Origin of the sequence: Flavobacterium sp. JLP (assembly GCF_015350755.1) — a bacterium.
Taxonomy (GTDB): Bacteria; Bacteroidota; Bacteroidia; order Flavobacteriales; family Flavobacteriaceae; genus Flavobacterium.
The window spans coordinates 346,028-403,698 of sequence record NZ_JADKPS010000003.1 but is presented as its reverse complement, the minus strand read 5'-3'; the positions used below and the strand labels follow the sequence as shown (position 1 = coordinate 403,698).

Sequence of the window (57,671 nt, the reverse complement as noted above, 5' to 3'; positions counted from 1 at the left end):
TAAACCCGATACTGAAGTTGCAACTTATTTTTATAAAGGAACAAAAGGTAAGTTTTTTAATATTGCCATGAATAAAGAGTGGGTAGAGAAAAATATTAAATCGGATAAATTTTGTAAAAAAAGCGTTTTAGAGAATTTTTTTAATTCACAAAAAGGATTTTATACTTGGCTGGACATCGCTCCAAAGGCGCATGTCTTGTCTAAAAAAATATCAAAGATTTTAGAGTCTGATGATCAAATCGAACTTACAACGCCAGAATTAAGGAAAAACTGCCTGAAATTAATTGCAGCTTTTTTTGATAATTCTTTTGAAGACAGCCGTATTGAAGATAACATCTCACTGACTAATTTAGATTATGCAAATGTCGCCAAAGCAGAGAAAATGATTCTCCATAATTTACATGTTTCTTTTTTAGGTATTGATAAAATAGCCGATGCAGTAAATACTTCTGCTACGAAATTAAAAAATAACTTTAAAACTGTTTTTGGATTTTCGATGCTGCAATATCATAAAGAAAAAAATATGCTTTTGGCCAAACAATTGATTCAAAATTCCGAAATCGAAATTCAAATTATTGCTGCAATTACTGGTTTTGAAAGTGCAAGCAAGTTTACTGCTGCATTTAAAAAGAGATTTGGAGCATTGCCTTCGGTTTTTAGAGAGAATTAAATTTGATACTAGTATATGCACGTAGGAAAATGGGTTAAATTCATAAAAGAGAATATCAATTTTTATAGAGACGGCTTTTTTGAATTGCCATATTTATCTAATTCTCCGCAAGTTATTGTTAAAAGTATTGTAAATTCTCCTTCAGTAAATCATGTTGAAGAAGAACAGGCAGTTTACAGAAATAATCCCTTTTCTAAAGGCGTGATGCGCTATCGCGAAATCGAAGAAGGCTTCTGGATTATTGTTACGAGTATTACTTTTAAGAAAAATGTAATGCTAAAAGCAGTTTATGATGAAGATTTTCCGAGCGATTATTATACCCTTACCTTTTCGGTTTTTGAAAGCGAAGTGAAACTGCAAAATACATTTGCAGATAAAACACCTTTTTCAAGTAAATATTGGGGTTTTAAAAAGCCAGGAACACCAGTTGGTGCTTACTTCTATAAAGAATCGATTTGTGAATTTTACTTGTTTGCTTTTAGCAAAGATTGGGCAGAACGCAACTTTTCTTTCGAAACGCTTCCAGAAGACAATCATATTAAGAAGTTCTTAAATTCAGATAACGGATTTATTACGTATCAGAATATTGTGCCAAATGCTGCAGAATTATCAAAAGAAATCTTGACCAATTTAGAAAACAATAAGCATGATTTTTTTAGTAAATCAATTTTAAAGACGAATGCCTTTCAGTTGGTTTCTACTTTTTTTAAAAATGCGTTTCTAGCGCAGCGCGAAGGAAATTATCTGCCAATTGATACTCCAGATTATCGCAAAATTGCAAAAGCTGAGAAACTGCTTCTCGATACCATAACAGATTCTTTTTTAGGAATAGAATTTATTGCGCAAAAGGTTGATATGTCGCCAACAAAACTCAAATTAACTTTTAAATCTGTTCATGGTGTTTCGATGATGCAATACCATAAAGAAAAGAAATTGCTTTTGGCTATGCACATGATTCAAAATACAGATCTGCAGATAAAAAATATTGCCTTAGCGACCGGTTATAAAAGTTCTAGCAAGTTTACAGCAAATTTTAAAAAGCGTTTTGGAAAAATGCCGTCAGAAATACGGCTTTAATCGCTGTAAAATTCTTTCTTTTCTTGATTTTTTCAATCTTAAATCACATTTTTTTTGGTGACTTTATAAACACCGTATTTATACCTGTTTTTATTTTTAAGTTGTTGTTTTGCAATTGTTTAGTTATTCGTTTTAACAAGTTTTGCACAGCCTTTTTTGTATAGTGCATATAGTTGGTCGTTTCGGGCTATCGATGTGTCCGAATGGGCTATTCGAGGTTTGGATTTCGATATAATTTTGTTCGGTAATCTTAAACCAACCAATATGATAATAAAACTACTTTACTTCGCGAATGTATTTCGCACCTTTCAAAAAACTCCTTATTTGGAATTTGCATATTAAATAATGCAAAAAGATATTTCCAGCAGTTTTTAATTTTCCTTCCAGTTAAAAAAAATTGTCGAAAGACGATTAAATGTCCATTGTTACTGACAAATTGGACAGGACTTTTATTGCTGTTTATCAACAGCTAGGGATAAGGTAATACTAATTAATAACCAAACAATTAATGAAAAAAAAGACAAATTATTGGTCAAAGATTTCTATAGAAAATTTGCCAATAAAAAAATATATGATACTTGCGATGTTAGCGTTGCTATTTCCGTTAGTATCTTTTTCGCAAACAGTTTATACATTTACAAGTGCTGGAGCAACCGGACGTTTTGGTCCAACACAGTCTCAAGTTACTACTGCTTATACAGCAACGACACTTGCCGGAGCAGTTACTGTTAACACTCAGGGGTATCAAGAATGGGTTGTACCTGTTACTGGAAAGTACTCCATTCAAGCAGTTGGTGCTTCTGGAGGACAACAGAGCACTAATGAGTTTGGTACAGGAGCAGATATATACGGTGAGTTTTCATTGACGGCAGGCACAGTCTTGAAAATTGCTGTAGGACAATACGGATTAAATGGAACCGATTGGGAAGGGTCTGGAGGAGGAGGAGGTTCATTTGTAGTTCTCCTTACGGGGAATAGTCCTTTGTTAGTTGCTGCAGGTGGAGCAGGAAGTGACGGAGCTGGAAACTATAACGTGAGATTACACCCTGGGGGAACATCAATATTTGGTGACCCCTCAATTCAAGGAACTACTACAGCAAATGGAGCTATATCAAGCAGTGCTGGCGGTGGATTTAATCTAAATGGCGAGGATGGGAATGTTAGCACTGGTGGGCAGTCTTTTTTAAATGGAGCTATTGGAGGTGATTGCAGGTATGGCCAGTTATTGTCACACGGTGGATTTGGCGGCGGTGGCGCAGGAGATTATTACACATGTGGTGGCGCAGGAGGTGGTTATCAAGGCGGTAATACTTTTGGTTCGTATGATGCATCGACAGGGCCACAAGCGGCGTATAGTTACAATTCTGGTTCTAATCAGATAAATAATTCAGGAATTGATGGAGCCACTGACACTGCTTTGAAAATGAATGGTCAAGTAATAATAACATCTCTTTACTCAGCATCCATATCTCAAACTGCAAATGTTTTATGTAGTGGTGATTTAACAGGAGCACTTTCTGTTGCTGTAGATGGAAGTACTGGGCCTTATTCATATGCGTGGTCACCAAATGTTAGTACGACTGATACTGCTTCAAATCTTGGAGTTGGAACATACAATGTAACAATAACGGATGCAAATAGTATTCCTACAACAGCTTCGTTTACAATTATTGCTACTGATAATGTAAAACCAACTGCAATTGCAAAAAATATAACAGTTCAATTAGATGTTAATGGAAGTGTAACCGTAAACGCAACTCAACTAAATAATGGAAGTACAGACAATTGCGGAATTAGCAGTTATGCAATTGGTTCTGGATCTGTAGGAACAGTTTGCGATATGGTTAACGAAGGAAGCGATTTAACGCTTACAGCAGCATCATCTAGTGTTTTTACTAAGGTTGATTTTGCCAGTTATGGAACGCCATCAGGAAGCTGTGGTAATTACGCTTTGGGTTTTTGTAACTCTTTCTACAGTGTACCTAACGCTGAAAGTTTTTTGTTAGGACAATCTAGTGCTACTATTACCGCAGATAATCTTACTTTTCTAGATCCTTGTGGTGGAACTCCAAAAAGATTGGCTATTCAAGCTAGTTATGGACCGGTACCCGGATCTGAAACAAGTTCTATAACCTATTCTTGTACTGATTTAGGTACGCATAATGTTGTTTTATTTGTTACGGATAATAACGGAAATGTATCGACTGTAAATGCAACAATAACAGTTGAAGATATCGAAATTCCTGTAATTGCTTCAAACGGAGATCAAAATGTAAATGTTGATGCCAATTCTTGCGGAGCAACTGTAGTTGTTTCAGCATCTGCTACAGATAATTGTACAGTTGGAACTCCAACAGGAGCAAGAAACGATGCACAATTGCTTACAGATGTTTATCCAGTTGGTACTACAACAATCACTTGGGATGTAACAGATGCTAATGGAAATGCAGCAACTTCAGTAACTCAAACCATAACGGTAACAGATAATGAAATTCCAGTAATTGCTTCAAACGGAGATCAAAATGTAAATGTTGATGCCAATTCTTGCGGAGCAACTGTAGTTGTTTCAGCATCTGCTACAGATAATTGTACAGTTGGAACTCCAACAGGAGCAAGAAATGATGCAAAATTGCTTACAGATGTTTATCCAGTTGGTACTACAACAATCACTTGGGATGTAACAGATGCTAATGGAAATGCAGCAGCTCCAGTAATGCAAACCATAACGGTAACAGATAATGAAATTCCGGTAATTGCTTCAAACGGAGATCAAACAGTAAATACTGATTCAGGCAACTGCGGTGCAATGGTTTCAGTTTCTGCAACAGCGACTGATAATTGTACAGTTGCAACGCCAACAGGAGCAAGAAACGATGCAAAATTGCTTACAGATGTTTATCCAGTTGGTACTACAACAATCACTTGGGATGTAACAGATGCTAATGGAAATGCAGCAGTTCCAGTAACTCAAACCATAACGGTAACAGATAATGAAATTCCAGTAATTGCTTCAAACGGAGATCAAACAGTAAATACTGATGCAGGAAACTGTGGTGCAATGGTTTCAGTTTCTGCAACAGCGACTGATAATTGTACAGTTGCAACGCCCACAGGAGCAAGAAACGATGCAAAATTGCTTACAGATGTTTATCCAGTTGGTACTACAACAATCACTTGGGATGTAACAGATGCTAATGGAAATGCAGCAGTTCCAGTAACACAAACCATAACGGTAACAGATAATGAAATTCCAGTAATTGCTTCAAACGGAGATCAAAATGTAAATGTTGATGCCAATTCTTGCGGAGCAACTGTAGTTGTTTCAGCAACAGCAACAGATAATTGTACAGTTGGAACACCAAGCGGAGTAAGAAACGATGCAAAATTACTTACAGATGTTTATCCAGTTGGTACTACAACAATCACTTGGGATGTTACAGATGCTAATGGAAATGCAGCAGCTCAAGTAACGCAAACTATAACGGTAACAGATAATGAAGTTCCAGTAATTGTTTCAAACGGAGATCAAAGTGTAAATATTGATGCCAATTCTTGCGGAGCAACTGTAGTTGTTTCAGCATCTGCTACAGATAATTGTACAGTTGGAACTCCAGCAGGAGCAAGAAACGATGCAAAATTGCTTACAGATGTTTATCCAGTTGGTACTACAACAATCACTTGGGATGTTACAGATGCTAATGGAAATGCAGCAGCTCCAGTAACGCAAACCATAACGGTAATAGATAATGAAATTCCAGTAATTGCTTCAAACGGAGATCAAACTGTAAATTCTGATGCAGGTATCTGCGGTGCAGTGGTTTCAGTTTCTGCAACAGCTACAGATAATTGTACAGTTGGAAATCCAACAGGAGCAAGAAACGATGCAAAATTACTTACAGATGTTTATCCTCTAGGAACTACGACTATTACTTGGAATGTAACTGATGCTAACGGAAATGCAGCAGCTCCAGTAACGCAAACAGTAACTGTGACAGATAATGTGTTGCCAACCGTAATAGCAAAAGATTTTACAGCGCAGCTTGATACAACAGGAAATGCAACAATTTTGGTTTCAAATATTGATAATGGTTCAACAGACAATTGTGGAATTAATACAATTGAATTAGATAAAACTTCATTTACTTGTGCCAATGTTGGAGCCAATACAGTTACTTTAAAAGTGACAGACATTCATGGAAATGTTGCTTCAGCGCAAGCTACAGTAACTGTTGAAGATAAGATTGCGCCAGCAGTTTTAACAAAAGACATTATAGTGCAGCTTAATGCATCTGGAAATGTTTCAATTTTAGCTTCTGATGTAAATAACAATTCATCTGATAATTGTGCAATAACAACTTTAACTGTTTCTCCAAATACTTTCACTTGTGCAAACATTGGAAATAATACAGTGACTTTAACAGCTACAGATGCTAGTGGAAACACTTCATCTGCAGCAGCAATAGTAAATGTTGAAAACAAAATTGCACCGACAGTTTTAGTAAAAAATGCTACAGTGCAGCTTAATGCTTCAGGAAGCGTAACCATTACAGCTTCTGATGTTGACAATGGTTCTACAGCTTCTTGCGGTACTTTAACTTTATCGGTTTCTCCATCAACATTTACTTGTGCGAATGTTGGAGCTAATACAGTTACCCTAACGGCTACAGATGCAAACGGAAATACTTCTTCTCGTACATCAACAGTAACGGTTCAGGATAAAGTTTTACCAACTGTTTTAACTAAAAATCTAACAGTTCAGCTTGATGCAGCAGGAAATGTTTCAATCACTGCTGCTCAAATTAACAACGGAAGTTCAGATACTTGCGGAATTGCAACTGTAACAGTTACTCCAAGTGCTTTTAGCTGTAACAATGTGGGAGCAAATCAGGTTACTCTTAGAGTTACAGATGTTAACGGAAATATAGCTACTGGAACTGCAACAGTAACAGTTCAAGATATTATTCTTCCGACAGTTAAAACAAACAACATTAGCGTTGAGCTGGATGATGCAGGAAATGCTTCTATCACAGCGAACCAAATTAACAATGGAAGTTCTGATAACTGTGGTATTGCAACGGTTACTCTTAGTAAGCTTTCTTTTAATTGTACAAATACTGGAGTTAACACAGTGGTTTTAACCGTTACAGATAAAAACGGTAATAAAGCAACTGCTAATGCAACAGTAACGGTTAAAAATAGTTTCGGTGATAATGATAATGACGGAATTTTAGACAATTGTGATGTTGATGATGACAATGACGGAATTTTAGATACTTCTGATAACTGTCCAATTACTGCAAATCCTTATCAAGAAGATCGTAATAATAATGGTCTTGGAGATGCTTGTGATAAAGATCAAATGAATATTTCTGAAGCCTTTACTCCAAATGGAGATGGTATTAATGATACTTGGGTTATTTCTAATATCGAAAATTATCCTAGTTCTGTAGTCCGTGTTTTCAACCGTTGGGGAGCTGAGGTATTTACTGCCAGAAATTACCAAAATGATTGGGATGGACATTCAAAAGGAAGTAATAGTACTTTACCTGCAGCAAGTTCATATTTCTATCAAATTGATTTAGATGGAAATGGATCGATCGACAAACAAGGTTGGATATACATTAACAGGTAATTGTAAAAAATAAAATTTTAGAAATGAAAATAATTAAAAATATATTGGCTGGAGCATTACTACTTTTTAGTAGTATGCTTTTTGCCCAGCAAGAAACGATGCTTACAACATACCGATACCAAATGAATGTTGTAAATCCAGCTTATGCAGGTGTAGATGGCGAAACACTTTTGTCAACTACTTTCCGCAAGCAATGGACAGGAATTGAAAATGCTCCAGAAACGCAAGCTGTGTCTTTCGGAACATCTGTAGGAAGTAATTTAGGATTAGGTGTTTCTATGGTTTACGATAAAACTTTTATCGAAAAACAAACGCAAGTAGGAATTGATCTTTCATACAAACTACAAGTAGGAGCACTTACTAATTTGTATTTAGGTATAAAAGCTGGCGGAAATTTTTACAACGTAAATACTTCTGGTTTGCAGACTTATGTGCCACAGTCGGATCCTGCTTTGGCAAATATCAATCAATTTAATCCAAACGTAGGAGTTGGAGCTTTATTGAAAAATGATAAATATTTTGTATCCCTTTCTGTCCCAAGAATATTAAATACAGAACGTGCAAAAAACAAAGACGGTTACGCAGCGGTTGCAACAGACAGACCTCACGTTTATTTAAGCAGTGGTTACGATTTCGATTTTGAAACAACAACACCGTTAGTTTTAAAACCATCATTTATGATGAGATATGTGAATGGCGCGCCACTTTCTGTAGATCTGAATGTGATGCTTCAAATTGATGAATTTTTTGAAATTGGAGGAAGTTACAGAATCGACAATGCTTATGCAGGAATCGCAGGCTTAACAATCAGCAAGCATTTAACTTTTGGATATGCTTATGAAGCCAATACTGGTAAAGTATTAGCAAGCTCCAAAAACTCGAACGAATTTTTTCTTCGCTTCAAATTTTAATAACCCCCATTATAAGAATTTAAGTGAAGCTTAGTTTTATTTTTTGAGTAGTGAAAAGAGGACATCTGCCTACAGATGTCCTTTTTTGATTTTATAACTATTCTATTTTCTTCAAAACTTCTTTTGCAACTGCTTTGTACGCGGCTGAATGATGTGCATAATCTTTGTTTAAAATAACTTGCAGTTCTGGATGAATCCAATCGAAATGATTTCCTAAAATATATAAAGTTCTGATTGAATAGGCTTTTGTAGCCACTTTTACATCGTTTATCAGCCAGTCAAAAGAGGCTTCAATACAATCTTGAAGGTTTTTTTCAGATAGTAAAATACTGTTTTCGTCTTTTCTATAGTGTGATTTTACTAAAAGCTGTATCACTTTTGCAATGGGTCTTATGGCACTTTCATCTTTCAAAATTTTTAAATTAGAACAGAAAAAATCAAGATGAGGTTGGAACCAAGAAAGCGCTTCATATGATATAAATTCTAAAATCCAACACGCTCTATGATGGTTTTTAGTCGACGGAGAAAAAGAAATTAATACTAATTCATTAAATAGAGACGAATCGTCTAAAACATCTTCTGCTGCCTTTAGCCGGCTTTCTCTACAAGCATTAACGTAATCCAATTTTTTGTCCAATTCCGAAAGCATTTTTTTTGAATTTAATTTAATTACGAATCTAAAATAAGTAATTTAATGAAACGCATCCGTAATAATTTATAGGAAGTCCAGGATAGTAATATCTAGGAGATGCATTTCCAACCGCAACGGCATTGGGTAAAATTAAAGAAGCATATTTTTCATCTGTAACATTGTTAATGCCGAAAGCAAATTGAGAGTTTAGATTTGGCAGAATTTCAAAACGATAACCTGTTTTAAGATTTAAGATTTTATAAGAATCTGAAAATGCTGTATTTGCATCGTTCATCGGAATTTTATCTACAAACTGAAAATCGGCAGAAAAATAAAGTCCTAAAGTTGTATTTAAAATCAAACCTGCATTGACTTTGTTTGCAGGAACACCAGTTAATTTATTTCCAGAATAATCATTTCCGCTATCAACAAATTCTTTAAATTCATATTTCCCTAGAGAAGTTGCGATGTAAGAGCTTAATGAAAGAATTCTATTAATGAACCAATTGTGTTTTAAAGTTATTTCAATTCCTTCATGAAAAGTTGTACCGGCATTTACACCTTCGTATTGATCGTCGCCAATTCTTTTCGCCACCAATAAATCTTTAATTTCCATTCTGTAAACTGCAGCTTCAGCATATACGTTTTTGTTGAAAAAATAGAATTTTCCGCCAAGTTCAAAATTATAACCGTTTTCAGGTTTTATATCTGGATTGATGGTTCCGTTGCTGGTTAAAGTTTCTTCTGTTGCAGGCAATGAAAATCCTCTGCTTGCCGAAAAGTAAATCGTCTGTTCTTGATTTGGTTTAAAAAGCAAAGAAAACTGTGGCGAAAAAATACCGTCATAACTGTATTTTTCAGTAGTCGTAATTGAATTCGGAAGAAAATTGGTCAGTTCAAAAGAAGTCTCATTATAATTCAATCCGGCTTGAAACTCAAATTGTTTCGAAATCGAAGTTCTCAGCTGCGCAAAGACATTATAGAAATGTCTTTTTTGATCCGTTTCTGTAAGCTGATTTCCTTGAAGGCTTCCTTGGTCGTTGTTTTGTTTGTATAAATTCTCAAAAGTATTTCCGTTATAATTGTCTCTGAAATATTCAACTCCAGCAACAAATTGATTTGCCATTTTCCAGATTTTAAAATTTCCCGAAAATTGAGTTCTAGCTCCGGCTGCAAAAGTATATTGTCGCAGAATATCAAAAGGACGTGGTTCATTACTGTCTTTATAATTAATAAAAACCGAAGTTGAATTGCTTAAATTATCATTGATTTTAAAATCATAAGCTAATCCAGCTAAAGTCGATTTATATTCTTTATATCCTTTTGATGCTACCCATGTCGGCGCGCCAGCTTTCGGATTGTTATCATATACTTCTTTGCTGATCGAACTCGGAATAAAAGCATTTAAATACGTATAGTTCGAAAAATAAGTCAGTTTGCTTTTTTCTCTTCTAAATAATTCTCCTGCAAGCGTAATTCCTTCACGTTTATAAGCACTGTTTTCTCGCCAGCCATCAGTTTCAAGTTTATGGTAACTTAAATTCAGGCTAGCGCTTTTTTCATTCAAACTGTAATTTAAAGTATTTTTTAATAATCCATACGAACCAAAAACCGTACTTATTCCTGCATTTTGTCCTTGTGTTTTTGAAAGTTGAGGTGAAATTAAAATCGCACCGCCCAAACCCGCGCCATAAACACTCGAAAGCGGTCCTTTGATAATTTCAATTTGGTTGAGGTTTTCCAAATCAATATCGTCAATAACCGTTTCACTGTTTCCAGAAGTCAATGGGATACTGCCGTAAAAAGCACGTATTTTATTGGTTCCATAAGGTGTTCTTGCTCCAATACCACGAATCGAAATTCGGGTTGTAGTCAAGTTAGAAGATTGCATAAAAACGCCGGGAATTGTATTAATTACAGTAGTGATATCCGTCGCGTTATTTTGCTGTAAATCTTTTTTTGATAAAAGACCTATAGAAGCTGGGGCATTTTGCAAACTGTCGTTAATATGAAAGGAGCTGATAACAACTTCCTCTAATTTTTCTGGTTTGACAGGATCAATAGATTTGCCTTTTTGTTCTTGTGCTAAAATGTTTTGAGAAATAAAAAGCACAAAAAGAAAAAGGCAATATTTTTTTAGAGCCATAAATAAGTTGCGTTAAAAGTGCCATTTTTTAAACACATAGGAACATAGATTTAAATACTGAAAAAAGGCGTTTCACTATACATCAATTCACATAGCTATGTGTTTTAAGACAAGTGAAACGCCTTTTCAACACAAAGTCACTATGTTCCTATGTGTTTAAAAAATATGCGTATAGTTGAAATTTGGAATTTAAAAAATTTGAATTTATTTAGCAGTAACCTTCCAAACTGTATTCCCGCTGTCGTCATTTACCAAAAGCGATCCGTCATTCATAACGGTAACCGCAACTGGACGTCCGTAAACTTCAGCTTTATTTTCATCAGAAATAAATCCGGTTAAAAAATCTTCTGGTTTTCCTGAAGGTTTTCCGTTTGCAAAAGGAACAAAAACTACTTTATAGCCAGATATGTTTGCGCGGTTCCATGATCCGTGCTGACCAACAAAAGCGCCATTTTTGTATTTTGCAGGAAAAGCACCTTTTGTGTAAAATGCTAATCCTAACGATGCCGTATGAGCACCAACTGAAACATCTGGAACAATTGCTTTTGCTGCCAAATCTTTGCGTTCACCTTTCATTCTCGGATCTAAGATGTTTCCATAATAAGAATAAGGCCATCCGTAAAATCCATCTTTTTTCACGCTTGTAATATAATCAGGAACTAAATCGTCTCCTAATTCGTCACGCTCGTTTACCGCTGTCCAAAGCTCTTTGTTTACAGGATTCCAATCCATTCCAACCGGATTTCTAAGTCCAGATGCATAGATTTTTTCGCCAGTTCCGTCAGGATTAATTTCTAAAATTGCCGCTCGGCGAATTTCTTTGTCCATTCCGTTTTCACCAACATTACTTCCAGAACCAACAGAAACATAAATTTTAGTTCCATCAGCATTTGCAATTAAATTTCTAGTCCAATGATTGTTGTAGCCTCCAGCCGGAAGTTCAAGAATTTTTACACCTTTGGTTTCTAGTTTCAAAGGATTATTTTTATACGGATATTTATAAAGCCCATCTGTATTGGCAATGTAAAAAAAGTCTTTTAGAACCAGCATTCCAAAAGGTTTGTTTAAACCTTTTATGAATACTTCACGGGTTTCAAATTTTCCATCTTTGTCTTTATCACGCAAAACTGTAATCTGATTTTTACTCGTTCTTGTACCGCTTTCAACAACAAAAATATCGTTGTTTGGCGCAATATAAGTCCAGCGCGGGTTTTCAAATCCGTCAGCAAATTTTGTTACTGTAAAACCTTCTGGCGCTTTTGGCGTTTTTCCTTCCGGCCATCCAATTACTTTACTGTTATTGGTTTTCGATTCAGTTGCATAAGGCGGAGGTAAAGTAATATCTCCAACTGCAGTTTTTACAATAGTGCTGGGTTGTTTTGCTAAAGCTTCTTTTTCTTCTTTTTTTACTTGCCCATTGCAGGCTGTTATTAAAGTCAGTAAGGAGATAGAAAGTAACTGTATCGTTGTTTTCATTTTTTTTGGATTAAATATTTATCAAACAACAATTTAATGAAATTAAAAATATCATTAAGAAATGATTTGTAGAAATTAACTGATATTTAACATTAACAAAAAAATGGAAAACCTCGCTATATTTTGATACTTGCATTTGGTTGTAATTCTGTATCTTTGCCCATTATTTTAAATGTAAAAAATAATGATACAACTTCACGATAAACAATTTGTTCCGTTTATTTCGGCTAAAGAAATTGATTTTGCTTTAACTAAAATAGTGGCTCAGGTAGAAGATGATTTTGGAGATGATACGCCAATTTTCATTGGAGTTTTGAATGGCGCATTTATGGTTGTTGCCGATTTCTTGAAAAAATACAAAAGTCCTTGCGAAGTTTCATTTATAAAAATGGCTTCTTATGAAGGAACTGAAAGTACAAATACCGTTAAGGAATTAATTGGAATTAATCAGGATTTGTCTGGCAGAACCGTAATTATTATTGAAGATATTATCGATACGGGAAACACGATCGAAGAACTAAAACATATGTTTAAACAGCAAAACGTAAAGCATTTTAAAATTGCAACTTTGTTTTTTAAACCAGATGCATATAAAAAAGACATAAAAATAGATTATATCGGAATCAGAATTCCGAATAAATTTATTGTAGGTTACGGATTAGACTATGATGGTTTAGGAAGAAACCTTGAAGAAGTCTATAAATTAGCAGAATAGATTTAAGCATTTTAAGATTAAAAATTAAAAAATAACATAACTACATTAACAACACGATTAGAGAAATTTAAATATTTAAGATTGTCTAAATCTTGCATTTTTAAATCTTTCAATCATTAAATTACTTTTATGATTAACATTGTTTTATTTGGAAAGCCAGGAGCGGGAAAAGGAACTCAGGCAGAATTTTTAAAAGAAAAATACAAATTAACACATCTTTCAACAGGAGATATTTTTCGTTTTAATTTAAAAAATGACACAGATTTAGGTAAAAAAGCAAGAGTTTTTATGGACAATGGAGAATTGGTTCCTTGCGAAGTTACAACTGCAATGTTAATAGATGAAGTAAATAAACACCCTGATACTGAAGGTTTCTTGTTCGACGGATATCCAAGAACTTTAGATCAGGCAGTAGCCTTAGATAAATTTTTGCCAACAATTGGATCGAGTGTTACGGCAACAATCGCCTTAGAAGCTGATGATGAAATTTTGGTAGCGCGTTTGCTTGAAAGAGGGAAAACAAGCGGGAGAGTAGATGATCAAGACGAAGAAAAAATTCGTGTAAGATATCAGGAATATAATGAGAAAACAGCCCCGCTTATCGGGTATTATAAAGAACAAGGTAAGTTTCATGCCGTAAACGGAATTGGAACTATAGAAGAAATTACAGAGCGATTAACGTCAGTTATAGATAATTTGTAGAAGCATTTCCGGCTGTACGAAAAATCCAGATAACTCCGGGCTTTTCTCTTTAATGTGGGCTAAAAAACAATAATCAGGAATACAATAAAAACGAACCAAACAAATAACGAATCTACTAAACATTGGAAATACTAATAATATTTTTTCTAATACTATTAAACGGAGTTTTCTCGATGTCAGAGATTGCATTGATTTCGGCTAGAAAAAACAGACTGGAAACAGCAGCAAAAAAAGGAAATAAGAGCGCCAAGATTGCACTTGATTTGGCTAATTCTCCAAACAAGTTTTTATCTACCGTACAAATCGGAATTACGCTAATCGGAATTTTAACTGGTATTTATAGTGGAGACAAAATCACAATGGATGTTGAGATTTTTGTCAGCGGATTTGCAGTTTTAAAACCTTATGCACATTCAGTTGCAGTTGGAATTGTGGTGGTAGTTTTAACGTTTTTCTCTTTAGTTTTAGGAGAGTTATTGCCAAAACGAATCGGATTGAATTATCCAGAATCAATAGCAAAAATGGTGGCTCTGCCAATGAAAATTGTTTCAATAGTAACAGCGCCGTTTATTTGGTTATTAACATCTTCAACAGATTTCTTGTTGAATGTGCTGCAGATTAAACCTTCTGCAGACGGAAAAGTTACCGAAGAAGAAATTAAAGCCATTATAAAAGAAGGAACCGAAGGCGGAGAAGTTCAAGAAATCGAACAAGATATCGTAGAACGCGTTTTTCATATTGGCGACAGAAAAGTTAATTCGTTAATGACGCACAGAAAATCCGTAGATATGCTGCCTTTTAATGCGGATAAATCTAAAATAAAAGAATTGGTTTTGCAGGATCTGCATACTGTATATCCAGTTTATAGAGACAATTACGATGATATTGTCGGAATTGTAACTTTGAAAAATATATTTGCCAACATCGAAAGTGATCATTTTGATTTGGCAGCAATAATGACAGATCCTCCTTATTTAATGGAACAGACTACAGCTTATAAAGCTCTAGAAAATTTCAAAAAAACAGGAGTTCATTATGCCTTAGTTTCTGATGAATATGGTGTTTTTCAAGGAATTATAACTTTAAACGACATTCTGGAAGCTTTAGTTGGAGATGCATCTGATTTTTATAAAGATGAATTTCAACTGATCGAAAGGGAAGATGGTTCATGGCTGGTTGACGGGCATTATTCATTGCACGATTTTCTAACGTATTTTGAGTTGGATGAATTGACAAATGACTATGAAGTAAATACAGTAAGCGGTATGATTATGACCGAGCTTTCTCATATTCCAAAAGAAGGAGAGAAATTAGTTTGGCAAAAATTTGTGCTAGAAGTCATCGATATGGATGGCGTAAAGATTGATAAAGTACTTGTAAAAGCGCTTAAAGAGTAAAGAGAATTTGTTTCAAGTTTTATTTTGTTTCAGGTTTCAAGTTAAGTGCGATGCACCAACTTGAAACCTGAAACTTTAAACTTTAAACTATACATAAACAAAAAGAAAATGACAGAAGGAAATTTTGTAGATTACGTTAAGATATATGTTTCTTCCGGAAAGGGAGGAAAAGGATCTACGCATTTACATAGAGAGAAATTTATTGAAAAAGGAGGCCCGGACGGTGGTGATGGTGGTCGCGGTGGACACGTATATTTAGTTGGAAATAAAGGTTTATGGACATTATTTCATTTAAAATTCGCTCGTCATATTAAAGCTGGTCATGGTGGAGACGGTGGAGGAGATAGAAGTACTGGTGCAGACGGAGAAGATAAGTTTATTGAAGTGCCACTAGGAACAGTTGTAAAAGACAAAGAAACAGGCGAAACGTTATTTGAAATTACCGAAGACGGTGAAAAACAAATTCTTTCAAGAGGAGGAAAAGGCGGTTTAGGAAACTGGCATTTTAGAAGTTCAACTAACCAAACGCCTCGTTACGCACAGCCAGGTTTGCCAGGCGTAGAGATGGATGTGATTTTAGAACTTAAAGTTTTGGCTGATGTTGGTTTGGTAGGCTTTCCTAATGCTGGAAAATCAACGTTACTTTCTGTATTGACTTCTGCAAAACCAAAAATTGCTGATTATCCTTTTACGACTTTAAAACCAAACCTTGGAATTGTAGCATATCGAGATTATCAATCTTTTGTAATAGCAGATATTCCTGGAATTATTGAAGGTGCTGCTGAAGGTAAAGGGTTGGGCCATTATTTCTTGCGTCATATAGAACGTAACTCAACTTTGTTGTTTTTAGTTCCGGTTGATACGCCAGATATTAAAGCAGAATATGATATTTTGGTAAATGAATTAACCAAATACAATCCGGAAATGCTAGACAAAGAGCGTCTTCTTGTAATTTCAAAATGCGATATGCTGGATGACGAACTTAAAGCAGAATTGAAAGTAGAATTAGATGTAGCTTTCAAAGATATTCCGTATATGTTTATTTCATCTGTTGCCCAACAGGGTTTGACGGATTTGAAAGATAAGCTTTGGAAAATGCTGAACGATTAATTTATAGTATTAAAAAATCCAGCAAATTAAAATCTGCTGGATTAGTACTAATTAAAATATTTTATAGAAGAGACTTATTTATGAGTCTCTTTTTTTATAACTGAAAGTTTTTAGAAATTCCGATTTTTACAGTTTTTCCGAAATCAAAACCAAAACGCTCTTGTTTTGGATAATCTGTACCTTCAAGATTATCATAGTTAATTCCTCCAATAGAAAAATTTAAACCAAAACCTCTTTTCATATTAATAAATAGTGCTGGAGTAAGATTTGCATAAATTCCATTTATATTATTTGATGAAGCACTTTGTGAGCCAACACCTAAATCTGTATAGAATGAAAATAAGTCTGACAACGGAGCTGTGTAACGCATAAAACCTCCGATTTTATATTTTTGAGTATTGCCAGAAATTTTGATATCGTTTTGTATCATATCATAATCACTGCTAATAATAGAAGCTTCAGCTCCAATTGTCCATCTTTCGGCAAATTGATAACCAACTTTTGGAGAAAATTCAAAATTGGTTGTTTTAGAGTCATCAATTTTTTCTGAAGAAAACCCAATGTTTCCACCAACTAGTAATGAGTTTTTTTGTGCGTGCGATATTGTTGCAACAAATAGCGCAACTCCTAATAATAATTTTTTCATCTTGTTTAATAAATTAATTTTGGCAAATTTACACATCAATATTTTGTAAGAAATAATTTATAATGTTAATTTTTTAACGAAAGTAAATTTTTACAATTATATCAAAATATTAAATTTTTTAAATGTGTATATTTTAAATTTTAAGTTCTTATTAAAAATAAATTCGAAGAAATTACAAGATCATTCTTTATAATTAAATTATGAATTTCATAAAATAGATAGTTATGTCATTTGTTATATTTTGTTTTTCCCATTATATGAATGATATAATGGGAAAAGTGAGTTATATTCGCATTACTTAAACAAAATAACATGAAAAAAATAGTTTTATTCTTAACCATGTGCCTTATGGCTTTTCCTGCAAAAGCCGATGAAGGAATGTGGTTTTTGATGTTTATCGAAAGATTGAACCATAGAGATATGGAAAAATTGGGCTTGCAATTAACAGCCGAAGAAATTTACAGTATTAACCACCACAGTTTAAAAGATGCTATTGTACAATTTAACGGAGGCTGTACAGCAGAAATTGTTTCTAAAGACGGGTTAGTTTTAACGAACCACCATTGTGGCTACAATGCGATTGCTGAACTTTCTACAGCAGAACAAAACTATTTGAAAGATGGTTTTTGGGCAAAAGAAAGAAGTGCTGAAATGAAACCAAAATCATTGTACGTTCGTTTCTTTGTTCGTATGGATGATGTTTCAAAAAGGATTTTATCGAAAGTAAATGATACAATGACCGAAACAGAAAGAAATAAAATCATTCAGCAAGAAATTTCTTTAATTGAAAAAGAAAACAATGAAGGTGGAAAATATACCGTTTCTGTTCGTCCTTTCTTTCAAGGAAATGAATATTACTATTTCGTTTATCAGGATTATACAGACGTTCGTTTAGTTGGAACTCCACCAGAAAGTGTTGGTAAATTTGGAGGTGATACAGACAACTGGGAGTGGCCTCGCCAAACAGGAGATTTCTCTATGTTTAGAGTTTATGCTGATAAAGCTGGAAATCCTGCCGCGTATTCTAAAGACAATGTGCCTTTACAGCCAAAACATTATTTGCCTGTAAGTATTAAAGGTGTAAAAGAAAATGATTTTGCGATGATTTTAGGATATCCTGGAAGAACAAACCGCTGGATGCCAGCTGGAGGAATAGAGCAAAATATAAAATTTGCTTATCCTGCTTGGGTTGAAGGTGCAAAAACCGGAATGGACGTCATGAGAAAGTATATGGATAAAGATGCAACAGTTCGCTTGCAATATGCGTCTAAATATGCTTCGACAGCAAATTACTGGAAAAACCGTCAAGGTATGATCGATGCTTTAACAAAAGCAGGAACTGTTGACGTTAAAACGTTGCAAGAAGATAAGTTTTATGAGTGGGCAACTAAGCCAGCTAATAAGGAAAAGTACGAAAATGTAATTCCGACTATCAACGATTATTACAGAGAAACAAACTTAAAAGCGCGTCATGATAATTATTTATCACAGCTTTTACGTACGTCAAGTTATGCAGGCGGACCTGCAAATTTAGGAAATGCATTGATCGCCTACTATAAAGAAAATGATGCTAAAAAAGCTGAAATGCTGCCAAAAATCAACGCAATGGTTGAAAGCATTTATGGTGAATTTTACGCTCCATTAGAAAAAGATGTTTTAACAGCGCAATTAAATTTATACGCTTCTAAGGCTGCTGAATACGGACTTGCTCCAGAAGTTGCAAAAATGAAAACTGTAAATAATGGTGATTTTACTGCAGATGTAGCAAAAGCCACAGAAATCAGTTATTTTACAACTAAGGAAAAAGTACTGGCATTTTTAGCTGATCCAAAACCATTGGCAATTGTACACGATCCTTTGTATATTATTTCTAATGATTTATTGACGAAATACCGTTCTAAAACAGATGATCAAGCAAAAGCGGATGATGGTTTTGCAACTGCCTACCGCGAATTAGTTGAAGGCTTGAGAGAATCAAAATTAAATACAATTCAATATCCTGATGCAAACTCTACATTAAGATTGACTTACGGAAAAGTTCGTGCTTTGCCGGCAGATCCAAGAAACGATGCTGTTATCAACAATTATACAACCATGGAAAGTATGGTGAAAAAGTATAAAGCAGGAGATCAGGAATTTGATTTGCCAAAACGTTTATTAGAATTAAACAAAGCAAAAGATTACGGACAATATGCTGATAAAGCAGGATATATGCCAATAAATTTCTTGACTGATAACGATATTACAGGAGGAAATTCTGGTTCGCCAGTTCTTAATGGAAAAGGAGAATTAATCGGAATTGCTTTTGATGGAAACATCGAAGCGATGGCTGGAGATGTAATCTTTGATCCAAAATTACAAAGAACTATAAACGTTGATATTCGTTACGTACTTTGGATTATTGACAAATACGCTGGTGCAAAAAACATTATTGACGAATTGACGATTGTGAAATAATCTGATTTTTATTATAAAATAAAACCCGATAAGTCTCAGAGAAACTTATCGGGTTTTTTGTTGTTTTTATTTTGGAAAATGTGTGAGGCTGAGATTTTGAATTTGGAATTTTCATATTATAATTTTGAGAAGTGTTGTTAATCAACTTTCACTCGAATTCCTTTTGTATGACTTGCAAATTCTGGCGCGTACATACTTTCAATTGTTGTAATTCCGTTTGAGAATTCGCCACTGTTGTTTACTTGAATATCATATTCTAAAACATACGTTCCTTTGTTGATTTGATCAAAGAAGAAATGCGTTGCAGCATCTTTTGTACTCATATAATATCCTAATCGATCTTTGTATTGATATTCTGAAAGTACATTGACAGGTTCAAAACAAGAAGCTCTCATATCTTTTAAATGAACATATTCGGTGTCTTCTTTAGATGTTATAATCAATCGTACTGTAACTAAATTGCCGATTTTTAAAGGATTTTTAGATGTTATTTTTTCTAATTCATCACCTTTAACAGAACTCTTTTTTAAATATAATTCTTTTGAAACTGATAATATCGCTTCAGAATTGTTTTTAATTTTATCCAAATCTTCAAAATACTGCCAATAAATACCACCAAAGCCTGGAACTTTAGATTTGTTTTCAATTTTTATAGTGGCCATTTCTTTTTTTACTTCATCAGATTTCCAGTTTAGTTTGATGTAACCGGTTTCTGCTTCTTTTTCATTTTCTGATAATTTCTTGGTCGTGATTTTTTCATCTCCAAGTTTAATGACTGTGTTGTCTTTTACAGAAAGCCAATCACTTCCTTGCATTAATAAAGCATAAATTGCTTCTGTAGTTGCTTTTGTAGTTGGCCAGTTTTTCGTCTGTTTGTTTTTTAATAACCAGACTTTCATAGCATCTACCGATTTGGTGTCGTGAGTTACTTCGGCGAAAGCCTCAATCAATAAAGCCTGAGTTTCTATCGGCGCTTGGTACCAATACCAGCCAGCTTTATTGGCTATCCAATACATTCCCCAATCTTCATTGTTGGAAGAAGTTTCTTTTAGGCTTTCTATAATTTTTTTAGCACTTTCTTTTTCTCCAAAACGATTTAAAGTTAAAGAAGCTAATCCTTTTTCATAAAGTGAATACGACAACCAATCTTTTTTAATGGCCTCTATATACAATTTTGTCGCTTTTTTTAAAGTGTCAGATAATTTGTAATCGTCTAAATAAAAACTTCTAGTATAGAGATAATGCAAATCATAATTTGGATTGATCCAAATTAATTTGTCGTTTGTTTTTAAATTTTTGGTTCTGATTTTATACGATTCTAAAAATTTGGTGTCTAAAAACGAAATGCCACTTTTGGCAATTGCTTCAATTTTATCTTCATTATCGCCACTTTTATTCAATTTAGATAAATGGCCTAAACCTGCCAGGATATGTCTTGTAATGTATTCGTTTTCATAGCCACCTTCAAACCAAGAAAATCCTCCAGACGAATGTTGTTTTTGTTTTAATTTTTCAAAAGTTGCTTCTTGAGAAGTTTTCATTTTCTCCAAATCAAATAAAAGGGCTAGATTTTTTTTCTTTTCATCTTCGCTTCGAGCGTCATTTAGCCAAGGTGTTTCGGCTAGAATAATCGATTTTAATTCGTCGTTTTCTTCTAATTTCACATTCAGTTTTCCGTTTTTTCTCCAGTTTTCAAAAACAGTTGCAATTTTAGTATTGCTTGCAATGATTTCTGAAGCCAAAGAATTGGCATAAAAACGAGCAAAAGTCTGTTCAGCACATTCGTGTTCATATTCCATTAAATACGGTAGAGCCTGAATCGCGATCCACGACGGATTTGAGGTATATTCTAATGTAAATTGATGATTTCTTAAAGTCGTTGAATTGTTGTTTTTTAAGTTCTCAAACGTATATTCTTTTTTAGAATTTTCGCGAACCCAAATCGGCATACTTTCTGTCACCAGCATATTGTTAGTCAAAACCGGAAGTATGTTTTCTTCACCATCAGAAAAATTCTCTGCTTTGGCTAAAATCTTATACTGAACACCTTGTAAACCTTCCGGAATTGAAACTGTCCAAGTTGCGGTTGTATTTCCAAAAGCGCTAACATTAAAATTGCGAATGTTTTTTACGTTCATCATTTTAGCATCAATTGGCTGCATTGTTGTCGCATCAAAAAACTGCAGGATTGCGATTCCAGTCTTCACTTTATCTGTAACATTCGAAATTTTAGCAGAAATCACAATGGTGTCTTTTTCTCTAAAGAATCGAGGGAAATTTGGTAAAATCATTAATTCTTTTTGCGTGATTACACTTTTTTCTAAATAGCCAGAAACAGCATCTTTGTTATGTGCCAATAAACGAAGTTTCCAAGCGGTTAAAGCTTCTGGAGAAGTAAAATTGAAACTCACTTTTCCGTTCGAATCAGTTTTTAAATTGGGCAAAAAGAAAGCGGTTTCAGATAAATTTTTTCTGGCTTTTACTTGTGTTAAAGCTTCGAGCGCTTTTTTAGTTGTAATGATTATTACGCCGTTTGCGGCTTTGGTTCCGTAAAGGGATGTTGCTTCATTTCCTTTTAAAACATTTATAGAAACAACATCTGATGAATTCAAATTTTTAACATCCTCTGCGCTGGAAATTTTTCCATCTATAACATATAAAGGATTCGAAGCATCATTAATAGATACATCGCTGCGAATAACTAATTTAGCCGACGGAATTTGCATAACTGCTACGCCAGCTACTTTTCCTGATAACACGCTGTCAGTTTCATAGACGTTATTGTCTTCCTCAACTTGTACACCATTTCTAACAGCTTTCATTTTTGTTATTGATCCGGTTAAGTTCTTTTTTTTGGAAATTCCATAACCAACAATAACAACTTCTTCTAATTGGTTAGTGTTTTCGGCTAAAACTAAATCAATTGATTTATTATTTGCTACAATACTAGATTGGTCTTTAAAACCAATATAAGAAAAAACGATTTCTTCATTAGCCGTCGCTTCAATTTCATAATAACCATCAAAATCAGTTTGAGTTCTTCGTTGAGTTCCTTTAATGAGAACAGAAACACCGGGTAGAGGCAGTCCTGAACTATCAGTAACAATTCCCGAAATTAGTTTAGCATCTAATGGTTTTTTAATTTTTTTGCTTAGTTGTCTCTGGTATTCTCTTTGCAGATAAAGTGTATTATTGCTATTGTTAAAATCGAAACCAAACCAAATTAATTTTGTGCTTTCATTTTTTAATTCGATTCGTTTTGATGGTATGTTTAAGTTAGGAATTGAAACATACATTTTCTCAAATCCTAAAAGAGATTTCGTATTGCCACCAGTAGTGTATTGAACAAAATTTAAACTATTCCATTCTTTAATGGTAAATTGATCTAATGAACTGTCATACATTGATGCCAAAACCTCTGCTTCTTTTTTTGTTGCAATTCCATTTAATTTAAAAGACCAGTTTTCAGTACTTCCGGGTTGTATTTTGTTTCTAAATGTTTCTACATTAAATTTTAATTCTGGATTTACAGTTTTTAAAAATACATAAGTGCTGTAATTGAATCTTTCATTTTCAAATATGCTTTCAAAACTTATATTTACGGCGCCATGAAATTCTTTGTTTAATGGAATTTTAATCAAAGTTTCGTTGTTTTGAAGATGGTATGTTTCCTCATGAAAAGCAACACTATCATAGTTTCCGGTTGCTGTAATGTAAAGCTCAGGAATAACAGATGAAAGTTTTAACAATACAAAGCCATCTTTTTTTGCATCAGAATTCATTTGCTGTACCGAGAATAAGCGGCTGGCGTCTAATTTGTCTTTGCTTTGTGTAAGTTTAAAATTTGAAATAGTTTCAATTTTATTTTCAAAACGGTCTTTTGCTGTAAAAACTATTTTATAATTTCCAGATTTGTAATTAGAAATGAAATCTAACGGAATAACTTTGTCTTTTTGAGTGTCAATATTTTGCGAAAAAACTAAAGTTTCATCTGTTTTTGGAGTTTGGTTGATTTCGTACGGAAATAATTTTCCAAAATCTTCACTAGAAATATTTTCAATATCTGGCTGAGGAAAAACTCTTTGTTTAAATTTCCTTGAGAATGGGCTTATTAAATAAATTTTAATTTCACCTTTAACAGCTAAAAATTCATCGTTTAAGTTTGTGCTTGTAAGTTTGATTTCATTTTTATTTTTCGTTTCAATTTCATTAGGAATTGCAGTTTGTAAAACCAAATCATGATATCCAACTTTTACAATCGTTGTTGCTTCGTGCGTTTCGCCGTTTATATCTGTTACAGCAACTTTTATACTATAATTAAAAATTGGTAATTCTTCTTTTTTACTATTTTTCGGTGGCAAAGCAACAAATTCAATATTAAATTTTCCAGAAGCATCAGTTTTAGTTTCTCCCGTTGCTAAATTTTCGTTTTGTTGCTGCGAATAATAATCTCTAAAATAACTTGTATAGCGACTGACAGTGTAAGTTACTTTTGCATCAGAAATAGTACTTCCCGCAAAAGCTTTTGCATTTCCTTTTACTTTGATCGATTGATTAATTTGAAAGCTTTCTTTTTTAGGTTCGAAGGTCACTTCAAATTTTGGGCGTTTATATTCTTCAACGCTAAATTCTGTTTCAGAATTTTCAAAATGAACTTTTTCCCAAAATGGGTGTTCGCTTTCTTTTTTGTCGTATACAATATCATTCTCATAAGTTGTTGGTTCTCCGGCTGTAATTTTAAAAGAACCTGTAAGACCTGTTTTCGGAATACTAAATTCACCAGAAAAAGATCCAAACTCGTTTGTTGTTACGTCAAAATCTTTAAAATCGTTGCTGTCAGGATCTTCAACGACAATGTTAAATGTTGTGAAAGGAACTACTGAAGTTTTATCTCCTGATTTTTGAACAGCAATTCCTTTGTAATACACAGTTTGCCCTGGACGGTAAATGGCGCGATCTAAGTAAAATTCAACTTTACCTTGTAAAGCTTCTTTCTCATTTTCGGTGTATACGCTATTGTAATACAAATAATTTTTTTGAATAGAAATAGTGTCATTTGCTGTGTATAAATTTAAAACTCCATAATTTGAATTCTGGTTTGTTTTATTAAAAACTGCAATGCCGTTTTTATTTGTTTTTAAGGTGAAATCGCTTGATTTTAAAGTCACATTTTCTAATGGTTTTCCTGTTTTTCGGTCTAAAACCTGATAGCTTTCGGAGTTATAGTTTTGAGAAGCCAAAACTGTAAGGTTTGAAATTGTAATGGTTTCAAAAGCAAAAGCTTTTTTGTCTTTTGAATCTGATTCGCTTTCAAAATATATTAAATATGTACCTGTCTTTAATTGCGGAAGAAGTACTTCTGTAGAATATTCGAGATAATCTTTTTTATTTTTGAGTGAATAAGATTTGACCACAACGGGCTGTGTTTTATGAATAATAAAATCTCGAATACTATCCTTTGTAATGTAAAATTGTTTTAATTGAACAGCTTGAACCTGATTAATTTTAAAGAATGAGATTTTTAAATTCTCAACATTTTTGTATTGGATAAATGCTCGAGTATTCTCATCACTATAATTGTATTTTTGAAGCTGGGCACTTAAAGTTTTGTAACCTATATTTTCTTTTTTTTCAAGTGCCAATTTATAGGCATTTGATCTATTATTTACACTTAGTATACTATCTAATATAGAAACTGCCCTAATGTTATAATCTGGGTGCGTTTCTTTTGATGCCTTTTCTGAAAAATAAGAAGCTTTTTCTAATTGAATTTTTTGAATTAGAAATACATCCTTTGTGTTTTTTTGAAGATAAATTAGTGCCTCAAAATAATCCTCATCAGAATCTATTAAATACTGTTTGCAAAACTGAATTCGTTCCCATAAATTTTCCGTGTTTGGATTGTTAGTTTCTTGCTTTTGGTATAGCTCTAAAGCCAATTTCAAATTTTCATTTGTTACGAAATCGAAATTGATTTTTAAAAAATCACTCGATTTTCCTAACAAATCTTTTTTATAAAATGCAAAGTCACTTTTTTCGAATCCCCATCGATGCATTTTCTTTGTGTAAAGTTCAATGTTTTCGGATATTACATAATCTAATACATGGAGCGTTTTGAATTTTTCTACAGTTGAATAGTCGAAAATAGGTTCATATTTTATTAAAGATGTTTCCTTTAAAATAGATTCGTTATCCAAAGATTTTTTTTGAGCCAGATTGATTTGATCCGTAAAAATATTTGTGGTCCAAGTTAAAAAATCCTCACTCAAGGAATCGGTATTGGTTCTTCTTCTAATGCTATAATCATTTCGTGTATAATAATCATTCAAACACCTCGCATAAACCAAATTTAAAATGGCCTTTGATGGAATAGAAACGCGGTTTATATCTGTCTTTAAATTATTTAAAATTTTGGTTTTTGCATTTTCATCAACCACCTGTAAATATTTAGACTGATAAAAAAAGCATTTTATCATTTGCACTTCGTCTTTTTGGGCAATTGCTTTTTTGTATATTTCTGCAACAGCGTCGTTTGCTGATTTTACTTTTCCTTCGTTTTCGAAAGCAATTACGTTCTCCCATTTTTTATCTGTTTGTTGTGCAAATAAGGTTGTAGAAATCAATAAGAAAGCAAATAATATATTTTTCATACTTCTGTTTTAGTATATAGAGAGCCGTTTTTAAAGAAAGGTTGGGGCCAACTTTAAAATAATTTCGTACAAATTACTAATTTATCTCTAAAAGCAAATTATCGATGCTATATTTCGTTATTTTTGAGATATGAAAAAACTACTACTCTTTTTTTTATTTGTGCCAATATGTATTTGGTCGCAATCTAATTTTGAAAAAGCAGAAAAGTTATTTCATGGCAAAAAGTATGACGAAGCACAATTGCTGTTCGAAGGAATTCTAAAAACGAAACCTTCTGACATAAAAACAATTGAATATTTAGGCGATATCGAATCATATAAAAAATCATGGGTTGACGCTGGAAAATATTTCAAGAAACTAACAGAGTTAAAACCAACCGAAGCGAATTATTTTTTTAAATATGGCGGCGCCTTAGCCATGCGTGCTATGGAAGTAAATAAATTTAAAGCTTTAGGAATGGTTGATGATATGAAATCGGCGTTTGAAAAAGCAATTGCTCTAAATCCAAAACATATTCAGGCAAGATGGGCATTAATAGAATTGTATTTGCAATTGCCTGGGATTGTTGGCGGAAGCGAGTCGAAAGCACTAGCGTATTCGAATGAATTAGCACAATTTTCGCCCGTTGATGGTTATATGTCGAGAGGAAGAATTGATGAATATTTTAAAAGATATGCATCAGCAGAAAAAAATTATATCAAAGCAAATGAAATTGGTAAATCAAAAATTACATTTCAAAAATTATATAATTTATATTTGAACAAATTAAAAGACCCAAAAAAAGCACAAGAATTGAAACGAAAATTTGACGCTTAAAGGTCGATTCAAAGATAAATTTCAATTGAAAAATTGGAATTTAGAACTTAAAAATTAGAATTTTAATGAAAACACATTTCATCGCCATCGGCGGAAGTGCCATGCACAATTTAGCATTAGCATTGCATAATAAAGGCTATCAGGTTACAGGTAGTGATGATGCTATTTTTGAACCATCAAAATCAAGATTAGAGAAAAAGGGAATTTTGCCAGCTGAATTAGGTTGGTTTCCAGAAAAAATAACATCAGATATTGAAGCTGTAATTTTAGGAATGCACGCAAAAGCAGATAATCCTGAACTGCTGAAAGCACAAGAATTAGGTTTGAAAATCTATTCTTATCCAGAATTTTTATATGAGCAATCTAAAAATAAAACTCGCGTTGTAATTGGAGGTTCTCACGGAAAAACGACTATTACTTCGATGATTTTGCACGTAATGCATTATCATAATATTGAAGTTGATTATATGGTTGGCGCGCAGTTAGAAGGTTTTGATACCATGGTGCATCTTACTGAAGAAAATGATTTTATGGTTCTGGAAGGTGATGAATATTTGTCTTCGCCGATTGACAGACGTCCTAAATTTCACTTATATCAGCCTAATATTGCTTTAATTTCCGGAATCGCCTGGGATCATATCAATGTTTTTCCAACATATGAAAATTATGTAGAGCAGTTCGAAATTTTTATTGGTAAAATCACAAACGGAGGAATTTTAGTTTACAATGAAAATGATCCAGAAGTAAAACGCGTTGCAGAAGCTGCGACAAACCCAATTCGCAAACTAGCTTATTCTACACCAAAATATACTGTCAGCGATGGCGTAACTTTATTAGAAACTCCAGAAGGCGATATGCCAATTGAAGTTTTTGGCGCGCACAACTTAAATAATTTGGCGGGAGCAAAATGGATTTGCCAAAACATGGGCGTTGACGAGGCTGATTTTTACGAAGCAATCGCCAGTTTTAAAGGAGCTTCTAAAAGATTAGAAAAAATTGCCGAAGGAAAAGGTAAAGTAGCGTATAAAGATTTTGCGCATTCGCCAAGTAAAGTAGCTGCAACAACTAAAGCAGTAAAAGAGCAATATCCAAACAGAACTTTAGTAGCTTGTTTAGAACTGCATACGTATAGCAGTTTAAATGCTGAATTTTTGAAAGAATACGAAGGCGCACTTGAATATGCAGATGTTGCCGTTGTTTTCTATTCTCCAGATGCTGTAAAAATTAAGCAGTTAGAAGAAGTTACCTATGAGCAGATTGCGTCTTCATTTAATCGTGAAGATTTAATTATTTACACCAATCCGGCTGAATTCAAAGAATATTTATTCAATTTAAATCTTGAAAATTCTGCACTTTTATTAATGAGTTCAGGAAATTACGGAGGCTTGAATTTTGATGAAGTAAAAGAATTGATTAATTAAAATAATTCGTCATTTGAAAATTAGATAATATGCCAATCGTAGACTCGATTGGCATTTTTGTTTTGCTTTTTATGAATGATTTTTCTTATTTTTCAATATATTCGCCATTTAAGATATTACAAGATGAACCAAAATATAAAAGTTGTAAAAACAACAAGCGAGAATCCTGATTTTATTTCTTTGATCGAAACATTCGATACTTTTTTGTGGGAACGTTATCCAGAATTAAAAAAGGATTATTGGGGAAATAATTTAATCGAATTTAACCCGAATGTAATTGTTGTTTATTTAGATAAAAAACCAGTTGGCTGTGGCTGTTTTAAAAAATATAATAAAAATACCGCAGAGTTAAAAAGAATGTTTGTTTCGCCAGAAGCTCGAGGTTTGGGTTTGGCACAATTAATAATTTTAGAATTAGAAAAAGAGGCAAGAAACAATGGTTTTGAAATTTTTATTTTAGAAACTTTATACAAACAGGTCGAAGCAATTAGTCTTTACCAAAAAGTAGGATTTAATATTGTTGACAATTATGAGCCATATGTTGGCTTAACTAATAGTGTTTGCATGAGTAAAACCATTAATTAAATTAAGATGGAAGCAACTCATTTTCCTATTACGAATTGGTCAGAAGATGATAGGCCACGTGAAAAATTAATGCTTAAAGGTAAAAGTGTTTTAAGCGATGCCGAATTAATTGCGATTTTAATTGGTTCAGGAAGCCGTAACGAGTCGGCTGTAGATTTAAGCAAAAGAATTTTGGCAAGTGCAGATAATCTTAATGTTTTAGGCAAGATGTCTATTTCGCAATTAATGAATTTTAAAGGAATAGGAGAGGCAAAGGCCATCACAATTATTGCGGCGCTAGAACTTGGCCGACGCCGAAGAGCCGAAGATGCAGTCGAACTTATAAAAATTACTTCAAGCAAATTGGTATTTGAAATTATGCAGCCTATAATAGGAGAACTGCCACATGAAGAATTTTGGGTGCTTTTTCTTAATAATTCAAACAAAGTAATTTCGAAATCACAATTGAGCAAAGGTGGTATTGCGGGCACGATTGTCGATGTTCGGCTGGTTTTTAAATTGGCCTTAGAAAATGGAGCTACGGGCTTGATTTTGTGTCACAATCATCCTTCGGGAAATTTACAGCCAAGCGATGCCGACAAACAAATTACAAAAAGATTGAGGCAGGCAGGAGATAGTCTAGATGTTAAAGTTTTAGACCATTTGATTATTACTGAAACAAAATATTATAGTTTTGTAGATGAAGGAATTTTTTAGATTATGAACACCAATATTACCGACGTTTTTTTCGATTTAGATCATACCCTTTGGGATTTTGATAAAAATTCTGAAATGGCTTTTGATCGCATTTTTAAGAGTAAATATCCCGAAATTAAAACTCAGGATTTTATCGAAAAATATGCTCCAATTAATCAGGCTTGCTGGAAGTTATATCAGAATGATGAAATAACGCATGTAGAACTGCGTTACAATAGATTAAAGTTTTCTTTTGATGCTTTAAATCTCGAAATTTCAGATGAAACCATTAACGAAATTGCAAATGATTATATTGAGTTTTTAACAGATAATAATTATCTTTTTGAAGGAGCAATTGAAGTTCTTGAATATTTAAAACCAAAGTATAGATTGCATATTATAACGAATGGTTTTGCAACTGTTCAGGAAAAAAAAATAAAGAATGCATTGCTTGCCGGGTATTTTAATACGATTACAAATTCAGAATTAGCAGGTGTAAAAAAACCAAATAGTATTATCTTTGATTATGCTGTCAATTTGGCTCAAGCCTCAAAAGAAAACAGTATTATGATTGGCGATTGTCTTGATGCAGATGTTAATGGGGCATTAAATGCAGGTTTAGATGCTATTTTTTTTAATGAAAAAAGAGTTGATGTTCCTCAAAATATTAAACAAATAAACAATTTATTAGAACTTAAAAAATATTTATAATGATGAGAATTAAATTTTTATTGGTTGCACTTGTTATTTCCGCTATTGGATTTGCGCAATCTGTTAATGATTACAAAGCAGTTATTGTGCCTTTGAAGTACGATTTTCTTAAAACTGAAAATCAATATAGAATGGCTACTACTAGCAAAGCAAATTTAATAAAGGCAGGTTTTCAGGCTTTTTATGCAAATGAAGAACTTTCTCCTGAATTTGCAGATCGTTGTCAGCTTTTATACATGGATGTGAAAAAAGACAACGGATTCTTAATTACAAAACTTTTCGTGGAGTTTAAAGATTGTTACGGAAAAGTAATCTACACTTCAGAAATAGGTAAAAGTAAGGAGAAAGATTATGAAGCAGCATATAGAGAAAGTCTTAATTTAGCTTTTATGTCTATAAATGATTTACATTATAAATATAGCGGCAAAACTATAAGTGCAAATACCAGAGCAGTGGTAACAGCGTCACCAGTTACGGTTGCAGCAACTGTTACACCAGCAACTTCTGTGGCAGCTCCTGTGGCAGATGTTTCGGATCCAAATTTACTTTACGCACAGCCAACAGAAAACGGATATCAATTGATTGATAAAACGCCAAAAGTGGTTATGAAATTATTGAAAACATCTCGTCCAGATTCATTCATTGCAATAAAAGACGGTATTCAAGGCTCATTAAATGCAAAAGACAATCAATGGTTTTTTGAATATTATCAAAATGATAAATTGATTTCTGAAAAAGTTTCAGTTAAATTTTAAATATAAAATTTGGTTCTAGTAACCATATTTATCTTTCCAGCGGTTCTTTAAAAATTCGCGGTTACTGTTCTCTCGAGAATTGTTTCCCGGATTGTAAAGAACCGTTTGTTTTATAGCATCTGGTAAAAATTCCTGCTCGGCAAAATTATTGGCATAATCATGAGCATATTTATAATCGTCGCCATACCCCAATTCTTTCATAAGTTTGGTTGGAGCATTTCGTAAGTGAATAGGAACGGGCAAATCACCTGTTTGTTTTACTAATTGCTGTGCAGTTCCAATTGCCATATAAGAGGCGTTGCTTTTAGGTGATGTTGCTAAATAAATGGCACATTGGCTTAAAATAATACGGCTTTCAGGATATCCAATAGTTGCTACTGCCTGAAAAGTATTGTTTGCCATAATAAAAGCAGTCGGATTTGCATTTCCAATATCTTCGCTTGATAATATAAGCATTCGTCTGGCAATGAATTTTACATCTTCTCCGCCTTCAATCATTCTGGCCAGCCAATAAACAGCTCCATTAGGATCGCTGCCGCGAATCGATTTAATAAAAGCCGAAACAATATCGTAATGCTGTTCACCGCTTTTGTCATACAAAACAGTATTTTGCTGTACCAATTCGAAAACACGATCGTTAGTGATCACAACTTCATCATTAGCGGAAGCGTTTACAACTAATTCAAAAATGTTTAATAATTTTCGGCCATCTCCGCCAGAAAGTCTTAATAACGCTTCGGTTTCTTTTAAAGTAATTTTTTTTGAAGCCATTTCCGTGTCTATTCTCATGGCGCGATGCAATAAAGCTTCTAAATCAGCTTTTGTAAATGCGTTTAATATATAAACCTGACAGCGAGACAATAATGCAGGAATCACTTCAAAACTCGGGTTTTCTGTAGTGGCACCAATAAGAGTTATCCAGCCTTTTTCAACCGCGGCCAAAAGCGAATCTTGTTGCGATTTACTGAACCGGTGAATCTCATCAATAAATAAAATTGGATTTTTAGCTGTAAATAAACCACCGCTTTGTTTTGCTTTTTCGATAACATCGCGAATATCTTTAACTCCAGAATTTATGGCGCTCAATATATAAAACGGACGTTTTGATTCCTGCGCAATAATTTGTGCTAAAGTAGTTTTACCAGTTCCAGGAGGCCCCCAAAATATTAAAGACGGAATAATTCCTTTCGAAATTTGTTGCGTCAAAGAACCATTAGGTCCAACTAAATGACTTTGACTGATGTAATCTTCTAATTTCTGTGGGCGAATACGCTCTGCTAAAGGTGCTTCCATTTTGTAAAATTACTATTTTCAATTTTAATTTTAGAATTTTCAACTGCTATTAACGTCTTAAATTCGTTAGCTGACAAATTATCAGGTAATTTTATTTGGATAGTTTTTTGATGTTAACAATAACAGATTTCTAAAAATATGAATGATAATCACTTTAAATTTTCGAATGCTGTAATTGGGCTACCATTATTTTTTGTCCTTTTTTTATGGATTGTATATTGGTTTCAAATTCGCTTTGATTTTGATTTTTATCAAAACGGAATTTATCCTCGAGATTTTTCAGGTCTGCAAGGGGTTTTGTTTAGCCCTTTTATTCATGAAAATCTTGGGCATTTGTATAATAATTCAATTCCGCTTTTGGTTTTATTGGCAGCTTTGCAATTTTTTTATCCAAAACAAACAATTCCAGTTATTGCGTATGGGATTTTATTTTCAGGTTTAATAACTTGGGTTATTGGCAGAGAAAATTATCATATTGGTGCCAGCGGTTTAATTTATGTTTTAGTAAGTTTTATTTTTTTCAAAGGAATTCAAACGAGATATTATCGCTTAGTTGCGCTTTCTCTTTCAGTAATCTTATTATATGGGGGAATGATTTGGTATGTTTTTCCAGATGTTGATGCGACAATTTCTTGGGAAGGACATTTGGCTGGTTTTATTACAGGTTTTGTTTTATCACTATTTTACAAAACACCAGAATATGCAAAACCTATTGTTTATGATTGGCAAAAACCTGATTTTAATCCAGAGGAAGATGCTTTTATGAAACACTTTGATGAAAACGGAAATTTTGTCAACACTGAAATTCCTGAAGAAGAATCAGAATCTATATCTACTTATTTTAATTCTGATGTTTCTGTTTTTTATACCGTAACGAAATCAGAATCAGATGATAAAATCTAAATGCTGAGAATTTTTGCTCTAAAAAGCGTATTTTTGTTAGAGACATTCTAATTTCATTTATTTATTATGAAAAAGATCAGCTTTGTTGTTTTACTTTTATTCGTTTTATTCACCTCAAAAGTGCTTGCTCAATGTGATATAAAAAATAAAGTTATGGCTGATGGTACCATGATGTATTATTTTGACCCCGCGGTTTTTTATACAACAAAGTCAAAATCGTTAAAAATTAATATTGTAACAGATAAAGAGCATTATTTTATCTCCTTGCAGCCTACGCCTTTTCCTCCTAGAAAAGATGGCAAAAAAATTAAAGATGATTTGCTTATACATTTAGCAGATCATAATGTATATAAATTAACACACTACGATACTCAATACAGGCAAAACGACTCAATTATGCAGGTTTTGTATTTGATAGATGCTAAAGATCTTGAGTCTTTTTCTAAGTTTGAAGCTCTTGTTGCTGAAATTAGAATGGAGGGAACTGAATTTGTTCGCGATTATAATTTTAAATTGCATAAAGATGCAATTGTAAAACAGTTAGCCTGTTTTTTGAATAAGGAGGAGGAGTGAAGCTACTCATCATTTGAGGTTTCATTTTTGTGCAATATCTTTTCATTTAGGTTTTTAAAAAGATTATTGAATGTAATGGTCAACGATGCGGCATTTACAATTTGATCACCGCTATTTCTTGGGAGATATTCATTTGCATAAGTTAGTTCAACCTGAATATCATCTGTAAACAGGTAACCTGCTCCAATATTAAATCTGTTTCGATCAAAAAAACTTTCTCCAGTAACCTTAGCTCCAGTTTTGATGTATAATTCATCTGATGTTACGGCATAAACAACACCTTCTCTAAGAACTTTGCTGTTAATAGGTTTTAAATATTTTATTTGATGGCGATATCTAAGTACATTTTCCCAGCTTTCATCCTGATTTCTCATATATCTGAGTTCAATCCTCATTCTAGTGCTTAAGGTATAGCCAGTTTTATGAAAATAATAAATTCCTTGTGTAGCAAATCTCCATTCAGGTGATTTAAATTGCCCAATTTCTGGCACATCTTTATTGTAATTGTAAGCTAAAAAGGCAGAAAGTTTCCAACGAGGAGATAAATAATAATGTCCCCAGCCTCTTATTGAGCGCTGCGTATTTTCTTCAAAAATATTAGGTGAAGATTCTGTACTGCTATATACTGCTCCAAGATTTAATTCAGCAGACCATTTTTCATTAATAGTCCTGTTAAATTGAAATTCATTCCAAAATTGATTGTAAGTCTTAGTTTGAGCATAACCAATACTTGTAATCAAAATAACTACAAGTATTGAAATGTTTTTTTTGAGTAATATGTTAGGAGCATTTTTTGAAGACATTAATTTGATATTTAGTTGTCATCTTAACTCTCTCAATATTATTTAGTTTCTTTGACGTACAGCTTCATATAAAAATGCACCACAGGCAACAGAAACGTTTAGTGACCCAATGGATCCAAACATTGGCAGTTTTGCTTTTTCATCAACAATTTTAAGCACAGATGGATTGATTCCTCTGTCTTCAGATCCCATAATAATGGCTACAGGTTCATTCAATGCTATATCATAAATATTTTGATCTGTTTTTTCAGTTGCAGCAACAGTTTTAATTCCTGATCCTTGAAGATAAAAAATGGCATCTTTAATGTGCTCAACTTTACAGATTGGAACATTAAATACCGCTCCAGCAGAAGTTTTTACAGTATCTCCATTAACAGGGGCAGAACCTGCTTTTTGAACTATGATTCCGTTTACTCCAGTGCATTCTGCAGTTCTGATAATGGCTCCAAAATTTCTTGCATCAGAAATCTGATCTAATATTAAAAATAAAGGTTTCGATCCAGATTCTATAGTAGATTCGACTAAATGTTCTAATTCAATAAAACCAATCGGTGATATTGTTGCAACTGCACCTTGGTGATTATTTGGTGTTAATCGATTAAGTTTTTCTACAGGAACATACGAGAAATTGATGTTAGCGCGTTTCATCACTTTCATTAAATCTTTCATTAATTCTCCAGAAATTTCCTTTTGTATAAATACTTTGTCAACTTCTTTTCCTGCTTGAATTGCTTCTATAATGGCTCTAATTCCAAATATTTGATGTTCTTTTTCCATAGGACAAATATAGGTATAATGTTTATATAAAAAAAAGCCACTCTGAATGAACAGAGTGGCTTTAATATTATTTTTTGGTCTAAAATTAGAATTTATCCCAGAAAAGTTTTGTTTTAAGTTTGTCACCACCAACTGCAGTACCAGCAGCTTGATAGTTAGCAGCATTTAATGTTTGCTCTAATACAGGGTAAGTAAATCTTTTTGGGATTTGTCCTTCTGCAGCAGGAACTGCAGTAGCTGGAGCAGTCAAAGCTGGGAAGTCTAATCTTCTCCAAGTTGTCCATGCTTCATAACCTCTGTTATAGTATCCAATCCAAGCTTGCTCACCAATTTTTTGTTTCCAAGTACCAGTTGCTGTTGCGTAAGCTACTGCTGGTTGCAATAAATACAAATCAGCTTCAGCTTCAGTTCCTCCCCAGTAAATGATAGAAGATTTAATAGCGTTGTTATAGTGAGTTGCAGCAGTACCACCAACAGCAAAACCTCTTTCTACAGCTTCAGCTAAGTAAAATTGAACTTCAGTGTAATCAATTAATAAACCTTCTAATGTAGGATCTAATAATCTTGTGTGATCTCCTTCATCATCAGCTGGATCTCCAGCAGAAGAATAAGTTTCGAAATCTACACCTTGTGCGTAAGGAGCTCCAATAAACACACCGTTAACAGGAATGTAATATAAAGGTCTTCTTGGATCGTTTAGAGTGTTCATTTTAGTAACTAACGGTGCAGCAGCAACGAAATCATATCTTCCACTTGTTACAAGATCTTCGTAAAGAGGATTTGTATTTGGTTGAGTTGATTTGTATTGTAATGCAGCATTGTCAGCAGTAGAAGCAAGAACTCCAGCTGCAGAAGCTTGTTCAGCAGCAGTTTTAGCTGTAGCAGCTAAAGTTGGCTCATCAGCAACTGTAATTGCTAGACGTAATTTCAATGAGTTAGCAAATTTTTTCCATTTAGCAACATCTCCAGAGTAAACGAAATCAGAAGTTCCGAAACTTTTTGCACCTGAATCAAGTTTAGCAATAGCAGCATCTAATCTTTTGAATAAGTCAGCATAAACTACTTTAGCATCATCATAAACTGGATTAGGGTGTGCATCTGGGTTTAATGCTTCAGTGTAAGGTATGTTTCCGAATGTATCAACTAAAGTAGAGTAAGCGTAAACATTTAAAACTTCAATAATTGCAAGTTTGTTGTTTTTTACAGCTAGTTCAGCAGGAGTTACAGTTTCTTCAGCAGAAGTAAGTGTAGTTGCTTCTTTTAAATCTCTAAGTACATCGCGGTACAAAACTTGCCAGTGTCTATCAGGTACGTTTCTTTGCAAGATATCGTAATTTGATTCGTCAAGATAAGTAGTTTCTGACCAATGTTGAGCAAAAAGTCTAAAGACATTAATGTTAACGTTGGTACTAGTCATTTGGTCAAAAAGATTCTTTTCAGCATTACCAAATAACGCGCCTGAAGGAACTCCAGAACTAGGGTTTTTGGTATCTACGTTTAAATCGGTTAGGCTATCATCGTTACATCCCCATGTAAGCGTTAATATTCCTATGAATATAATTATTTTTTTCATGTTTTCTTTATTAGAATTTAGCTTTTAAATTTACAGCAAAAGTTTTTGTTGTAGGAAGAGGTCCAGATTGGAAGCCTTGTAAATTTCCAGCACTTAAACCTGCTTCAGGATCAGCATCTGGTAAATTTTTATGGATGATCCATAAGTTAGATCCAGAGAAACCTAAGTAAAGCTCTTGAAATGCACCACCTAATACTTTTTTATCAAAAGTGTATCCTAGTGTAACCTCACGAAGTTTTACGTAAGATGCATCGTAGATGTAATCTTTGTTTGCAGAACCTAAATAACCAAATGATCCGTCAGTACCATCGTTAGCTTCAATTCTTATTGTGTTAGGAGTTCCATCAGGAAGTACACCTGGAAGAATATGACCACCACCAGCAGCAATAGTACTTCTTACTGGGTTCCCTAAGTCGTTCGTGTAAACAGTGTTCGTATATAAACCAGAACCTTCACCATACCATCTGTCTAGAGAGAATACATCTCCTCCTTTTTGCATGTCAATTAAGAAGCTGAAAGAGAATTTTTTGTATTGTAAGATGTTGTTAAGACCACCAGTCCAATCAGGAGTAAAGTTACCAATTACATTATCGTTGGTACTTGTAATTTGATATTTTCCTGTTGCAGCGTCTACAACTCTTTGTCCGTCTAAATAAACATAATCAGATCCTTGAATAGTTCCGTAAGCTTGACCAACAGTAGCGTTGATAGAAATTCCTCCTTGGAAAGAACCAAGTTGATAGTTAGAGATGCCTGGAGCTAATGCAACAACTTTGTTTTTGTTTTTCGCCCAGTTAGCAACCATTGTCCATGTGAAATTATCTAGTTTAACTGGTACTAAAGTTAAAGTAGCCTCTATACCTTTGTTTTCGATATTTCCAACATTTTTGAATAATTTAGTGTAACCTGTTGCTTCGGAAACTGGAATGTCAACAATTTGATTTACAGTATTAGTTTTATAAACAGATAAATCTAAACCAACTCTTCTGTCAAGTGCTTGTAACTCCAAGCCAGCTTCCCAGCTTTTTGTTCTTTCTGATTTTAATTCAGGATTGTTTCTGATTGAAGGAACAGAATATAATGGAGTTCCAAAAGGTGAATTACTTACATATGTATCAAGTACTTTAGCAAATGGAGCGTCGTTACCTACTTCTGCATAACCTAATCTTACTTTTCCTAATGTTAACCAATCTTGTTGTAATACATTAGAGAACACGAAACTTCCTGAAACAGATGGGTAGTAGTACTCATTGTTTTCACTTGGTAAAGTTGAAGATACGTCTCTTCTTAAAGTAGCGTCAAGGTATAAATAATCTTTATATCCTAATGAAGCACTAATATAGTATCCGTTAACGCCTTTGTCAGACATTGTTTCAACTGGTTTTTCAACAGCATTAACTGAGTTTGTCAAAGCAAATAATTTTGGCACATACAGTCCTCCAGAAGTTGAAGCAAGGATTTGATCCACTTTTTGTCTTCTGATGTTAATACCAGCTACTCCTTTTAAGTTTAAATCTTCAGTCAAGTTAGTGTTGAAGTTTGCCATTAAATCGTAGTTAAGCTCAGAGTAGTTTCTGTTAAGTCTTTGGTAACCTGACTCTTCATTACTTCTAGCGATACCGAATGGGTCACCAGCGTAAGATCCGTTAGCTCTTCTTTCTTCTTGGAAATCTGAGTAAGTATCCACAGATGCTCTACCAGTAACATCTAACCAGCTTGTAAATTTGTAGTTTAAGCTTGCATTTCCTAAGAATCTGTTTCTTGTGTCACTTTCATAGTTTTCGTAAACTTGAAAGTATGGGTTGTTCCAGAAAGCAGGAGTAGTGTTTGTTGGGCTATTAGCATTCCAAGTGTAGTTTTTCCCTGTTTGCTCGTAGATAGATCTTTGTTCTTTGATGTCAACATTAGTTCCCCACCATTGTCTGAAACCAGAAATAATGTTACCATTATATCCTGTTCCGTTTCTTCCTTTTGTGTCTGTAACAACATAATTAGCAAAGAAAGTAGCAGTTAATTTGTCTGTTAATTTATAACTAGCATTACCCAAGAAAGAGTTTTTCTTTTGTTCACTATTTGGCATTAAACCAGTAGAACTTAAATTAGTATAAGATAAGTTGAAAGTTCCTTTATCGTTACCACCATTAACAGAAAGTGTATTTGTGTTTACGATAGGGTTTTGAAAGAATGTAACTGGACCATTTTTAGCGATTTCCCATGGACGTGCAGTTTTGTAGTATGGAGATTCTGGAACGAATGAATCCCATCCGAATACCATTTTAGTAGAATCGTAAGCAGGACCAAATGAAGCGTCATGATTAGTTCTCACTGTATTGTCTAAAGTACCATTTCCATCAACATCGAATGTTGTTCTGAAAGATGGAAAATATCCTTCTCCGTATTGAGTTTGGTATTTTGCAAATGTAGATTTGTCAACTGTACCAACACTTACGCTAGAGCTTAAAGAAACTCCAAGACCGTTTTGTTGTTTTCCTTTTTTAGTTGTGATCATGATTGCACCATTGGCAGCTCTTGATCCATAAAGTGCAGTTGCAGCAGCACCTTTCAAAACGTTTACAGATTCGATATCTGCAGGGTTAATATCCGAAGCAGCATTTCCGTAGTCATAACCAGCTCCAGCTTGTTTCTGAGAAGATGTATTACCAAGAACTTCATTATTATCAACAGGAACACCATCGATAACAAACAAAGCTTGATTATTAAATCCAATAGATTTATAACCTCTAATTACAACGTTAGTAGAACCTCCTAAGTTGTTGTTGTTTTTAATTTGAAGACCAGCAACTTTACCTGACATGCTGTTTACAAAGTTAGTCGAAGGTGTTTTATTTACCTCGTCACCATCGATTTTTTGCGTAGCATATCCAAGAGATTTTTTCTCTCTTTTAATACCTAAAGCAGTTGTTACTACAACTCCTTCAAGTTCTTGCGCATCACCAGCCAATTTTACATTGATTACTGATGAGCTTGCAGCTATTTCTTGAGTTTTCATCCCAATGTAGCTAAATACCAAAACTTGGCTTGTTGATGCTTTGATAGAGAACTTACCATCAAAATCAGTTTGCGTTCCAGATTTTGTTCCCTTAACTAATACGCTTACGCCTGGTAAAGGCATTCCTGCATTGTCAGAAACAGTCCCTGAAACAGATCTTTCTTGCGCAAAAGTTAGTTGCGCCACTAGTACTAATAAAAGCACTAAGAATCCATTGAACTTTAGTTTCATTTTTAAATATTTTGAATTAGTATCGCAAAACTCTTAATAATTTGTTAACTATCCTAATATTAATTTAAACTTTTTTCAGTTAGCGCTAAAATTTAACATTATAACATAAGTTTATGATAGTGTTATATAATTGTAATTCTTGTGTATTAGCACCTCCATTTGTCAGAGTAATCTTTAATAATCCGTTTGGTGTCTGTATTACAGATCCAATTCCGACTCCTATTAAATTTTTTATTTTATTTGGATTTATAGATGATGTTAAGTCTTGATATAGACCAAAATCGGCTATTGTGTTTATGTAAATATTTTGCGAAAATTTATATCTGTATTCTGTAAGAATTAAAGTGTTGAAATTAGATTGAAGGCTGTTCTCTAAAAAGCCTCTTATGGAATTAATTCCGCCAAATCGAAATAATTCATTAAAAATGTAATTTTTACTGTTAAGATAAAAATTTTGTGAATTTATGTTAATGTAATTTTTCTCGTTAAGTTCAAAATTATAGGATACATTTAGGTTCGTGTAAAATTGTTGACTAGGTTTTGCTGTTGAAGAATCGTTATTGGTGTTTCTTTTTCCGTATCCGATAATCCAGTTTAACCATGCTTTTTTGGGAATAAGACTATTAGTATAATCTATCTTTTTGAATTCGTAAGTTGAAGTAATATATGAATTTTTAAAATCGCTGATTGTTGTATTATTTGTGTTTTGGATATCGCTTGATTCTGTTGATTGATATCCTAAATATATTTTTGAATTGTAATTGATATAATAGCCTAAGTCGATTGCTGTTTTGGTATTTTGAAATGTACTGTCTTGCTTAAAAATATTTAGCTGTGCTTTTAGTCCTAAAGAAGATTTGAATATATATGGAATTTCTAGTTTAGTATTGAAAGTTTTTTGTTGATTGCCGTCACTTTTCCAATATAGTGCAAATTGCTCTCCCGCACGCAGTATATTTAATAGTGTTATATCTAAATATCCATTTAGGTTTAATTTTTCATTTTCGTCGTTTGAAAATCCAACATATCCATCAAAAGTATTGGCTTTTCTTTTTTCAATATAAGCGTAAATTTTTGTTGAATCTTTGGTGAATAATATTTCGGGATATTTTGTTTGATTGGTGAATTCAAAACTGTTTATATCATCGTAAAGTTGCTTTACAATTTCTTGATTAAATGTCTTGTTTAAATATTTTTTATTAAGTTGTTTTAAGTGCACCTTTGGAAAAAAGTCGTTGCTCTTGGAATTTGAGTAATTTAGAATAATGGAATTTATACTGCGTTTTTTTTCGGATTTAAAATTTAAGTCGGCATAAATTATTAAATTCTTTTTTCGAATGTTTTCTAATTTAATTTTGCTGAGGGCAAATCCCAGTTTTTCGGCATCAATTATTTTTTGATTTAGATATGTTTCTAGTTCGCTGTATGGAATAATTATGGTGTCGTTTTTTGATTCTTCAGATTTAAAGAAAGAATTATTTATACCTATATATATATGTATATTTTTTATTTTTTCTTTTAGTGTGATAATAGAAGTGTAAGTGCTGTCATTTATTGTTTTGGTTTCTAAGATTTTGTTGTTTAGATAGCCAATTTTTGAAAGTCTTTGAGAAGTGATTTTTACTTCGTCAAACAGTGATTTTACGTTAGTATGCTTTGTAGAATAATTTATTGAGTCTATAGTTTTATTTTCGATTTCATTTGTTCCGTTTATTTTTAAATAAAAATTTTGCGCATAACAAGAAATGCTTATGAAGCAAAAAAGAGATAGTGATAATAACTGTTTCAAAAGCAATTGTTTCATATATTAAATGTATTGCAAATATCTATTGTTTGTTTGTAAAATCATAAGCTTAAATAATGTTATTGAAAATTAATGGATTAACGTTTGTATAGTGAAAAATATTTTATACATTTGCAACCCCGTAAAAAGCGGGAATTTAATATACATAATAAATTTTTAGTATTAATTATGCCAACAATTCAACAATTAGTAAGAACAGGAAGAACTCAGATAACTAAGAAGAGTAAATCGGTTGCTTTAGATTCTTGTCCTCAAAGAAGAGGGGTTTGTACGCGTGTTTACACTACTACACCAAAAAAACCAAACTCTGCAATGCGTAAAGTTGCGCGTGTACGTTTGACAAATGGTAATGAAGTAAATGCTTACATCCCTGGAGAAGGACACAATTTACAAGAGCACTCGATAGTATTAGTTAGAGGCGGAAGGGTAAAAGATTTACCAGGTGTTAGATATCATATCGTTCGTGGAGCGCTTGACACGTCAGGAGTTGCAGGAAGAACGCAAAGAAGATCTAAGTACGGTGCTAAACGCCCAAAAGAAGCAAAAAAGTAATTTAAAACTTTTAAGAAAAAGACATGAGAAAAAGAGCGGCAAAGAAAAGACCACTTTTACCAGATCCGAGGTTTAACGACCAATTGGTAACGCGTTTTGTGAACAACTTAATGTGGGACGGTAAGAAATCTACAGCTTTCAAAGTATTTTATGATGCAATTGACATCATTGAATCTAAAAAGCAAGATTCAGAAAAATCTTCATTAGAAATTTGGAAAGATGCTTTAACAAACGTTATGCCTCACGTAGAAGTACGTAGTCGTAGAGTTGGTGGAGCTACATTTCAAATTCCAATGCAAATTAGACCAGACAGAAAAATTTCTATGGCAATGAAGTGGTTGATACTTTATTCTAGAAGAAGAAATGAAAAATCTATGGCGCAACGTTTAGCGTCAGAATGTTTAGCTGCTGCTAAAGAAGAAGGTGCTGCGGTTAAGAAAAGAATGGATACTCACAAGATGGCAGAAGCTAATAAAGCTTTCTCTCACTTTAGATTTTAATTCGTAAGAAATGGCTAGAGATTTAAAATATACAAGAAATATCGGAATTGCTGCTCATATTGATGCTGGTAAAACAACAACAACTGAGCGTATCCTTTTTTATACTGGAAAATCACACAAAATTGGTGAAGTGCACGATGGTGCTGCAACAATGGACTGGATGGCTCAGGAGCAAGAAAGAGGTATTACAATTACTTCAGCTGCAACAACTTGTGAGTGGAATTTTCCAACTGAACAAGGTAAAATTTTGCCTGAATCTTTGCCATACCACTTTAATATTATTGATACTCCAGGACACGTTGACTTTACTGTAGAGGTAAACCGTTCTTTACGTGTACTTGATGGTTTGGTTTTCTTGTTTAGTGCTGTTGATGGTGTTGAGCCTCAATCAGAAACTAACTGGAGACTTGCAGATCAATATAGAGTTCCTCGTATGGGATTCGTTAATAAAATGGACCGTCAAGGATCTAACTTTTTGGCAGTTTGTCAACAAGTTCGTGATATGTTAAAATCAAATGCTGTTGCGATCACTTTGCCAATCGGTGAAGAAAATGATTTCAAAGGTGTTGTAGATTTAGTAAAAAACCAAGCTATCATTTGGCACGATGCTACTCAGGGGGCGACTTTTGATATAGTTGAAATTCCTGCTGATATGGTTGCAGAAGTTAAAGAGTACAGATCTATTCTTATTGAAGCAGTTGCTGATTACGATGAAAATCTTTTAGAGAAATTCATGGAAGATGAAAACTCTATTACAGAGGAAGAAATCAACAACGCTTTAAGAGCTGCTACTATGGATATGGCTATCATCCCGATGATTGCTGGTTCTTCTTTCAAAAATAAAGGAGTTCAGTTCATGTTAGATGCGGTTTGTAAATATTTACCTTCTCCAATGGACAAGGAAGGTATTGAAGGGATTCACCCTGATGACGCTGAATTGTTAGAAGAAGATCAAACTAAAATCTTGCGTAAGCCAGATGTAAAAGAGCCGTTCGCTGCTCTAGCATTTAAAATTGCTACTGACCCATTCGTAGGTCGTTTAGCTTTCTTCCGTGCTTACTCTGGACGTCTTGATGCTGGTTCTTATGTTTTGAACACTCGTTCAGGAAGTAAAGAAAGAATTTCTCGTATCTACCAAATGCATGCTAATAAACAAAATCCAATCGAATATATTGAGGCTGGAGATATTGGAGCTGCTGTTGGATTTAAAGATATCAAAACTGGAGATACATTGTGTGATGAAAAACACCCAATCATTCTTGAGTCTATGAAATTCCCTGCACCGGTAATTGGTATTGCAATTGAGCCTAAAACTAAAGCTGACGTTGATAAAATGGGTATGGCTTTGGCAAAATTAGCTGAAGAAGATCCAACATTTACTGTTAGAACTGATGAGGCTTCAGGGCAAACTATTATTTCAGGTATGGGTGAGCTTCACTTAGATATCTTGGTAGATCGTATGAAACGTGAATTTAAAGTTGAAGTAAACCAAGGTGAGCCTCAAGTTGAATATAAAGAAGCGTTTACAAGAACTGCAACACATAGAGAGACTTACAAGAAACAATCAGGGGGTCGTGGTAAATTCGGTGATATCGTATTTACACTTGAACCGGCTGACGAAGTTGATGGTAAAGTTCCTGTAGGATTACAGTTTATTAATGCAGTAAAAGGTGGTAACGTTCCTAAGGAATATATTCCATCTGTAGAAAAAGGTTTCCGTGAAGCTATGAAAACTGGTCCTTTGGCTGGTTATCAAGTGGATAGTTTGAAAGTAACTTTGACAGACGGATCTTTCCACCCTGTCGATTCTGATGCACTTTCTTTTGAATTAGCAGCTAGAATGGGTTATAGAGAAGTAGCTAAAGCTGCTGGAGCAATTATTCTTGAGCCAATCATGAAAATGGAAGTTATTACACCGGAAGAAAACATGGGGGATATCGTAGGTGATATTAACCGTCGTAGAGGTCAGGTTAATGACATGGGTGATAGAAATGGTGCTAAAACTATTAAAGCTGATGTTCCTTTGTCAGAGATGTTTGGTTATGTAACAACATTAAGAACATTGTCTTCTGGTAGAGCTACTTCAACAATGGAGTTTTCACATTATGCAGAAACACCTTCTAATATTTCAGAAGCTGTAATTAAAAAAGCAAAAGGTAACGCTTAATTCTTAAGAAAATGAGTCAAAAAATCAGAATAAAACTAAAATCTTACGATCACATGTTAGTGGATAAATCTGCTGAAAAGATCGTAAAAACAGTAAAAACTACTGGAGCAGTGGTAACAGGTCCAATTCCTTTGCCAACTCACAAAAAACTTTTCACTGTGTTGCGTTCTCCGCACGTTAACAAAAAAGCGAGAGAGCAATTTGAAGTAATGTCATACAAGAGATTGATTGATATTTATTCATCTTCATCTAAAACTATTGATGCTTTAATGAAACTTGAATTGCCAAGTGGAGTTGAAGTAGAGATAAAAGTATAATTTTTATTATATTTTATATTATAAAAGCGAGACAGAAATGTCTCGCTTTTTTTTGTTGTTTAGATTTGGCTTGATGTTTTTTTTATATATAAGTTTTTTTATTTGGTGAGAGACTTAAATGTGAAATGTCTTTTATTTAGGCTGTTACCAAGGTTTTTTCTTTGATTGATTAAGTAATTGTTAACGATAGTGTCATTATAGGTTAAGCTTTGAAAATTTATTTTTTTTGAATTAGTGAATGTTGTGGTGGATGTGTTTGGTGCTTGGATTTTGATTATGAGCAATTTAATTTTTGTAACTGTTTGGTATATTCGATTTTAATGTATACTTTTGCACTCCCTGTTTGGAAATTTCTGTTATTTTCAAATTGAAGGGAATTTTAGTAATTAATAATTAATATTTATGTCTGGGTTAATTGGTAAAAAAATCGGCATGACTAGCATTTTTGATGAAAACGGGAAAAACATTCCTTGTACAGTAATCGAGGCTGGGCCGTGTGTTGTTACCCAAGTCAGAACCAAAGGTGTTGACGGGTACGAAGCGTTGCAACTTGGTTTCGATGACAAAAACGAGAAACATTCCACTAAAGCGGCTGTAGGTCACTTTAAGAAAGCTGGAACTGTTGCTAAGAAAAAAGTCGTTGAATTTCAAGATTTTGCAACTGAACAAAAATTAGGAGATCTTATTTATGTTTCTATTTTTGCTGAAGGAGAATTTGTAGATGTACAAGGTGTGTCTAAAGGTAAAGGTTTTCAAGGGGTTGTTAAACGTCACGGATTTGGTGGTGTTGGACAAGCAACTCACGGTCAACACAACCGTTTAAGAGCGCCAGGTTCTGTAGGAGCTTCTTCATATCCATCTAGAGTATTCAAAGGAATGCGTATGGCTGGAAGAATGGGAGGAGACAATGTAAAAGTTCAAAACCTTAGAGTTTTAAAAGTAGTAGCTGAAAAGAACCTACTTGTTATTAAAGGATGTGTTCCTGGACATAAAAACTCTTATGTAATCATTCAGAAGTAATGGAAGTAAAAGTATTAGATTTCAACGGAAAAGATACTGGAAGAAAAGTTCAACTTTCTGATTCAGTATTCGCAATTGAACCAAACAATCACGCTGTATACCTTGATGTTAAGCAATATCTTGCTAATCAAAGACAAGGAACTCACAAAGCTAAAGAAAGAGCTGAAGTGACAGGAAGTACACGTAAGATTAAAAAACAAAAAGGAACTGGTACTGCTCGTGCGGGAAGTATTAAGAATCCATTGTTTAAAGGTGGTGGAACAGTTTTCGGACCAAGACCAAGAAGTTATTCATTCAAATTGAATAAAAGCTTGAAAAGATTGGCTAGAAAATCAGCTTTCTCAATTAAAGCAAAAGAGTCGAATATCATCGTTCTTGAAGACTTTAATTTTGAAGCGCCAAACACTAAAAATTTCATTAACGTTTTGAAAGCTTTAGGGTTAGAAAATAAAAAATCTCTATTTGTGTTGGGAGAGTCAAATAAAAATGTATATTTGTCGTCACGCAATTTAAAGGCTTCTAATGTCGTAACTAGCTCAGAATTAAGCACTTACGCTATTTTAAACACTAATAATTTAGTGCTTTTAGAAGGTTCTTTGGAGTTAATCGAAGAAAATTTAAGCAAATAATAGGAATATGAGTATCATAATTAGACCTATAGTAACAGAAAAAGTAACCAAAGAAAGTGAAGTTTTAAACCGCTTCGGATTCGTTGTTGACAAAAAAGCAAACAAAGTTCAAATTAAGAAAGCTGTTGAAGCTGCTTATGGAGTGACTATCGTTTCAGTTAACACGATGAACGTAAGACCGGATAGAACTACAAAATACACTAAAAGTGGTTTGATCAGTGGAAAGACAAATGCAATTAAGAAAGCGATTGTTCAAGTACAAGAAGGAGAAACAATTGATTTTTACAACAATATCTAAGATAGAAAAATGTCAGTAAGAAAATTAAAACCTATTACCCCAGGTCAGCGATTTAGAGTTGTGAATGGTTATGACGCCATTACAACTGATAAGCCGGAACGCTCTTTGATAGCGCCGATAAAAAACTCTGGAGGTAGAAATAGTCAAGGAAAGATGACCATGCGTTATACGGGTGGTGGTCACAAGCAGAGATATCGTATTATTGATTTCAAAAGAACTAAAGACGGAATTCCGGCTACAGTGAAATCAATCGAATATGATCCAAATCGTACTGCATTTATCGCTTTATTAGCTTATGCTGATGGAGAGAAAACATACGTTATTGCTCAAAACGGATTGAAAGTTGGTCAGAAATTAGTTTCTGGTCCAGAATCTCAACCTGAAATTGGTAATACATTGCCTTTAAGCAGAATTCCTTTAGGAACTGTAATCTCTTGTATTGAGTTACGTCCAGGTCAGGGAGCGGTTATCGCTCGTTCAGCTGGAACATTTGCTCAGTTAATGGCAAGAGATGGAAAATATGCTACAATTAAAATGCCATCTGGTGAAACAAGATTAATCTTGTTAACTTGTTCGGCTACAATTGGAGCTGTTTCTAATTCAGACCACCAATTAGTTGTATCTGGTAAAGCAGGTAGAACAAGATGGTTAGGAAGAAGACCTAGAACAAGACCTGTTGCAATGAACCCTGTTGATCACCCAATGGGTGGTGGAGAAGGACGTTCTTCTGGTGGACATCCACGTTCAAGAAATGGAATACCAGCAAAAGGTTATAGAACTCGTTCTAAGAAAAACCCGAGTAACAAGTATATCGTAGAACGTAGAAAGAAATAATAAGATATGGCACGTTCATTAAAAAAAGGACCTTTCGTTCATTATAAGTTAGACAAGAAAGTTCAGGAAAACGTAGAAAGTGGTAAAAATAGTGTAGTTAAGACTTGGTCTAGAGCTTCTATGATTACTCCAGATTTCGTTGGACAAACAATCGCAGTTCATAACGGTCGTCAATTTGTACCAGTTTACGTAACAGAAAACATGGTAGGTCACAAATTAGGAGAGTTTTCACCAACTAGATCTTTTAGAGGTCATGCTGGAGCAAAAAATAAAGGTAAAAAATAAGAAGCAATGGGAGTTCGTAAAAGAGAAACAGCAGATGCGAGAAAAGAGGCTAATAAGTCTATTGCTTTCGCAAAATTGAATAACTGCCCTACTTCACCTAGAAAAATGCGCTTAGTAGCGGACTTGGTAAGAGGTCAGAAGGTAGAAAGAGCACTTAACATCTTAAGATTCAGTTCTAAAGAGGCTTCAAGAAAATTAGAGAAACTATTATTATCTGCAATCAACAACTGGGAGCAAAAAAATAGTGAAGGTAATTTAGAAGAAGCTGGATTATTTGTTAAAGAGATCAGAGTAGATGGTGGAATGATGTTGAAAAGACTTCGTCCAGCTCCACAAGGTCGTGCACACAGAATAAGAAAACGTTCTAATCACGTAACAATCGTGCTTGGAGCTATCAATAACACACAAAGCAATTCTTAAGCAGCATGGGACAAAAGACAAATCCAATTGGAAATAGACTTGGTATCATCAGAGGGTGGGACTCAAACTGGTATGGTGGAAATGATTACGGTGATAAACTTGCCGAAGATCATAAAATCAGAAAGTATATCCACGCTCGTTTATCAAAAGCTAGTGTATCAAAAGTAATCATCGAGAGAACTTTGAAACTTGTAACCGTTACTATCACTACTGCTAGACCTGGTATCATTATCGGAAAAGGTGGGCAAGAGGTAGACAAGTTAAAAGAAGAACTTAAGAAAGTTACTGACAAAGAGGTTCAAATCAACATCTTTGAAATTAAAAGACCTGAGTTAGATGCTTATCTTGTGGCGACAAGTATCGCTCGTCAAATCGAAAGCCGTATTTCTTACAGACGTGCAATCAAAATGGCTATTGCTGCTTCTATGCGTATGAACGCTGAAGGTATCAAAGTTTTGATTTCTGGTCGTTTGAATGGTGCTGAGATGGCGCGTTCAGAAGGTTTCAAAGAAGGTAGAATTCCTCTATCAACTTTCAGAGCTGACATTGATTATGCTTTGGCTGAAGCTCATACCACTTATGGTAGAATGGGTATCAAAGTATGGATCATGAAAGGTGAAGTTTATGGAAAGAGAGATCTTTCTCCACTTGCAGGAATGGATAAAAAACAATCTGGAACTGGTGGTGGTAAAGGTGGAGATTCTCCGAGAGGAGACAGAAAACCTTTTAATAAAGGTGGAAAACCAGACGCTCGCAAAAGAAAGTAAATTTTTAAACTAAAGAAAAATGTTACAGCCTAAAAGAACAAAATACCGTAAGGTACAGAAAGGTAAAATGAAAGGTAACTCTCAAAGAGGGCATGAACTTTCTAATGGAATGTTTGGTATTAAATCTGTACATGAAGATGGAATGTTCTTAACTTCTCGTCAAATCGAAGCTGCGCGTATTGCCGCAACTCGTTTCATGAAGAGAGAAGGACAATTATGGATCAAAATATTTCCAGACAAACCAATTACTAAGAAACCTCTTGAGGTACGTATGGGTAAAGGTAAAGGTGCCGTTGAATATTGGGCTGCCGTTGTTAAACCCGGAAGAATTATGTTTGAAGTTGGAGGAGTTCCTTTATCAGTTGCAAAAGAGGCTTTACGTCTTGCAGCTCAAAAGCTTCCAGTAAAAACTAAGTTCGTCGTTGCTAGAGATTTCGAAGCATAATTTATATTATATTATGAAACAATCAGAAATAAAAGATCTTTCTGCAGCGGAGTTGCAAGAAAAACTTAGTCAAACTAAGAAGATATATGCTGACCTAAAAATGGCCCACGCTATTTCTCCAATTGAGAATCCACTTCAAATTAGAAGTGTAAGAAGAACAGTTGCAAGATTGGCTACAGAGCTAACTAAAAGAGAGTTACAATAATTGTATTCTGCTGAAAGATGGAAGAAAAAAGAAATTTAAGAAAAGAAAGAATAGGTGTTGTTACTTCAAATAAAATGGATAAATCTATTGTTATTGCTGAAGTAAGAAAAGTAAAACACCCATTATACGGTAAGTTCGTGTTGAAAACAAAGAAATACGTTGCACACGACGAAACAAACGACTGTAACATTGGAGATACTGTAAGAATTAGCGAAACGCGTCCTTTGAGTAAAACAAAATGTTGGAGATTAGTTGAAATCTTAGAAAGAGCTAAATAATTATGGTACAACAGGAATCAAGACTAAAAGTAGCAGATAATACGGGAGCAAAAGAAGTTTTAACTATCCGTGTTTTAGGAGGTACCAAAAGAAGGTATGCCTCTGTTGGTGACAAGATTGTAGTATCTATTAAAGATGCAACTCCTAACGGTAACGTTAAAAAAGGAGCTGTTTCAACTGCAGTTGTTGTACGTACCAAAAAAGAAGTGAGAAGAGCTGATGGTTCTTATATCCGTTTCGATGACAATGCATGTGTTCTTTTGAACGCAGCGGGGGAAATGAGAGGAACTCGTGTTTTTGGTCCGGTAGCAAGAGAACTTCGTGAAAAACAATTCATGAAAATTGTATCATTAGCACCAGAAGTGCTTTAATTCGTTTTAAGATGATAAAGCTAAAAATAAAATCAGGAGATATCGTAAGAGTTATTGCTGGAGACCATAAAGGTGCTGAAGGTAAAGTTTTACGTGTTTACCGTGAGAAAAATAAAGCGATAGTTGAAGGTGTAAACATGGTTTCGAAACATACAAAACCAAGTGCTAAAAACCCTCAAGGTGGTATCGTTAAGAAAGAAGCTTCTATACAAATATCTAACATTTCACTAATTGATCCTAAAACTAAGGAAACAACTAGAGTTGGTATTAGAGTAGAAGGAGATAAGAAAGTAAGATTTTCAAAAAAATCTAATCAAGTACTATAGTAATGGCATATACACCTAGACTAAAAGAAGAATATAAGAGTAGAGTAATCTCTGCTCTTAAAGAGGAATTCGGATATACAAACGTAATGCAAGTTCCAAAACTTGAAAAAATCGTTTTGAGCCGTGGAGTTGGTGCAGCTGTATCTGATAAAAAACTTATTGACTATGCAGTTGATGAGTTGACAAAGATCACTGGACAAAAAGCAGTATCTACAATTTCAAAGAAAGACGTTGCGTCATTCAAATTGAGAAAAGGGATGCCTATTGGAGCAAAAGTTACTTTACGTGGTGAAAGAATGTATGAGTTTTTAGATAGACTTATTACTTCTGCTTTACCACGCGTTAGAGATTTTAGTGGTATCAAAGCTACAGGTTTTGACGGAAGAGGTAATTACAACCTTGGAGTTTTAGAGCAAATCATTTTCCCAGAAATTGATATTGACAAAGTAAACAAAATTTCAGGAATGGATATTACATTTGTTACTACTGCAAAAACAGACAAGGAAGCAAAGTCATTATTGGCTGAATTAGGATTACCTTTTAAAAAGAATTAAGACATGGCTAAAGAATCAATGAAAGCCCGTGAGGTGAAAAGAGAGAAAACGGTAGCTAAGTATGCTGAGAAAAGAAAAGCTTTGAAAGAAGCTGGAGATTTTGAAGGATTACAAAAATTACCTAAAAATGCTTCACCAGTTCGTTTACACAATCGTTGTAAATTAACAGGTAGACCAAGAGGTTATATCCGTCAATTTGGTATTTCGCGTGTAACTTTCCGTGAGATGGCTAATAATGGATTAATTCCTGGAGTTAAAAAGGCATCTTGGTAATCTGGCAATAAGTTATTACTTTTGCAAACCAAAAAATAATTTTAATTGATTAAAGGTTCGGGAGATGAGTATCTCCCGAAAACCATAATCGCAATCAAATACATATGTATACAGATCCTATTGCAGATTATTTGACTAGAGTTCGTAACGCTGTGGCTGCAAACCATAAAGTTGTTGAAATTCCAGCTTCTAATCTTAAAAAAGAAATAACTAAGATCTTATTTGATCAAGGTTATATCTTAAGTTACAAATTTGAAACGAATACCGTTCAAGGTTCGATCAAAATCGCTTTAAAGTATGATAAAGATACTAAAGAGCCTGTAATTAAAGATATCCAAAGAATTAGTAAACCTGGTTTACGTAAATACGCAGGTGCTGCCAAATTACCAAGAATCCTTAACGGATTAGGAATTGCTATTGTTTCTACATCAAAAGGTTTGATGACTGGAAAACAAGCTAAGCAATTGAATGTAGGTGGTGAAGTAATTTGTTACGTATACTAATTTTAAAGACTAAATAAGATGTCAAGAATAGGTAAAAGCCCAGTTGTAGTCCCTGCCGGTGTAACTATAGAAGTTAAAGACGGTATCATTACAGTAAAAGGAAAAAAAGGTCAACTAACTCAGGAGTTCTCGGACATTACTGTAAAAGTTGAAGGCGATCAAGTTCTATTAGAGAGATCGTCTGATCATAAAGACCAAAGAGCAAAACACGGATTATACAGATCATTAATCAATAATATGATCATTGGTGTATCTGAAGGTTTTACAAAAGAACTTGAATTAGTTGGAGTTGGTTATAGAGCTTCAAACCAAGGTCAAAAATTAGATTTAGCTCTTGGATATTCTCACAATATTGTTTTAGAAATTGCTCCAGAAGTAGCTTTAGAAACAATATCTGAAAAAGGTAAAAACCCAATCGTAAAATTAACATCATTTGATAAACAACTTTTAGGTCAAGTTGCTGCGAAAATCAGAGGTTTCCGTAAGCCTGAGCCATACAAAGGAAAAGGTGTTAAATTTGTGGGTGAAGTATTAAGAAGAAAAGCAGGTAAATCAGCTTAAAAAATAAGATTATGTCATTAACAAAATCTGATAGAAGACAGAGAATTAGATTCAGAATTAGAAAATCGATTAGTGGTACTGCTGCTAACCCAAGACTATCTGTATTTAGAAGTAACAAAGAAATTTACGCTCAACTTATTGATGATGTAAATGGAGTTACTATATTAGCTGCATCTTCAAGAGAAAAAGAAATAGGAAAAGGTACTAACGTTGAAATTGCTACTGCTGTTGGAAAACTAGTTGCAGAGAAAGCGTTAAAAGCTGGGATTGATACCATCACTTTCGATAGAGGAGGTTATTTATATCACGGTCGTATTAAATCATTAGCAGAAGGCGCAAGAGCGGCTGGACTTAAATTCTAATATATTATGTCTAAATACAAAAATGTAGAATTGGTAAAACCAAGTGGTCTTGAACTTAAAGACCGTCTGGTAAGTGTTAATCGTGTTACTAAAGTTACAAAAGGTGGTAGAGCTTTCGGTTTTTCTGCTATTGTAGTTGTAGGTGATGAAAATGGAGTAGTTGGTCACGGATTAGGAAAATCTAAAGACGTTTCTGAAGCAATTGCGAAAGCAGTAGAAGATGCTAAGAAAAATTTAGTAAAAATTCCTTTGAACGGACAATCTGTTCCTCACGAACAAAAAGGTAAATTTGGTGGTGCACGTGTATTCTTAATTCCTGCTTCTCATGGTACAGGAGTTATTGCTGGTGGAGCTGTTCGTTCAGTTCTTGAATCAGTAGGTATTCACGATGTATTATCTAAATCTCAAGGATCATCAAATCCTCATAACGTAGTAAAAGCAACTTTTGATGCTTTATTGCAAATGAGAAGCGCTCATACTGTTGCAAAACAAAGAGGTGTTTCTTTAGAAAAAGTTTTTAAAGGTTAATTCAAGGAAATTATGGCTAAATTATTAGTAAAACAAGTAAGAAGCAAAATCAACTGTCCTCTTTCTCAAAAGAGAGGTTTAGAAGCTTTGGGTCTACGTAAAATGGGACAAGTTGTAGAGCATGATTCAAACCCTGCTATCCTTGGGATGATAAACAAAGTTAAACACTTAGTTTCTGTCGAAGAAGCTAAATAACAAATACTGTTATGAATTTAAGTAACTTACAACCAGCTGAAGGGTCAACACACAATCAAAACAAAAGATTAGGTAGAGGAGAAGGTTCTGGAAAAGGTGGCACTGCTGCAAGAGGTCACAAAGGAGCAAAATCTCGTTCTGGTTATTCTAAAAAGATTGGTTTTGAAGGAGGGCAAATGCCACTTCAAAGACGTGTGCCTAAGTTTGGTTTCACAAACATCAACCGTAAAGAATACGAAGGTGTTAATTTAGATACGCTTCAATTATTAGTAGACAATGGTGTGATTACTGATTCTGTTTCAATGACAGATTTCGTAGCAAATCGTCTAGCTACCAAAAATGAAATCGTTAAGATTTTAGGTAGAGGAGAATTGAAAGCAAAATTAAAAGTAACTGCTCACAAATTTACTGCTACTGCAAAAGCTGCTATTGAAGCTGCTGGTGGAGAGGCTGTAACAATATAATTTTTCTATTGTATGAAGAAATTTATTGAATCAATAAGCAATGTTTGGAAAATCGAAGAACTGAAAAATAGAATCCTAATTACTTTAGGATTACTTTTAGTATATCGTTTTGGAGCACACGTTACGCTTCCTGGAATTGACGCAACTCAATTGATGGGGTTAGCAGGACAAACTAAAAATGGTCTAGGATCTATTCTAGACATGTTCACCGGAGGTGCTTTCTCTAAAGCTTCAGTTTTTGCTTTAGGAATTATGCCTTATATTTCTGCATCTATTGTGGTTCAGTTAATGGGAATTGCTATTCCTTATTTACAAAAACTTCAAAATGATGGAGAAAGTGGTAGAAAAAAGATTAATCAAATTACACGTTGGTTAACTATTGCTATTACATTGGTTCAAGGTCCAACTTATATCTACAATTTATACAGAACGTTACCTGGAAGTGCATTCTTACTAGGCTTTAATTCTCCGGAGTTCTTGTTTTCGTCTGTTATTATCTTAGTTACGGGTACAATTTTTGCTATGTGGCTTGGAGAAAAGATTACTGATAAAGGTATTGGAAATGGAATTTCATTATTGATTATGGTCGGTATTTTAGCTCGTTTACCACAAGCTTTTATGCAAGAATTTAAGTCTGTTGTTACTAATAATACTGGAGGCTTAATGTTAATGGCTATTGAAATTATTGTATGGTTATTAGTAATTATTTCTTGTGTATTGCTTACAATGGCAGTACGTAGGATTCCAGTTCAGTATGCTCGTCGTACAACAACTGGTGACTATGAGCAAGATTTGGCAGGTGGTAATAGACAATGGATTCCTCTTAAGCTTAATGCTTCTGGGGTTATGCCAATCATTTTTGCTCAGGCAATTATGTTTATACCTGCAGCTGTAGCTGGATTGTCTAAATCAGATACATCACAATCTATTGTTGGCGCTTTTAGTAATATGTTTGGTTTTTGGTATAACTTTGTATTTGCAACTTTAATTATTGTATTTACATTTTTCTATACTGCAATCACTGTACCTACTAACAAAATGGCTGATGATTTAAAAAGAAGTGGTGGTTTTATCCCTGGCGTTCGTCCAGGTGCTGAAACTTCAGATTTCTTAGATAAAGTGATGTCTTTAATAACTTTCCCAGGATCTTTATTCCTTGCTTTGATTGCTGTGTTCCCAGCTATTGTTGTAAGTATTATGGATGTACAACAATCTTGGGCGATGTTTTTTGGAGGTACCTCATTAATAATTATGGTTGGGGTTGCGATAGATACTATCCAGCAAATCAATTCATACTTGTTAAACAAACATTATGATGGTTTAATGAAGACTGGTAAAAATAGAAAAGCAGTAGCTTAATATATTTATGGCAAAACAATCAGCAATAGAACAAGACGGATCAATCATTGAAGCATTGTCAAATGCGATGTTCCGTGTAGAGTTAGAAAATGGACATATTGTAATTGCTCATATTTCTGGTAAAATGCGTATGCATTACATCAAATTATTACCTGGTGATAAAGTGAAACTAGAAATGAGTCCTTATGATTTGTCAAAAGCAAGAATTACTTATCGATATTAAAGGATATTCACTATGAAAGTTAGAGCATCAGTAAAAAAGAGAAGTCCCGAGTGCATCATTGTGCGTAGAAAAGGGAGATTGTACGTAATAAACAAAAAGAATCCTAGATTTAAACAAAGACAAGGATAATTATGGCAAGAATAGCAGGGGTAGATATCCCAAAAAATAAGAGAGGTGTTATAGCACTTACCTATATCTTCGGATTAGGAAGAAGTAGAGCTATTGAGATTTTAGAGAAAGCTCAAGTTAGCCAAGATAAAAAAGTTCAAGATTGGAATGATGATGAGATCGGAGCGATTCGTGATGCAGTTTCATTTTACAAAATTGAAGGTGAATTACGTTCTGAAGTTTCTTTAAACATCAAACGTTTAATGGATATTGGTTGTTACAGAGGTATCCGTCATAGATCTGGTCTTCCGTTAAGAGGACAAAGAACTAAAAACAACTCTAGAACAAGAAAAGGTAAAAGAAAAACTGTTGCTAACAAGAAAAAAGCAACTAAATAATAAGTAATATGGCTAAAGCAACTGCAAAAAAACGTAAAGTTATCGTTGAATCAACGGGTGAAGCTCATATTTCTGCCACTTTCAACAACATTATCATTTCTTTGACTAATAAGAAAGGTGAAGTTATTTCTTGGTCTTCAGCTGGTAAAATGGGTTTCAGAGGTTCTAAAAAGAATACTCCGTACGCAGCTCAAATGGCCGCAGAAGATTGTAGTAAAGTAGCTCTTGAGGCGGGACTTAAAAAAGTTAAAGTTTATGTAAAAGGACCAGGAAACGGGCGTGAGTCTGCTATCCGTTCTATTCATAACGGTGGAATTGAAGTTACTGAGATTATCGATGTTACTCCAATGCCTCACAACGGATGTCGTCCTCCAAAAAGACGTAGAGTTTAATACTCAAAATTTATAGTATAACCTAGATTGAAAATAGATTATCGAAGGATAAGACCTGAATTCATAATCTCAATCTTAAACAATTTAAAATGGCAAGATATACTGGTCCTAGTACAAGAATCGCTCGTAAATTTGGCGAAGCAATCTTCGGAGATGATAAATCTTTCGAAAAAAGAAATTACCCAC

General features: G+C 33.9%; 58 protein-coding genes (2 of these 58 running past the window's edge). 47 read left to right on the top strand and 11 right to left on the bottom strand.

Annotated elements, in window-relative coordinates:
• From IRZ83_RS11310 to IRZ83_RS11295, 4 genes are all read left to right on the top strand, one after another.
• Window positions 1-670, top strand: partial view of a helix-turn-helix domain-containing protein gene (locus IRZ83_RS11310; RefSeq protein WP_194568807.1) — the 3' portion only. Its footprint begins 389 nt before the window's first position; the window shows 670 of its 1,059 coding nt (coding positions 390-1,059); the start codon falls outside the window, past its left edge; it ends in the stop codon at window positions 668-670.
• Between the two features lie 15 nt (window positions 671-685).
• On the top strand, window positions 686-1,747 hold the full coding sequence (locus tag IRZ83_RS11305) for a helix-turn-helix domain-containing protein (RefSeq protein WP_194568805.1): 1,062 nt from the start codon (window positions 686-688) through the stop codon (window positions 1,745-1,747).
• Between the two features lie 508 nt (window positions 1,748-2,255).
• Complete coding sequence (locus IRZ83_RS11300) at window positions 2,256-7,379, top strand: gliding motility-associated C-terminal domain-containing protein (protein ID WP_194568803.1); 5,124 nt, start codon at window positions 2,256-2,258, stop codon at window positions 7,377-7,379.
• A 23-nt stretch (window positions 7,380-7,402) separates the two neighbouring features.
• The gene (locus IRZ83_RS11295; protein WP_194568801.1) at window positions 7,403-8,290 is read left to right on the top strand and encodes a type IX secretion system membrane protein PorP/SprF; all 888 of its coding nucleotides are present in this window, start codon (window positions 7,403-7,405) and stop codon (window positions 8,288-8,290) included.
• Window positions 8,291-8,387: 97 nt separating this feature from the next.
• Here IRZ83_RS11295 and IRZ83_RS11290 read toward each other — a convergent pair whose 3' ends face one another.
• The 3 genes from IRZ83_RS11290 to IRZ83_RS11280 all read right to left on the bottom strand — a co-directional run bounded on the left by IRZ83_RS11290 (window position 8,388) and on the right by IRZ83_RS11280 (window position 12,543).
• Window positions 8,388-8,915, bottom strand: a complete 528-nt coding sequence (locus tag IRZ83_RS11290; protein ID WP_228520682.1) for a hypothetical protein — start codon at window positions 8,913-8,915, stop codon at window positions 8,388-8,390.
• Between the two features lie 52 nt (window positions 8,916-8,967).
• The gene (locus tag IRZ83_RS11285; RefSeq protein WP_194568797.1) at window positions 8,968-11,067 is read right to left on the bottom strand and encodes a TonB-dependent receptor; all 2,100 of its coding nucleotides are present in this window, start codon (window positions 11,065-11,067) and stop codon (window positions 8,968-8,970) included.
• A 204-nt stretch (window positions 11,068-11,271) separates the two neighbouring features.
• The gene (locus IRZ83_RS11280) at window positions 11,272-12,543 is read right to left on the bottom strand and encodes a PQQ-dependent sugar dehydrogenase (protein ID WP_029272024.1); all 1,272 of its coding nucleotides are present in this window, start codon (window positions 12,541-12,543) and stop codon (window positions 11,272-11,274) included.
• Window positions 12,544-12,727: 184 nt separating this feature from the next.
• Here IRZ83_RS11280 and hpt point away from each other — a divergent pair, with 184 nt between their 5' ends.
• The 4 genes from hpt (at window position 12,728) to obgE (ending at window position 16,467) form a co-directional block, all read left to right on the top strand.
• Window positions 12,728-13,258, top strand: a complete 531-nt coding sequence (gene hpt / locus IRZ83_RS11275) for a hypoxanthine phosphoribosyltransferase (protein ID WP_029272025.1) — start codon at window positions 12,728-12,730, stop codon at window positions 13,256-13,258.
• 129 nt (window positions 13,259-13,387) lie between these two features.
• A complete protein-coding gene (locus tag IRZ83_RS11270) occupies window positions 13,388-13,960 on the top strand; it encodes an adenylate kinase (RefSeq protein WP_029272026.1) in 573 nt (190 codons plus the stop codon).
• Between the two features lie 122 nt (window positions 13,961-14,082).
• On the top strand, window positions 14,083-15,357 hold the full coding sequence (locus IRZ83_RS11265) for a hemolysin family protein (protein ID WP_082447160.1): 1,275 nt from the start codon (window positions 14,083-14,085) through the stop codon (window positions 15,355-15,357).
• 108 nt (window positions 15,358-15,465) lie between these two features.
• On the top strand, window positions 15,466-16,467 hold the full coding sequence (gene obgE, locus IRZ83_RS11260; protein WP_029272028.1) for a GTPase ObgE: 1,002 nt from the start codon (window positions 15,466-15,468) through the stop codon (window positions 16,465-16,467).
• Window positions 16,468-16,561: 94 nt separating this feature from the next.
• Here the strand turns inward: obgE and IRZ83_RS11255 are convergent, their stop codons facing one another.
• Window positions 16,562-17,113: an outer membrane beta-barrel protein gene (locus IRZ83_RS11255; RefSeq protein ID WP_194568795.1), complete on the bottom strand. Its 552-nt coding sequence runs from the start codon at window positions 17,111-17,113 to the stop codon at window positions 16,562-16,564.
• A gap of 312 nt (window positions 17,114-17,425) precedes the next feature.
• Between IRZ83_RS11255 and IRZ83_RS11250 the strand changes: the two genes are divergently transcribed.
• Window positions 17,426-19,570 (top strand): S46 family peptidase, encoded by a 2,145-nt coding sequence (locus tag IRZ83_RS11250; protein WP_194568793.1) that lies wholly within the window; start codon window positions 17,426-17,428, stop codon window positions 19,568-19,570.
• Window positions 19,571-19,707: 137 nt separating this feature from the next.
• Here the strand turns inward: IRZ83_RS11250 and IRZ83_RS11245 are convergent, their stop codons facing one another.
• Window positions 19,708-26,220 (bottom strand): carboxypeptidase-like regulatory domain-containing protein, encoded by a 6,513-nt coding sequence (locus tag IRZ83_RS11245; RefSeq protein WP_194568791.1) that lies wholly within the window; start codon window positions 26,218-26,220, stop codon window positions 19,708-19,710.
• A gap of 130 nt (window positions 26,221-26,350) precedes the next feature.
• Between IRZ83_RS11245 and IRZ83_RS11240 the strand changes: the two genes are divergently transcribed.
• The 6 genes from IRZ83_RS11240 (at window position 26,351) to IRZ83_RS11215 (ending at window position 31,184) form a co-directional block, all read left to right on the top strand.
• Window positions 26,351-27,037, top strand: coding sequence for a tetratricopeptide repeat protein (locus tag IRZ83_RS11240; protein ID WP_194568789.1), 687 nt, complete (start codon window positions 26,351-26,353; stop codon window positions 27,035-27,037).
• 65 nt (window positions 27,038-27,102) lie between these two features.
• Window positions 27,103-28,458, top strand: a complete 1,356-nt coding sequence (locus IRZ83_RS11235; RefSeq protein WP_194568787.1) for a UDP-N-acetylmuramate--L-alanine ligase — start codon at window positions 27,103-27,105, stop codon at window positions 28,456-28,458.
• A gap of 123 nt (window positions 28,459-28,581) precedes the next feature.
• Window positions 28,582-29,043, top strand: coding sequence for a GNAT family N-acetyltransferase (locus IRZ83_RS11230; RefSeq protein ID WP_194568785.1), 462 nt, complete (start codon window positions 28,582-28,584; stop codon window positions 29,041-29,043).
• Between the two features lie 6 nt (window positions 29,044-29,049).
• Window positions 29,050-29,739, top strand: coding sequence for a RadC family protein (gene radC, locus IRZ83_RS11225; RefSeq protein ID WP_029272036.1), 690 nt, complete (start codon window positions 29,050-29,052; stop codon window positions 29,737-29,739).
• Window positions 29,740-29,742: 3 nt separating this feature from the next.
• Window positions 29,743-30,429 carry a YjjG family noncanonical pyrimidine nucleotidase gene (locus IRZ83_RS11220; RefSeq protein ID WP_194568783.1) on the top strand — a complete coding sequence of 229 codons (687 nt, stop codon included), beginning with the start codon at window positions 29,743-29,745 and terminating at the stop codon, window positions 30,427-30,429.
• Window positions 30,430-30,431: 2 nt separating this feature from the next.
• Window positions 30,432-31,184 (top strand): hypothetical protein, encoded by a 753-nt coding sequence (locus IRZ83_RS11215; protein ID WP_194568876.1) that lies wholly within the window; start codon window positions 30,432-30,434, stop codon window positions 31,182-31,184.
• A 15-nt stretch (window positions 31,185-31,199) separates the two neighbouring features.
• On the opposite strand, the gene IRZ83_RS11210 is transcribed toward IRZ83_RS11215, so the two are convergent.
• Window positions 31,200-32,477, bottom strand: a complete 1,278-nt coding sequence (locus IRZ83_RS11210) for a replication-associated recombination protein A (RefSeq protein WP_194568781.1) — start codon at window positions 32,475-32,477, stop codon at window positions 31,200-31,202.
• A gap of 138 nt (window positions 32,478-32,615) precedes the next feature.
• Here IRZ83_RS11210 and IRZ83_RS11205 point away from each other — a divergent pair, with 138 nt between their 5' ends.
• Window positions 32,616-33,380, top strand: coding sequence for a rhomboid family intramembrane serine protease (locus IRZ83_RS11205; RefSeq protein WP_194568779.1), 765 nt, complete (start codon window positions 32,616-32,618; stop codon window positions 33,378-33,380).
• 66 nt (window positions 33,381-33,446) lie between these two features.
• The gene (locus IRZ83_RS11200; protein ID WP_194568777.1) at window positions 33,447-33,953 is read left to right on the top strand and encodes a hypothetical protein; all 507 of its coding nucleotides are present in this window, start codon (window positions 33,447-33,449) and stop codon (window positions 33,951-33,953) included.
• Between the two features lie 2 nt (window positions 33,954-33,955).
• Here IRZ83_RS11200 and IRZ83_RS11195 read toward each other — a convergent pair whose 3' ends face one another.
• From IRZ83_RS11195 to IRZ83_RS11175, 5 genes are all read right to left on the bottom strand, one after another.
• Window positions 33,956-34,756, bottom strand: coding sequence for a DUF2490 domain-containing protein (locus tag IRZ83_RS11195; RefSeq protein WP_194568774.1), 801 nt, complete (start codon window positions 34,754-34,756; stop codon window positions 33,956-33,958).
• Between the two features lie 42 nt (window positions 34,757-34,798).
• A complete protein-coding gene (gene rlmB / locus IRZ83_RS11190; RefSeq protein WP_029272043.1) occupies window positions 34,799-35,533 on the bottom strand; it encodes a 23S rRNA (guanosine(2251)-2'-O)-methyltransferase RlmB in 735 nt (244 codons plus the stop codon).
• 85 nt (window positions 35,534-35,618) lie between these two features.
• Window positions 35,619-37,106, bottom strand: a complete 1,488-nt coding sequence (locus IRZ83_RS11185; protein ID WP_194568772.1) for a SusD/RagB family nutrient-binding outer membrane lipoprotein — start codon at window positions 37,104-37,106, stop codon at window positions 35,619-35,621.
• Window positions 37,107-37,116: 10 nt separating this feature from the next.
• The gene (locus tag IRZ83_RS11180) at window positions 37,117-40,347 is read right to left on the bottom strand and encodes a SusC/RagA family TonB-linked outer membrane protein (RefSeq protein WP_194568770.1); all 3,231 of its coding nucleotides are present in this window, start codon (window positions 40,345-40,347) and stop codon (window positions 37,117-37,119) included.
• Window positions 40,348-40,432: 85 nt separating this feature from the next.
• Window positions 40,433-42,151: a hypothetical protein gene (locus IRZ83_RS11175; RefSeq protein ID WP_194568768.1), complete on the bottom strand. Its 1,719-nt coding sequence runs from the start codon at window positions 42,149-42,151 to the stop codon at window positions 40,433-40,435.
• A 168-nt stretch (window positions 42,152-42,319) separates the two neighbouring features.
• Between IRZ83_RS11175 and rpsL the strand changes: the two genes are divergently transcribed.
• The 30 genes from rpsL to rpsD all read left to right on the top strand — a co-directional run.
• Window positions 42,320-42,703, top strand: coding sequence for a 30S ribosomal protein S12 (gene rpsL / locus IRZ83_RS11170; RefSeq protein ID WP_007136570.1), 384 nt, complete (start codon window positions 42,320-42,322; stop codon window positions 42,701-42,703).
• A 23-nt stretch (window positions 42,704-42,726) separates the two neighbouring features.
• Entirely contained in the window at window positions 42,727-43,203 is a 477-nt protein-coding gene (gene rpsG / locus IRZ83_RS11165) for a 30S ribosomal protein S7 (RefSeq protein WP_007803600.1), read from the top strand.
• A 10-nt stretch (window positions 43,204-43,213) separates the two neighbouring features.
• On the top strand, window positions 43,214-45,370 hold the full coding sequence (fusA, locus tag IRZ83_RS11160; RefSeq protein ID WP_029272048.1) for an elongation factor G: 2,157 nt from the start codon (window positions 43,214-43,216) through the stop codon (window positions 45,368-45,370).
• Between the two features lie 11 nt (window positions 45,371-45,381).
• Window positions 45,382-45,687: a 30S ribosomal protein S10 gene (rpsJ, locus tag IRZ83_RS11155; protein ID WP_007803605.1), complete on the top strand. Its 306-nt coding sequence runs from the start codon at window positions 45,382-45,384 to the stop codon at window positions 45,685-45,687.
• A 402-nt stretch (window positions 45,688-46,089) separates the two neighbouring features.
• Entirely contained in the window at window positions 46,090-46,707 is a 618-nt protein-coding gene (rplC, locus tag IRZ83_RS11150; RefSeq protein ID WP_194568766.1) for a 50S ribosomal protein L3, read from the top strand.
• Window positions 46,707-47,336 carry a 50S ribosomal protein L4 gene (gene rplD / locus IRZ83_RS11145; protein ID WP_029272050.1) on the top strand — a complete coding sequence of 210 codons (630 nt, stop codon included), beginning with the start codon at window positions 46,707-46,709 and terminating at the stop codon, window positions 47,334-47,336. Before rplC ends, rplD begins: the two co-directional genes overlap by 1 nt.
• A gap of 7 nt (window positions 47,337-47,343) precedes the next feature.
• Window positions 47,344-47,634, top strand: a complete 291-nt coding sequence (gene rplW, locus IRZ83_RS11140) for a 50S ribosomal protein L23 (RefSeq protein ID WP_017495018.1) — start codon at window positions 47,344-47,346, stop codon at window positions 47,632-47,634.
• 9 nt (window positions 47,635-47,643) lie between these two features.
• Window positions 47,644-48,468 (top strand): 50S ribosomal protein L2, encoded by an 825-nt coding sequence (rplB, locus tag IRZ83_RS11135; protein ID WP_007803623.1) that lies wholly within the window; start codon window positions 47,644-47,646, stop codon window positions 48,466-48,468.
• Between the two features lie 6 nt (window positions 48,469-48,474).
• Window positions 48,475-48,753: a 30S ribosomal protein S19 gene (gene rpsS / locus IRZ83_RS11130; protein WP_012022488.1), complete on the top strand. Its 279-nt coding sequence runs from the start codon at window positions 48,475-48,477 to the stop codon at window positions 48,751-48,753.
• A gap of 6 nt (window positions 48,754-48,759) precedes the next feature.
• Complete coding sequence (gene rplV / locus IRZ83_RS11125; protein WP_007803631.1) at window positions 48,760-49,173, top strand: 50S ribosomal protein L22; 414 nt, start codon at window positions 48,760-48,762, stop codon at window positions 49,171-49,173.
• Window positions 49,174-49,178: 5 nt separating this feature from the next.
• On the top strand, window positions 49,179-49,940 hold the full coding sequence (gene rpsC, locus IRZ83_RS11120) for a 30S ribosomal protein S3 (protein ID WP_007803635.1): 762 nt from the start codon (window positions 49,179-49,181) through the stop codon (window positions 49,938-49,940).
• Between the two features lie 19 nt (window positions 49,941-49,959).
• The gene (rplP, locus tag IRZ83_RS11115) at window positions 49,960-50,385 is read left to right on the top strand and encodes a 50S ribosomal protein L16 (protein WP_007803637.1); all 426 of its coding nucleotides are present in this window, start codon (window positions 49,960-49,962) and stop codon (window positions 50,383-50,385) included.
• A gap of 13 nt (window positions 50,386-50,398) precedes the next feature.
• Window positions 50,399-50,590 (top strand): 50S ribosomal protein L29, encoded by a 192-nt coding sequence (gene rpmC, locus IRZ83_RS11110; RefSeq protein ID WP_007803639.1) that lies wholly within the window; start codon window positions 50,399-50,401, stop codon window positions 50,588-50,590.
• Window positions 50,591-50,607: 17 nt separating this feature from the next.
• On the top strand, window positions 50,608-50,868 hold the full coding sequence (rpsQ, locus tag IRZ83_RS11105) for a 30S ribosomal protein S17 (protein ID WP_007803646.1): 261 nt from the start codon (window positions 50,608-50,610) through the stop codon (window positions 50,866-50,868).
• A gap of 2 nt (window positions 50,869-50,870) precedes the next feature.
• Window positions 50,871-51,239 (top strand): 50S ribosomal protein L14, encoded by a 369-nt coding sequence (gene rplN, locus IRZ83_RS11100; RefSeq protein ID WP_007803649.1) that lies wholly within the window; start codon window positions 50,871-50,873, stop codon window positions 51,237-51,239.
• A gap of 11 nt (window positions 51,240-51,250) precedes the next feature.
• Window positions 51,251-51,565 (top strand): 50S ribosomal protein L24, encoded by a 315-nt coding sequence (gene rplX / locus IRZ83_RS11095; protein WP_007803650.1) that lies wholly within the window; start codon window positions 51,251-51,253, stop codon window positions 51,563-51,565.
• A gap of 2 nt (window positions 51,566-51,567) precedes the next feature.
• Entirely contained in the window at window positions 51,568-52,119 is a 552-nt protein-coding gene (gene rplE / locus IRZ83_RS11090) for a 50S ribosomal protein L5 (RefSeq protein WP_017495015.1), read from the top strand.
• 3 nt (window positions 52,120-52,122) lie between these two features.
• Window positions 52,123-52,392: a 30S ribosomal protein S14 gene (rpsN, locus tag IRZ83_RS11085; protein WP_007803655.1), complete on the top strand. Its 270-nt coding sequence runs from the start codon at window positions 52,123-52,125 to the stop codon at window positions 52,390-52,392.
• Between the two features lie 104 nt (window positions 52,393-52,496).
• The gene (gene rpsH / locus IRZ83_RS11080; RefSeq protein ID WP_029272051.1) at window positions 52,497-52,895 is read left to right on the top strand and encodes a 30S ribosomal protein S8; all 399 of its coding nucleotides are present in this window, start codon (window positions 52,497-52,499) and stop codon (window positions 52,893-52,895) included.
• An 18-nt stretch (window positions 52,896-52,913) separates the two neighbouring features.
• Entirely contained in the window at window positions 52,914-53,456 is a 543-nt protein-coding gene (gene rplF, locus IRZ83_RS11075; RefSeq protein WP_029272052.1) for a 50S ribosomal protein L6, read from the top strand.
• An 11-nt stretch (window positions 53,457-53,467) separates the two neighbouring features.
• Window positions 53,468-53,818 (top strand): 50S ribosomal protein L18, encoded by a 351-nt coding sequence (rplR, locus tag IRZ83_RS11070; protein WP_029272053.1) that lies wholly within the window; start codon window positions 53,468-53,470, stop codon window positions 53,816-53,818.
• A gap of 3 nt (window positions 53,819-53,821) precedes the next feature.
• Window positions 53,822-54,346: a 30S ribosomal protein S5 gene (gene rpsE, locus IRZ83_RS11065; protein ID WP_085950926.1), complete on the top strand. Its 525-nt coding sequence runs from the start codon at window positions 53,822-53,824 to the stop codon at window positions 54,344-54,346.
• A gap of 12 nt (window positions 54,347-54,358) precedes the next feature.
• Entirely contained in the window at window positions 54,359-54,541 is a 183-nt protein-coding gene (gene rpmD / locus IRZ83_RS11060) for a 50S ribosomal protein L30 (RefSeq protein WP_017495010.1), read from the top strand.
• A gap of 11 nt (window positions 54,542-54,552) precedes the next feature.
• On the top strand, window positions 54,553-55,005 hold the full coding sequence (gene rplO / locus IRZ83_RS11055; RefSeq protein WP_026982954.1) for a 50S ribosomal protein L15: 453 nt from the start codon (window positions 54,553-54,555) through the stop codon (window positions 55,003-55,005).
• Between the two features lie 12 nt (window positions 55,006-55,017).
• Entirely contained in the window at window positions 55,018-56,364 is a 1,347-nt protein-coding gene (gene secY / locus IRZ83_RS11050; RefSeq protein ID WP_029272054.1) for a preprotein translocase subunit SecY, read from the top strand.
• Between the two features lie 7 nt (window positions 56,365-56,371).
• Window positions 56,372-56,587 (top strand): translation initiation factor IF-1, encoded by a 216-nt coding sequence (gene infA / locus IRZ83_RS11045; protein WP_007136545.1) that lies wholly within the window; start codon window positions 56,372-56,374, stop codon window positions 56,585-56,587.
• Window positions 56,588-56,599: 12 nt separating this feature from the next.
• Window positions 56,600-56,716, top strand: a complete 117-nt coding sequence (ykgO, locus tag IRZ83_RS11040) for a type B 50S ribosomal protein L36 (protein WP_072945378.1) — start codon at window positions 56,600-56,602, stop codon at window positions 56,714-56,716.
• Between the two features lie 2 nt (window positions 56,717-56,718).
• Entirely contained in the window at window positions 56,719-57,093 is a 375-nt protein-coding gene (gene rpsM / locus IRZ83_RS11035) for a 30S ribosomal protein S13 (RefSeq protein ID WP_007803675.1), read from the top strand.
• Between the two features lie 8 nt (window positions 57,094-57,101).
• Window positions 57,102-57,485 (top strand): 30S ribosomal protein S11, encoded by a 384-nt coding sequence (rpsK, locus tag IRZ83_RS11030; protein ID WP_007803677.1) that lies wholly within the window; start codon window positions 57,102-57,104, stop codon window positions 57,483-57,485.
• Between the two features lie 89 nt (window positions 57,486-57,574).
• On the top strand, window positions 57,575-57,671 hold the start of the coding sequence (rpsD, locus tag IRZ83_RS11025) for a 30S ribosomal protein S4 (RefSeq protein ID WP_029272055.1). It continues 509 nt past the right edge of the window; the window shows 97 of its 606 coding nt (coding positions 1-97); the start codon lies at window positions 57,575-57,577; its stop codon lies off the right edge, out of view.

What these genes read in the sequence shown, in the direction of transcription:
- IRZ83_RS11305 (WP_194568805.1), top strand. Translation starts at nt 686, where the DNA reads ATGCACGTAGGAAAATGGGTTAAATTCATAAAAGAGAATATCAATTTT.
- IRZ83_RS11300 (WP_194568803.1), top strand. Translation starts at nt 2,256, where the DNA reads ATGAAAAAAAAGACAAATTATTGGTCAAAGATTTCTATAGAAAATTTG.
- IRZ83_RS11295 (WP_194568801.1), top strand. Translation starts at nt 7,403, where the DNA reads ATGAAAATAATTAAAAATATATTGGCTGGAGCATTACTACTTTTTAGT.
- IRZ83_RS11285 (WP_194568797.1), bottom strand. Translation starts at nt 11,067, where the DNA reads ATGGCTCTAAAAAAATATTGCCTTTTTCTTTTTGTGCTTTTTATTTCT.
- IRZ83_RS11280 (WP_029272024.1), bottom strand. Translation starts at nt 12,543, where the DNA reads ATGAAAACAACGATACAGTTACTTTCTATCTCCTTACTGACTTTAATA.
- hpt (WP_029272025.1), top strand. Translation starts at nt 12,728, where the DNA reads ATGATACAACTTCACGATAAACAATTTGTTCCGTTTATTTCGGCTAAA.
- IRZ83_RS11270 (WP_029272026.1), top strand. Translation starts at nt 13,388, where the DNA reads ATGATTAACATTGTTTTATTTGGAAAGCCAGGAGCGGGAAAAGGAACT.
- obgE (WP_029272028.1), top strand. Translation starts at nt 15,466, where the DNA reads ATGACAGAAGGAAATTTTGTAGATTACGTTAAGATATATGTTTCTTCC.
- IRZ83_RS11255 (WP_194568795.1), bottom strand. Translation starts at nt 17,113, where the DNA reads ATGAAAAAATTATTATTAGGAGTTGCGCTATTTGTTGCAACAATATCG.
- IRZ83_RS11250 (WP_194568793.1), top strand. Translation starts at nt 17,426, where the DNA reads ATGAAAAAAATAGTTTTATTCTTAACCATGTGCCTTATGGCTTTTCCT.
- IRZ83_RS11245 (WP_194568791.1), bottom strand. Translation starts at nt 26,220, where the DNA reads ATGAAAAATATATTATTTGCTTTCTTATTGATTTCTACAACCTTATTT.
- IRZ83_RS11240 (WP_194568789.1), top strand. Translation starts at nt 26,351, where the DNA reads ATGAAAAAACTACTACTCTTTTTTTTATTTGTGCCAATATGTATTTGG.
- IRZ83_RS11235 (WP_194568787.1), top strand. Translation starts at nt 27,103, where the DNA reads ATGAAAACACATTTCATCGCCATCGGCGGAAGTGCCATGCACAATTTA.
- IRZ83_RS11230 (WP_194568785.1), top strand. Translation starts at nt 28,582, where the DNA reads ATGAACCAAAATATAAAAGTTGTAAAAACAACAAGCGAGAATCCTGAT.
- radC (WP_029272036.1), top strand. Translation starts at nt 29,050, where the DNA reads ATGGAAGCAACTCATTTTCCTATTACGAATTGGTCAGAAGATGATAGG.
- IRZ83_RS11220 (WP_194568783.1), top strand. Translation starts at nt 29,743, where the DNA reads ATGAACACCAATATTACCGACGTTTTTTTCGATTTAGATCATACCCTT.
- IRZ83_RS11215 (WP_194568876.1), top strand. Translation starts at nt 30,432, where the DNA reads ATGAGAATTAAATTTTTATTGGTTGCACTTGTTATTTCCGCTATTGGA.
- IRZ83_RS11210 (WP_194568781.1), bottom strand. Translation starts at nt 32,477, where the DNA reads ATGGAAGCACCTTTAGCAGAGCGTATTCGCCCACAGAAATTAGAAGAT.
- IRZ83_RS11205 (WP_194568779.1), top strand. Translation starts at nt 32,616, where the DNA reads ATGAATGATAATCACTTTAAATTTTCGAATGCTGTAATTGGGCTACCA.
- IRZ83_RS11200 (WP_194568777.1), top strand. Translation starts at nt 33,447, where the DNA reads ATGAAAAAGATCAGCTTTGTTGTTTTACTTTTATTCGTTTTATTCACC.
- IRZ83_RS11195 (WP_194568774.1), bottom strand. Translation starts at nt 34,756, where the DNA reads ATGTCTTCAAAAAATGCTCCTAACATATTACTCAAAAAAAACATTTCA.
- rlmB (WP_029272043.1), bottom strand. Translation starts at nt 35,533, where the DNA reads ATGGAAAAAGAACATCAAATATTTGGAATTAGAGCCATTATAGAAGCA.
- IRZ83_RS11185 (WP_194568772.1), bottom strand. Translation starts at nt 37,106, where the DNA reads ATGAAAAAAATAATTATATTCATAGGAATATTAACGCTTACATGGGGA.
- IRZ83_RS11180 (WP_194568770.1), bottom strand. Translation starts at nt 40,347, where the DNA reads ATGAAACTAAAGTTCAATGGATTCTTAGTGCTTTTATTAGTACTAGTG.
- IRZ83_RS11175 (WP_194568768.1), bottom strand. Translation starts at nt 42,151, where the DNA reads ATGAAACAATTGCTTTTGAAACAGTTATTATCACTATCTCTTTTTTGC.
- rpsL (WP_007136570.1), top strand. Translation starts at nt 42,320, where the DNA reads ATGCCAACAATTCAACAATTAGTAAGAACAGGAAGAACTCAGATAACT.
- rpsG (WP_007803600.1), top strand. Translation starts at nt 42,727, where the DNA reads ATGAGAAAAAGAGCGGCAAAGAAAAGACCACTTTTACCAGATCCGAGG.
- fusA (WP_029272048.1), top strand. Translation starts at nt 43,214, where the DNA reads ATGGCTAGAGATTTAAAATATACAAGAAATATCGGAATTGCTGCTCAT.
- rpsJ (WP_007803605.1), top strand. Translation starts at nt 45,382, where the DNA reads ATGAGTCAAAAAATCAGAATAAAACTAAAATCTTACGATCACATGTTA.
- rplC (WP_194568766.1), top strand. Translation starts at nt 46,090, where the DNA reads ATGTCTGGGTTAATTGGTAAAAAAATCGGCATGACTAGCATTTTTGAT.
- rplD (WP_029272050.1), top strand. Translation starts at nt 46,707, where the DNA reads ATGGAAGTAAAAGTATTAGATTTCAACGGAAAAGATACTGGAAGAAAA.
- rplW (WP_017495018.1), top strand. Translation starts at nt 47,344, where the DNA reads ATGAGTATCATAATTAGACCTATAGTAACAGAAAAAGTAACCAAAGAA.
- rplB (WP_007803623.1), top strand. Translation starts at nt 47,644, where the DNA reads ATGTCAGTAAGAAAATTAAAACCTATTACCCCAGGTCAGCGATTTAGA.
- rpsS (WP_012022488.1), top strand. Translation starts at nt 48,475, where the DNA reads ATGGCACGTTCATTAAAAAAAGGACCTTTCGTTCATTATAAGTTAGAC.
- rplV (WP_007803631.1), top strand. Translation starts at nt 48,760, where the DNA reads ATGGGAGTTCGTAAAAGAGAAACAGCAGATGCGAGAAAAGAGGCTAAT.
- rpsC (WP_007803635.1), top strand. Translation starts at nt 49,179, where the DNA reads ATGGGACAAAAGACAAATCCAATTGGAAATAGACTTGGTATCATCAGA.
- rplP (WP_007803637.1), top strand. Translation starts at nt 49,960, where the DNA reads ATGTTACAGCCTAAAAGAACAAAATACCGTAAGGTACAGAAAGGTAAA.
- rpmC (WP_007803639.1), top strand. Translation starts at nt 50,399, where the DNA reads ATGAAACAATCAGAAATAAAAGATCTTTCTGCAGCGGAGTTGCAAGAA.
- rpsQ (WP_007803646.1), top strand. Translation starts at nt 50,608, where the DNA reads ATGGAAGAAAAAAGAAATTTAAGAAAAGAAAGAATAGGTGTTGTTACT.
- rplN (WP_007803649.1), top strand. Translation starts at nt 50,871, where the DNA reads ATGGTACAACAGGAATCAAGACTAAAAGTAGCAGATAATACGGGAGCA.
- rplX (WP_007803650.1), top strand. Translation starts at nt 51,251, where the DNA reads ATGATAAAGCTAAAAATAAAATCAGGAGATATCGTAAGAGTTATTGCT.
- rplE (WP_017495015.1), top strand. Translation starts at nt 51,568, where the DNA reads ATGGCATATACACCTAGACTAAAAGAAGAATATAAGAGTAGAGTAATC.
- rpsN (WP_007803655.1), top strand. Translation starts at nt 52,123, where the DNA reads ATGGCTAAAGAATCAATGAAAGCCCGTGAGGTGAAAAGAGAGAAAACG.
- rpsH (WP_029272051.1), top strand. Translation starts at nt 52,497, where the DNA reads ATGTATACAGATCCTATTGCAGATTATTTGACTAGAGTTCGTAACGCT.
- rplF (WP_029272052.1), top strand. Translation starts at nt 52,914, where the DNA reads ATGTCAAGAATAGGTAAAAGCCCAGTTGTAGTCCCTGCCGGTGTAACT.
- rplR (WP_029272053.1), top strand. Translation starts at nt 53,468, where the DNA reads ATGTCATTAACAAAATCTGATAGAAGACAGAGAATTAGATTCAGAATT.
- rpmD (WP_017495010.1), top strand. Translation starts at nt 54,359, where the DNA reads ATGGCTAAATTATTAGTAAAACAAGTAAGAAGCAAAATCAACTGTCCT.
- rplO (WP_026982954.1), top strand. Translation starts at nt 54,553, where the DNA reads ATGAATTTAAGTAACTTACAACCAGCTGAAGGGTCAACACACAATCAA.
- secY (WP_029272054.1), top strand. Translation starts at nt 55,018, where the DNA reads ATGAAGAAATTTATTGAATCAATAAGCAATGTTTGGAAAATCGAAGAA.
- infA (WP_007136545.1), top strand. Translation starts at nt 56,372, where the DNA reads ATGGCAAAACAATCAGCAATAGAACAAGACGGATCAATCATTGAAGCA.
- ykgO (WP_072945378.1), top strand. Translation starts at nt 56,600, where the DNA reads ATGAAAGTTAGAGCATCAGTAAAAAAGAGAAGTCCCGAGTGCATCATT.
- rpsM (WP_007803675.1), top strand. Translation starts at nt 56,719, where the DNA reads ATGGCAAGAATAGCAGGGGTAGATATCCCAAAAAATAAGAGAGGTGTT.
- rpsK (WP_007803677.1), top strand. Translation starts at nt 57,102, where the DNA reads ATGGCTAAAGCAACTGCAAAAAAACGTAAAGTTATCGTTGAATCAACG.